Raw genomic sequence first — 57,671 nt, 5'->3', positions numbered from 1 at the left:
TGGATCGGGGAGTGTACTTGGCGCCGTCGGCGTTCGAGGCCGGCTTCGTTTCCGCCGCCCATAACGAGCGGGATTTGCAGGCCACAGTGGAGGCTGCCGCCGCGGTGTTTAAGGCTTCTGCCTAAACTAATTATCCGCTGCACCATTTGCGGTTATCAGAAACACTGAGAACCGCTTCGGTGAGCGACATAGGCGCCGCCGGACCCGCCGTCCGGCGGCATTGAAGCGATGTTTGCCGGTCGGATTAAAGTACTTCTTGCTCCGCAGCCGATTTTTGCACTTTAGGCTCTTGAATGGCCGTGGATTTGAAATCGATCACCGGTTTCATCGTCACCCGGGCCTTGCCGTGTAACGTGCAAAAATCGTCGGTGTCGCTGACGCGGTTGCAATGAGGGCATTTCTTCAACATATATTTTCTCCGTTAAGTCTAAATCTTCGAGGCTACTCAGCTTGATCTGGGGCCGGCCCGGTAATATGGGGGCGTCGTCCCGGTTTTTCAATAGCGCTACCGATATTGGCGCACAATTTTTGCCGCGAGTATTACGGTTTAACCCGATCATGCGCAAGACACCGATATAGCGGAGGCCGCTGCGCCGGCCAATATTTGTGCGCACGTTCAAATTTCGGCCGCCAAAGTTCCGGGCAAGCAGCATGTTCGAAAGCAAGCTTGACCGCTACGTCGCAAATTAGAGCATGACATTTTGCCGACTCCGACCAATACTTGTCCTGTTTGCGCAATCAATGCAGGGTGGATACATGAGTTTTGTCGAGATTTACTTCAACAGTTCGTTGCAAAACGTGGTCGAGATCGGCGATCAGGCCTGCAGCATCGGCCGAGCCAGCTACAACCAGGTGCATATCGGCAATAAGGGCGTATCTCTGGTGCATGCGGCGATTTCCCGCCAGGGCGGCGAATGGTGGCTGGAGGATATGAACAGCACCAACGGTACCTATTTGAACGGGACCAAGATCGCCGGCCGGCAAAAACTGCGCTTCGGCGACGTGATTAGCGTCGGCAAGCACGATTTGAAATTCGTCGACCAACCCACCTCTCCCGCCGGCAATGTCGCCCAAGCCGGGCAAGCGGCGGATTTCGACCGGACGCTGCTGGTCAACCCGGCGGCCGCTTCCGGGCAGGCCGCACCGGCGGCTCGACCCGGCAACCATGCGCTACTGATACACGGCGAAGCCCGCAACATCAACAAACTGCTGCTGAACAAGGATTACTACACGATCGGCAAGGGCGCGCAGTGTAACGTGCGGGTGGGCGGCTGGTTTACGCCGAAACTGATCGCCGAAATCATCCGCCTCGGCGACCATTATTACCTGACCCCGGTCGTCAACAAGCGCATCCGTTTGAACGGACGCGAAGTCGGCCATCAGGTGCGCTTGAGTAACGACGACAATATTTTGGTGAAAAAGGTGCTGCTGAAATTCGTCGAGCAATAGCGCGGCGTTACTGGCAGATCAAAACCACCGTGATGTTGTCTTTGCCGCCGGCGGCATTGGCGGCAGCGACCAGGGCCCGGGTTTTGGCTTCCAGGTTGTCCGGAGCCAGGCCCGACAACAAGGCCGCGATTTCAGCATCCCCCAACATGCCGGTCAAACCGTCGGAACACATCAGGAAACCGTCGCCGGGCGCGATTTCGACCAGTTGCGTTTCCGGTTCGATCGCCGGATTGGGGCCGATAGCTTGATATAACTGGTTTGCAGCCGGTTGCTCGCCGATTTGGCCGCCGTCGCGCCACTGCCGATACAGCGAGTGGTCTGCGGTCAACAGTTGCAAAGCGTTGCCGCGCCAGCGGTACAAGCGGCTGTCGCCGACGTGGAATATCTGCAGCTGCGCAATGCCGGGCAGGAAGCGGCAACCGACCAAGGTGGTGCCGCTCCCGATGCCGTCGACCGCCCCGTTCTCCCGGTTGCTCAAGTACAGTGCGCGGTTGGCTTCCCGCACGATGTCGGCCAATACCTCGAGTTGCCTTGCCGGCAGGCCGTTGTCGGTTCCGCTCGGACGCTTGAGCCAACGGCCGAGCCAGGTCGAGCCGTTACTTACCGGCGCCACCGGTAAATGCCGGGCGATCAGCCGGTCGACTTCGGCGACGGTGCGTTGGCTGGCGATATCGCCCCGGCCGTGGCCGCCCATGCCGTCGGCCAGCAAACAAAGGCCGGTTGCAGCATTTAGCAACATGGCGTCCTCGTTGGCCGCGCGCACCCGACCCGGATCGCTGGCGCCATAAACGAAATATCGGTTGAAGATGCGTGCGGCCGGCATGGCTATGTCCTTGAAAAAGGGGAGTTGAACGAAGTGCGCCATCGAAAAGTGGCCGCAACCGGCCGAATTGTCAAGGCCGAGGCTTCGAATTGCCGGCGGCAACGGCAGCAAGCTGCATAAAAAACCGCCCGAAGGCGGTTTCAACTTATACGGAATCTTCAGCAATCTATGCGTTACGCCGCTGCAATCCCAGCAGTCCCGCCAAGGCCGAGCCGAATAGCCATGCTGCCGCCGGAAGCGGCACCGGCGCCGCGATGTCGGCGTTGTCCAGCGTGAAATGGAAACCGGCGCCGAGATAGTCCTCGCCGCCGCTGGCAATGAATTCCAGCCTGTCGATGCCGGCAAAGTTCAGGTTGAACAACTGTGCGGCGTCGGTGTTGACCAGCAATTGCTGTTGGTAAAGCAGGTCGCCGTCCCGGTAACCGGTCGCGGTAATCTGCATGCCCCAGCGAAAAGCGGCAGCGAAATATGCGGAGCGGAAATCGAACAGGCTGTTTGACCGTATGCTGGCCGGGCCGCCATCGGCGTTGAAAGCCGAATAATCGGGCGACACGACGCCGTGGTAAAAGCCGGAATCGAAATCCGCGACCTGGGCCAATTGCGGGTTCTGTACCCAGAAATTGGACCAATTCAGTCCGGCGTAGCCGTCGGCGATCGCCGCTTCGGCATCGGCGGTCACGTCGTCGAAATTCAAAATGGCGGCGTCGGCGTTGCCGACTCTAAGAATGGATAAAGCGAAACAAAATAATGCGAGATGAAGTTTATTCATGGCCGTATCAGATAAAAGCGATTAAAGAATGGAAACCGGTGGATACCCGCCGCCGCGATGGCGCTGCGCCGACTGGTAGTCGGTAGCGCGACGGTTAGCGGGTCGGCGAGAATTTATTCACCACCAGTTTGCCGCCGGACATGACCAAATCCGGGTATTCCAGCAATTTGAAGCGTTCCAGCGCATTGCCCTTGACCGCGATCAAATCGGCCGGTGCATTCGCAGATAGCGTGCCGAGTCCGGGAATGCCGGTGGCCAGGCGCGCAGCGGCGGCCGAGGTAGCCGAGCGCAGTACGTTCAATACGTCGCCGAAATCGATAGAATCGCCGCTACCCATGTGCAACATCAGATGCAATTCCTCGCCGTTGATGCCCCACGGCACGTTATCGTGGGCGATTTCGGAGCCGTAAACCATTGGAAAGGCCAAGCCCTCGCCGGCATGCTCCTGGTAAACGTGGCCCACCGTATGGGCGTTTTGGTAAAGGCCGGCGCCGCATGAGGCCAAGGTGTCGATCGTGGTCATGAATTCCATGCCATCGTGTACCGCGGAGTGCAGCAGATTGGCGTCGAGCGCCGCGCAGGGCATATGGGCCAACATGTCAACGCCGGCCGCGTAGGCGATCTCGAAACCGGCGTTTTCGCCGACATGAGCCAGTACCCGTTTGCCGTGGTTATGCGCCTCGCTGACGATCCAAGCCACTTGCTGCTGCGACAATATCGGCCAGGGAGCCGCCGGGACGTCGCCGTGGCCGTGCGACATCATCCACGGCGCACCGGCTTCGCCGCCCGGTTCCAACGCGATCTTGATCGCCGAGGCGCCGCCGGCTACCAGATTCTGCACCACGGCCCTAACCTGGCTTTCCGTGGCGTTGGCGGCGATGGCCAAACCGACCTTATCGAAACCGCCGCCGGTATCGTCCGGCGTGAATACATTTAGCGGATAACCGCCCTGCGCTTGCAGAATCGGTCCGGTGCTCAACAGGCGCAGGCTGCCGTTGCCGCCTTGAGGAGGCATCAATGGCCCGCCGGTATCCTGCACGGTGGTAATACCGTGTTCCAGGATTTTGTCCTTGCTGACGTTCTGAAACGTGACGTGGGCGTGCGACTCGATGAAGCCCGGCAGAATCGTCGCGTCGCCCAGGTTGTAACGAGTCGCGCATTGGCCGCTCAGGCTGGCGTAATCGCCGACGGCCTTTACTTTGTCGCCGACCACCAGCACGCTTTTGTTGAATTGCACTTCGTTGCCATCGAACAGGCGGGCGGCGCTGATTAATTTGCAGGATACCGGAGCGGTGGCGGCGTAGCTCGGCGCCGAGCCTGCCAAGAAAGCGAGGGCCAGGGTATTTAAAGTAAACGATAGCGGGGTGCGTGGCATAAGGAGTCCTTGTCGAATCAGTTTTAGTTATGTCCGGAATGAATAACCGGCCAGTTCCGCCGGATGGCTCACGGCATTAATCGCCAGTAAAATCAGTCTGTTAATAGGCGATGTTTGCTGGGTTGGCCGCGGGCTATCTTATCGGTTTAACCCGCTGCGGATTTATGCGGAACGGAGTCTTTGTTATGGCAGACGTATTTATTTTCCGGAATGCATCCGGGCTCAGTTGACAGGATCCGGCTCTGCGCTATTCGGCGATGCCGCGGCCTCCGGGCGGAGGGTGGCATCACCGCTACGCGGCCGGACAATGGCATTCGGCCGGAACGGGAACAGTTGGGAAAAATATGCCGTGTTTATCGGTTTCGGCGTCTGCCCGTTCGACTGGCGGTGCACCCTTTCATTTTCACACCTCGGGAGCCGACCGATGAACGCATCCGTCAAACCGATGCACAAACAAGGTGACTCTGGCTTTCAGTAGTCACATTTTTTCAGTTTTTGTGTAACTTTATGGAAAGGCACAGCAGAAACAACGGCTGTTTTTGCTGTGTGAATCTTGAATCAGCAATTATTGCAATAGTTCACGTTAAGCCACTACTCCCACTCGATCGTTGCCGGCGGCTTGCCCGAAATGTCGTAAGTCACCCGCGAAATCCCTGGCACTTCGTTGATGACGCGTCTTGAGACCAAGTCCAAAAAGTCGTAGGGCAGATGCGCCCAGCGGGCGGTCATGAAGTCTATGGTTTCCACGGCGCGCAGTGCCACAACGTAGTCGTATTTGCGGCCGTCGCCCATCACGCCGACGGATTTGACCGGCAAGAAAACCGCGAAGGCTTGGCTGACTTTGTCGTACAGGCCGTGGTTGCGCAGTTCGGCGATGAAGATGTCGTCAGCCTTGCGCAACAGGTCAGCGTATTCCTTTCTGACTTCGCCGAGGATACGTACGCCCAAACCGGGGCCGGGGAAGGGATGGCGGTGGATCATGTCGGCCGGCAGGCCCAGTTCCAGGCCGAGCTTGCGCACTTCGTCCTTGAACAATTCGCGCAGCGGTTCGACCAGTTTCAAGGTCATGTTTTCCGGCAGACCGCCGACGTTGTGATGGGATTTGATCAGATGCGCCTTGCCGCTTTTGGCGCCGGCCGATTCGATCACGTCCGGGTAGATGGTGCCTTGCGCCAGCCATTTGGCATCGGTCAGTTTGCCGGCTTCCTCGTCGAAGATTTCGACGAACAGGCCGCCGATGATCTTGCGTTTTTGTTCCGGGTCGTTGATGCCGGCCAAAGCCGCCATGTAACGGGCCTCTGCGTCGACACGAATCACTTTGATGCCCATGTGCTGGGCGAACATTGCCATGACTTGGTCGCCTTCGTGCAGGCGTAACAAGCCGGTATCGACAAAAACGCAGGTCAGTTGTTCGCCGATGGCGCGATGCAATAACGCGGCAACCACCGACGAGTCGACGCCGCCGGACAAGCCGAGAATGACTTGGTCGCTGCCGACTTTTTCCCGCACCGCCTTGATACTGTCCTCGATGATGTTGCTCGCGTTCCATAAGGCTTGGCAGCCGCAGATCTCCAAAGCAAAGCGGCCCAGGATGCGGCCGCCCTGTTTGGTATGCGTGACTTCCGGATGGAATTGCAGCGCGTAAAAGTTGCGCTCTTCGTCGGCGATGCCGGCAATCGGTGCGCCGTCGGAACTAGCGATCAGCTTGAAGCCTGCCGGCAGTTCGACCACGCGGTCGCCGTGGCTCATCCAGACGTCCAGCAGGCCGTAACCTTCCGCCGAGACGTGGTCTTCGATGTCCTTCAACAGTTTGGAGTGGCCGCGGGCACGGATTTGGGCGTAACCGAATTCGCGGTGGTCGGAGGACTCGACCTTGCCGCCCAATTGCTCGGCCATGGTCTGCATGCCGTAGCAAATCCCCAGTACCGGCACGCCCAGTTCGAACACGGCTTGCGGTGCGCGCGGCGTGTCGCTGCTGGTCACGGTCTCCGGGCCGCCGGACAGGATGATGCCCTTGGCGCCGAAAGCTGTGACTTCGGCATCGGAACTATCGCAGGAGTAAATTTCGCAATAAACGCCGATTTCGCGGATGCGGCGGGCGATCAATTGCGTGTATTGCGAACCGAAGTCGAGGATAAGGATTTTGTCGGAATGGATGTTGGCGGCGGCAGGATTCGTCACGGTGTAACCTTCGATGATGCTGGAGAGGCCTTAACCGGTTAAGGCCCGATAATATTGGCTATTGGCGCCGGCTGTCACAGCAGCCGATGCTCGCGGTAAAGTTGATCGAGCAAGGTTTTACTGTCTGCGACTTGCTGGCTCAAGTTGCGCTCGGCAATGGTACGTTGCAACTTTTTCACAAATCGCAAATACGGCGCCGCTCGCATGTAATGGCGTAAATTGGTATGGCCTTTGACCACAGCGCTGATCCGCTCGGCATTGCCCGGCAGCCGCCAATCCGTCTCGGCAGCGGTATCGGTAGGCTGGAAGAACATGGTCAGGTTGCCGCCGTCCGCCGACAGCAAATGGCCGACCGCATGCAGGCCGGCTTTTTCGCCCATTTTTTGCAGCGTTTGCACATTGAAGTTGAACAGATGCGCTTCGTGGAAACTGCTGGCCGGCGATTGGCACACCGCTTCGACATTCGGTACTTCCACGACCAACGTCGCGTCGGGTTTCAATAACTTGCGCAAAATGCCGAGTACCGAACCAGGGTCCGCGGTGTGTTCCAGCACATGCCAGATGGTAATCAAGTCGAAGCTGGCATCGGTAAAGTCGCCGTCCTGGACAAAGCCGACCTGCAAGTTCAACTGGTACTGGGCTTTGGAGTATTCGGCATAGCCTTTATTCGGTTCGATACCTTGAATGTCGTGGCCGAGGGCCTTCATCAGGTAAGCGAACTCGCCGCCGCCGGTGCCGACGTCGAGCATGTTTTTCCGGCTTTGCAGCAAATGCTTGATCTTGTCGTGGCGTTCGATCGCCACTCGGCCGGCACGCAATATGTGCTTGGCTTGCGGCGCATAGGTCTTTTTGTAATCCAGCCGGTACTCCTCCTCGTAAAACTGGCGCGGGTCGTGCGGAAACGGATCGCTCCAGACCAAGCCGCAGTGGTCGCAGATCACAGTGCGTAATTGGGCGCCGCTTCGGCTACGCATGGACAGCACGCTGACATGGTGATTGCCGCATAAATTGCAGGGGGTCGAAGAAGTTTCTGACATTGCGCTTACAGAGGTTCGAGGGTTGAGATTCGCACCGGACCAGGTTGGATCCGATGCGCAGACCGGCACGGCCGGTTTAGTTCATATGGTAATTCGGCGCTTCTTTAGTGATCGTTACGTCATGGACGTGGCTTTCGCGCATGCCGGCGTTGGTCACGCGCACGAACTGGGCATTCTCCCGCATCTCGGCGATCGTGCTGTTGCCGGTATAGCCCATGCTGGAACGCACGCCGCCGAGTAACTGGTGGATGATGGCCAATACGCTGCCTTTATAAGGCACGCGGCCTTCGATGCCTTCCGGCACCAGTTTTTCGACCTGGTCGGTGTCTTCCTGGAAATAACGGTCGCTGGAGCCTTGCTGTTGCGCCATCGCTCCCAACGAGCCCATGCCGCGGTAGGATTTGTAGGAGCGGCCCTGGAACAGTTCGACTTCGCCCGGGGCTTCCTCGGTACCGGCGAACAGGCCGCCCAACATGACGGCATACGCTCCGGCCGCCAAAGCTTTGGCGACATCGCCGGAGTAACGGATACCGCCGTCGGCGATCAGAGGCACACCGGTCCCCTTTAGCGCGGCGGCTACGTTCGCGACCGCAGTGATTTGCGGTACACCGACACCGGCAACGATGCGGGTGGTGCAAATCGAGCCGGGACCGATACCCACCTTGACGCCGTCGGCGCCGGCCTCGACCAAGGCCTTGGCCGCTGCCGCGGTGGCGATGTTGCCGCCGATGACTTGTACTTGCGGAAAGTTTTGTTTGACCCAGCGCACTTTGTCCAGCACGCCCTGCGAATGACCGTGGGCGGTATCGACGATGATGACGTCGACGCCGGCCTCGACCAAGGCGCCGACCCGTTCGCCGGTATCGGCACCGGTACCGACCGCCGCGCCGACCAGCAAGCGTTCCTGTTCGTCCTTGCAGGCTTGCGGGTTATCTTTGGCTTTTTGGATGTCCTTGACCGTGATCATGCCGCGCAAATGAAACGCGTCGTTGACCACCAACACTTTTTCGATGCGGTGGGTATGCAGTTTCTCGATGACCTCTTTATGGCTGAACGACTCGTGCACGGTCACCAGTTTGTCTTTCGGCGTCATGATCTGGCTGATCGCCACATCCAGCCGAGTCTCGAAACGCAAATCGCGGCTGGTGACGATGCCGACCAACTCTTCGCCGTCGACGACCGGAACGCCGGAGATATTTTTGGCCCGAGTCAATTCCAATACTTCCCGCACCGTGACGTTGGGCGATACCGTAATCGGATCCTTGATGACCCCGCTCTCGTATTTTTTCACCCGTCTGACTTCCGCCGCCTGTTGCTCGACAGTCATGTTTTTATGAATGATGCCGATCCCGCCTTCCTGAGCGATCGCAATCGCCAAGCGGGCTTCGGTCACGGTATCCATCGCCGCCGATACCAGCGGGATATTCAGTTTGATTTTGCGGGTGAGCTGGGTTTTCAGCTCGACTTCGCGCGGCAGCACGCTGGAATGGGCGGGAATCAATAAAACGTCGTCAAAGGTGAGAGCTTCTTGAATGATTTGCATAAATCACACCTGGGGGCTAATCGTGGATAAGCCAGCCATTGTACAACTTTACTGAGGTTCCTAAAAACCGGAAATAGTCAAGGACTTACTCGCCCCGGCCGTTTCGCGCCGGAAGCGCCGCAACAATCGAATGATACTCCGCCATTTTCGGTCGATGCAGGAATATACCCAAGGCATGCATCGTGCTGAATATGTATAAGGTGTTGAAGCCGTCCCCTAGTACGATCATGATCGGCCCGAACAGGCCGACCCATTCGATCAGCGCCTGGCTGACGGTGATGGTCGTGAAATAGCGTTGCGCCGCCGTTCTCGGGCCGGGCATGGTCTGGTTCAGCCGCAACAAGACATGCTTGGTCAGATTGGTCAACGGAAACAATACGATCGCGACGCCGTACAGCACGCTACGCAGCAACACGCGGCGCTCTTCGCTGACGCTAATCTGCAGTTCAGCGCCCCAGATGTGGCAAACGACGTTGTAAACAATCAGCATGAGTAGCATGGCCGCGCAAACCAGCCAATGGCTGCGCAAAGCGGCGGGCGGCGTTGGGGCGGTGGCGGACATCAAACGCTCCTGTCGAGGCGATTACGGTAATCGCGCAGAATAACAACAAAGGCCACGAAATCGTACGCCGCGTGGATTACGATCGGGGTCAGCAGATTGCGACCGCCGCCATAGTCCAGCAGGGTTCCCAAATACAATCCCATCAGAAACGCCAACAGCGCGTACAAAGGTGTTACGGCGTGTACCAGGGCAAATACCACGTTGCTGAACAGCAGGCCGAGTTCGGCATTCCAGCGCAATTCCAACCAGGGTTGCAAAAAACCGCGAAACAGCGCCTCTTCAGCGAAGCCGGCAATACAAGCCAAAACCAGCAAGTCGGCCCAATGCCGGTCGCTCAACCTGGCACCCAGAGTTTCCAGCAATAATTCGCGGATTGCTTGGAGCGGCGGATACGCCAGATGCTGCAGCGCAAAAAACAACAACAGTAAGGGCAAGGTCGCCAACAACCCGATCGCCACCGCGCTTTCCGAAATATACAAGTCCTGAAACGGGTCGACATCAGCCATCCAGCCGAACAGCATGGCCAATCCCGCTAATGCCGACTCGAAATAACAAGCCGCGTTAAAAAAGTTTTCAGTAGAGAACGGGCTGGATTTCATTTGCGGAAACGGCTTAGATCGACAAGGGCTGAAAATTCTAAACAAAAACCGTTAGAATTGGCAGGGTTACATCAGGAGTGGCAGACATGAACTGTTTTATCTACAAAAGCCTGAAGAAGGACGAACTTTACCTGTATTTGGATAGAAAGGACGATTTTTCGGCTATTCCGGCCGAACTATACAAGAGTTTTGGCCGATTGGAGTTTGTCATGGAGCTGGAACTGACGCCACAACGCAAGCTGGCGCGGGTCGATTCAGCCAAAGTCATCGCCAGCCTGCAAGCCAAGGGCTTTTTCGTGCAGATGCCGCCAACTGTGTTCTCCGCAGTCCTTCCTACTGCAGCCCGGTATCTGCACTGAAAGCGAGCTAGCCATCACAATCCGTGCTAACATGCCGGCATTCGGCCGCTAGGGCCTTTTTGTTCTCATCCGGATACGTAACACATGTCAGACAATTCATTCGCACTCGAAGAAGACGCTAAGTCTAAAGGCATACTCTGGGGATTCGGTACGCTGGTCGGCATTGTCGTCGTGGTCATGCTGATTTTGGGCGAATGGTGGAGCCGCGAACCCGAACAGTTCAATGTGCAGGATGAAGCAATCGAGCGGATGAATGTGACTCATACCGACCAGATGCCGATCGGTTATGTTTACGCCAATACGCTGGCCCATATCGCCGACGTCATCCTGTTCAAGGCCGGCGGCTACCTGTCCAACGACGTCGCCCCCCCCGGCCTGTTCTGCGACAACATTCAAAACTTCGAATACGGTGCGTTGGTCATGCTGCGCGACGGCACCACAGCGCTGCGTAACCACTTTGCCCGCGACCAGTCGCAATCGGCGGAAGACCCGGATTTGGCGAAAGCGGAACCTTATTTTTATTACGAACGCAATTCCTGGGCCTTGCCTTCGACGGAATCCGAATATATTAAGGGTATAGAGGCCTTACACGCCTATATGTCGCGACTGCAAAACCCGTCGTCAACCTCGAAAGCGGCCCAATTCCATTCCCGCGCCGACAACTTGTGGCAATACACCGAGGTCGTGATCAAGCGCTTGGGGGGCCTATCGACCCGTCTCGCCGCCAGTACCGATAAATTTGCCGGCGCCGCGCACGGCGATCCCTCGAATCCGGTCGATATCAACATGCCGACCATCGGCCAGACGCCTTGGATGGAAATCGACAACGTATTCTACGAAGCGCGCGGTTCCTGCTGGGCCTTGCTGCACATCCTGCGAGCCATCAAACACGATTTTTCCGACATTCTGCTGGACAAGCGGGCGATGAACACGCTGGATAACATGATTCAGGCACTGGAAAACGCATTGACGCCGACACTGAGCCCGGTGGTATTGAACGGCGACGGCTTCGGCATTTTTGCCAACTACTCGCTGGCCATGGCCAACTACATTGCCCGTGCCAATGCTGCCGCGCTCGACTTGCGCGACGTGATGAACAGAGGTTAAGTCGCGGTTATGCAGGAACAAATCAACGAGAATTTGAAAAAAATCGAAACCTGGAAGCGGGTGATATTCATGTTGGTTTTCGCTGCGATAGACAGTTTGGTCAAACTGCTGTTGTGGCTGGTAATTTTGCTACAGGTCGGTTCGGTGCTGTTTACCGGCACGGCCAACGCCAACATTCTCACCTTCGGCCGTAGCCTGTCGACCTACCATTACCATATCCTGCTGTTTTTGACTTTCAATACCGAGCAATTGCCGTTTCCGTTTTCCGATTGGAACGAAACCGCCAAGCTGGAGCAGCTCGACAAACCCTGACCGTTGATGGACCGCCCTCCGCGCAAAATCATCCACATCGATATGGATGCGTTTTACGCGGCGGTCGAACAACGCGACCACCCGCAATATCGAAATAAACCGATCATCGTCGGCGGCAGGCCTGACTCGCGCGGCGTGGTAGCCACCTGCAGCTACGAAGCCCGCCAGTTCGGCGTGCGCTCGGCCATGCCTTCCGCCCATGCTTACCGACTGTGTCCGCAGGCGATCTTTATTAAGCCGCGTTTCGACGCCTACCGCGAGGCCTCGACCATCATCCGCGGCATTTTCGCCCGCTATTGCGACTGTATCGAGCCGCCATCTCTCGACGAGGCCTATCTGGACGTCAGCGATTCCGAGCTTTACCAAGGTTCCGCCACGCTATTGGCGAAGCAAATCAAACAAGACATCTCGAAACAAACCGGCCTGATAGCGTCGGCCGGCATTTCCTACAATAAGTTTCTGGCCAAGCTTGCCTCGGACATGGGCAAACCGGACGGGCTGTATCTGATTACTCCGGAACAAGGCCCCGAATTTGCCGAGCAATTGGACATCGGCCGGTTTCACGGCATCGGTCCGGCCACCGAACAGAAAATGCGCGATTTGGGTATCAATACCGGCAAAGATTTAAAAGCAGTGCCGTTGGCGATATTGCAGCAACATTTCGGCAAGGCCGCCCGGCATTATTTCAACATTGCCCGCGGTATCGATATGCGCCCGGTCAACGCCGACCGGGTTCGCAAGTCAGTTGGCGTCGAAACCACTTTCGAACAGGATTTGGCCGATCTCGGTTCGATTCAGCGGCAGTTACAGGATTTGATGCGCACCGCGTTGCAACGGCTAGCGGAGAAAGGTATGGCCGCGTATACCCTGACGGTGAAAATAAAATTCCAGAATTTCGTGCAAATCACCCGCAGCCGCACGCTAAACGAGCCGGTTGCCGATAACCCGACCTGCGTATTGCTGCTAACCGAGTTGCTCAAAAACACCCCGGTGGGTTCCAGTAAAGTCCGCTTGCTCGGGGTCACGCTATCCGGGCTGGATAACGGCGACGCCAACGTGAGGCCTTATCGGCAACTGGATTTATTCGATAATTACTGACCATTTAAGACGGCGCCAGACTATCGGCTATCCGTTGACGCCGGACTGGTCGCCGGCAATTCTTTGATAGTCGCGCTTAATCGCCTGCGCCAATTCGTGAACCGCCATCGCGTAATGGGTGCTGTGGTTGTATCGAGTAATCACGTAGAAATTTGGATGGCCCAGCAAATACTCGTCATTGCTTTGGTGCCTGAGCAGCAACAGCCGGAGCGGATAATCGCAACCACAATTCTCGACCGGTTCGATACCGGCCTGAACCAACGTGCCGAGCGGATATTCATGGTCGATACCCGGCGCCAGGCTTTCGATACCGCTATAGCTGCCGCGAGTCCGGCTCACGACCGGTTGGCCGCTGCGCCAACCGTGCTGGGCAAAATAATTGGCAACGCTGCCGATCGCATCCTCCGGATTCCACAAATCCCGGCGGCCGTCGCCGTTGAAATCGACCGCCCACTGTAAAAAGCTGCTGGGCATGAATTGGCCGAGCCCCATGGCTCCGGCGAAGGAACCGACGGGCTTACCGGGGTCGATGCCTTCGCTGCGCGCCATCACCAAAAAGCTCTCCAGCTCGCTACGGAAAAATTCGCCGCGGCGTTGGTAGTCGAAACCGAGCGTAGTCAGCGCATCGATCACCCGATGGTTGCCGACGAAGCTGCCGAAGGTAGTTTCCACAGCCATGATGCCGAGAATGTATTCGGCCGGAACGCCGTATTGCCGGCTGGCGCGCTGCAAAGCGGCCTGGTGCGTCCGCCAAAACGCGACGCCGGCATCGATATGCCGGGCATCCAGAAATTGGGAACGGTAGCGGCTCCAGCCGCCTTTGCTGGGCTTGCCTTTCAAGCCTTGGTCGGATTTGGCCAGATAATCCAAGGTCCATTGTTTGCGTTTGGCTTGCGAGAACAGACCGTTTAAATATTCCCGATCGAAGCCGTGCTTTTGCACCATCTGCTCGATAAATTGCGCCAATGCCGGATAACCGGCGTAATCGCCGCTGACCGCACCGGCGCGATAGCCGCCGACGCTGGCAAAGGGTCTAAGGTCGGGCTGGACGTTGGCCGATTGGCTGGGGGGGTTGGGTTTGACCGCTGCCGAAGTTCGGAGTTGGCTACGCGGCGGCTCGGAAGCGCAGCCGAATAGTAGTGCGGCCAACGCCGCGGCAGCGGAAAATTTGAGTATCGAGTTCGGTGTAACTAAGTGTGGCAAAACGGCTAAATCCGCGGTTTATTTATAAAGGCTGCCTCCGTCTTCGTCGTTTTCGGCCAGCGTCATGCCGGCAGTTTCGAAGTTGACGTTCTCGGCGCCCAATTTGATCATCAGGCGGACTTCGTTGCGGGAGTCGGCAGCGTGCAGAGCATCTTCGTAACCAATTTTACCGGCTGTGTACAGATCGTAAAGCGCTTGGTCGAAAGTCTGCATGCCGTGCTCACGCGAGTTCTTCATCAATTCTTTTAATTTATGCACCTCACCTTTGCGAATCAAATCGGCGACCAATGGCGTATTCAATAGAATTTCGATGGCCGGATAGCGGCCTTTGCCGTCGGCGCGCTGTATCAACTGTTGGGCGACGATGCCGCGCAGATTCAGCGACAAATCCATGAACAACTGGCTGTGCATGTCCTCAGGAAAGAAATGCAGAATCCGGTCCAGCGCCTGGTTGGCGTTGTTGGCGTGTAACGTGCAGACGCACAGGTGGCCGGTCTCGGCGAAGGTAATCGCGTGTTGCATCGTCTCGCGGGTCCTGACCTCGCCGATCAGAATCACATCCGGTGCCTGGCGTAGCGTGTTTTTCAAAGCGACTTCGAACGATTCGGTATCCAGCCCCACTTCGCGCTGGGTAATGATGCAACCCTGGTGGGGGTGAATGAACTCGATCGGATCTTCGATGGAAATGATATGGCCGCTGCTGTTTTCGTTGCGGTGGCGAATCAAGGCCGCCAGCGAGGTCGATTTACCGGTACCGGTCGCGCCGACGAACATGACCAGACCGCGTTTGTGCATGATCAATTCTTTCAACACCGGCGGCAGATGCAGCTCTTCCGCGGTCGGAATCGTGGTTTCGATGCGGCGCAACACCATGCCGGCCGAATCGCGCTGGGTGAAGGCGCTGACCCGGAACCGGCCCAGGCTGTGTGCGCTTAACGCAAATTGGCATTCCTTGGTGTTTTCGAATTCGTCGCGCTGGCGCTGCGACATGATGCTGAGCACCAGTTTCATGGTTTGCTCGCTGGTCAGCGGCGTCTTCGAGACTTCGACGACTTTGCCGTTGACTTTCATCGACGGCGGCCGGCCGGCGGTGATGAACAAATCCGACGCCCGTTTTTCCACCATTAACGCCAATAGCGCGGTAAAGTCCATGGTGCCTCCTTATGCCTCAGCGGAACATGTCTTTATTCACGGCCCGGGTCATCGCCGCCTTGGCGGTAATCAGGCCCTTGTCGACCAGCTCTTTTAAGTTTTGGTCCAACGTCTGCATGCCGTCCTTGCGCCCGGTCTGGATCGCCGAATACATCTGCGCCACCTTGGCTTCGCGAATCAGGTTGCGGATCGCCGGGGTACCGACCATGATCTCGTGGGCGGCGATCCGGCCGCCGCCGACTTTTTTCAATAGCGTTTGCGAAATAACCGCCTGCAGCGACTCGGACAACATGGCCCGGATCATGTCTTTCTCGGCGGCTGGGAATACGTCGATAATCCGGTCTATGGTTTTTGCGGCCGAGGTGGTGTGCAAGGTGCCGAATACCAAGTGTCCGGTTTCGGCCGCGGTCAGCGCCAAACGGATGGTTTCCAGGTCGCGCATCTCGCCGACCAGGATGATGTCCGGGTCTTCCCGCAACGCAGAGCGCAACGCTTCGTTGAAACCCAGCGTATCGCGGTGTACCTCGCGCTGGTTAATCAGCGATTTCTGGCTTTCGTGGACGAACTCGATCGGATCCTCGACAGTAAGGATATGGGCGTAATCGTTGTTGTTGATGTGGTTGATCATCGCCGCCAACGTGGTCGACTTACCCGAGCCGGTCGGTCCGGTCACCAGGATCAAACCGCGCGGTTTGGTACACAGCTCCTGGAAAAACTTCGGCGCATCCAACTCTTCCAGAGTCAAGACTTTCGACGGAATGGTCCGGAATACCGCACCGGCGCCACGGTCCTGATTGAAGGCGTTGACCCGGAACCGGGCCACACCGGGCAAGGCAAACGAAAAGTCGGTTTCCAGAAACTCCTCGTAATCGCGGCGCTGCTTATCGTTCATGATGTCGTAAATCAGCGCATGCACTTCCTTGTGGTTCAGAGCCGGGATGTTGATCCGGCGAATATCGCCGTCCACCCGAATCATCGGCGGTAAACCGGCGGAAAGATGCAAGTCGGAGGCTTTATTCTTGACGGAGAACGTCAACAGTTCGGCAATATCCATGGTCGATTCTCAACGGTGAAAATGTCGTTGCCAAGGATAGTACACAAATGGCAACTGGCTTGCCGCCTGGACCGCATTTTTCCGGCCACGCGCCGGCTCAACGGTATTTAGATGGCGGTTTTGCCGTTTAACCGACTTCGAACCGCCTTATTGCCGGCGGTGCGGCGGGAACAGCGGCAGCACGTTAATTCCTATCACAAACCGTCCAAAATACTTTTTTTCTTCTCCGCATATTCTTCGGCAGTAATCAGCTCGGCTTCGAACAGTTTTTTCAGTTGCGCCAGTTTTTCCATCGGATCGGAAGATGCCGCCTGGGCGGCGGCGCCCGGCGCGGCCACCGGAGTATTCATCGCTTGCGCCAGATTTTGACCAAAACTGATACCGGCGCCCAAGCCCATTCCGACCCCGGCGCCGCCGCCTTCGTTACGGGCGGCTTCGCGCATCGCTTCCAATTGCTGGATGCGGGCGTAATCCAGACCGACTTCTTTCGCCGCCTGGGCCTCGGCGGTCATGTCGGCGATACGATTGACGCGCTTCAGGGTTTCCTCGTCGAAGTCGGTGCCTTCGATCCGAAAATCGGTGATTGCAAAGCCGAGCTCGGCGAACTGCGGCAGCAACTTCTGCAGCACGCCGGCAGAGATTTCCTCGCGGTTGGTATCGATATCCAGATAGCCGAAACGGCTGGTGGCCAGAAAATCGGCCAACGGCTGGCTGAGGCGGGCGACGATGACGCTGCGCAATTGCTCGGTGGTAAACAGGTTTTGTTCGCCGACCACGTTGACGAAAAACTGCGCCGGTTCGGCCAGGCGATAACTGTAGTTACCGTAAGCGCGTAGTCCGACCGGAAATTTATAGGTCGGGTCCAGATATTTGATCTGCGAGGTGGTGCCCCACTTCTGATCCAGAATCACGGTCTTGCGGTAGAAATAAATCCCGACCTTGTACTGGCTTTCGAAGAACTGCATGAAGCTGGCAATCGTGGTCCAGAATGGGATGTTATCGGTTTGCAGGTTATAGGAACCCTCGCTATCGAATACCGCCTGCACCTTGCCGCGGTAAACGAATATGCAGCCCTGGCCGGGGCCGACGATCAACGTCGAGGCATTTTTGATTTCGTCGCCGTTGTCGCTCCATTGTTCGAACAACGCATTCGGCGCCGGATTTTGCCATTCGATGACCGAACGCAACTGGCGTTGCAAACCGTCGAAAAGTCCCATGAGTGTCTCCTGTGGATTTTTGAATTGGGTGCCCGTTGGCACGCAGGCAGGCCGATCGGCACGTCGTTCGTCAAAACGACTAGACTTAGCCGCAGAACGGATTTGCCGGCCGTAGCCGCGGCTATTCGGCACGCCGAAGGCAAACCTGAGTATAGATCAAGCTGGAACAAGCCTATGAAACAGTATTTGGCGCCGGACTACCAAAGCCGGCTGTGGAACACGATCAAAAACCTGGAGAACGGTTCGCAGGCCGAAGCGGTGGTAGTGTTTCGCGCCCGCTCCGCCGACTATGCCTCGGTACCGTTGTTATGGGGCCTGGCCGCGGCCTGGTCGGCTTTTACCCTGATGATGTACGCGCCGGTTTATTTCGAAAATTGGCTGGTCTATTACGCACCGCTGGCAGCATTTACGGTTGGCTACGGCTTCGGCTCGCTGCCGGCGGTCAAACGCGGCAGCATAAGGCGGGCGACGCGGGACAAGCAGGTCGAAATCATGGCCAGGGCCATATTCCAAAAGGGCGGCATGCAGCATACCCAGGATAAATCCGGCTTTCTGGTGTATTGCTCGTTGCTGGAACGGCGGGTGTTTCTGTTGCCGGACCGCGGTTTGGAGCTGGCCATCCCGCTTGCGGTATGGCAGGAATTGCAAAGCGAGTTCGACGATATCTTCGCCCAGAGTCAACCGGAACAAAGTCTGCTGCAGGTGCTGGAAACAACGGCTGCCGCATTCGCCCGCTACTTACCGGTGCGCGATGGCGACATCAACGAACTGCCGGACCGGCTGGATATTGATCTATGAAAAAGCTGCTATTGGTCCTAATGTTGGCCGGCCTGGCCGTTTCCCAACCGTTGCCGGCCCGGCCCGGCGGCGGCCATTCCAGCAGCTCGCACAGCTCGTCGAGCTCGCACAGTTCCGGCGGCTGGTCGCATTCCGGCTCCAGTTGGAGTACCCACGACAGCTCCAGCAGCTCGTCCGGCACCGCCCATCCGATGTCGTCGCTGGAAGCCTTGATTTTGTTCATTATCGTCGTCGTGATCGTCATTATCCTGATTCGCAGCCAAGCCGGGGCGCGCAGCGTCGTGACGGCGCCGCCGGCGCAATACCGCGCCCAACGCCAACAAAGCATTGCCGAGCAAATCGCGGCATTGAAACAGGCCGACGCCAATTTCTCCGCCGTGGTGTTTTTGGATTTTGCCCATTCGCTGTACTGCAAATTCTACGAATATTCGACCAAGCCGGAATTCAGCTACCTTTCGCCGTTCTTGAGCACCGAGTTGCAAGGCCATTTCCAACGCTCGCAACCCTGGACCGTCAGCGAAATCGTCGTCAACAGCCTGCGTTGGCTGGAGATCAACACTGCGGGCAGCGATACCGAGACCATTACCGTCGAATTCGACGCCAATTACACATTGGATTTGCAGGATCAGCGTTCGCGCTATGCCGTGGTCGAACGCTGGCAGTTTTACCGGCGTAAAGGCCTGTTGTCGGCGGAACCGGAGAAAATGCAAAGCGTAAATTGTCCGCAATGCGGCGCACCGGCCCATTTCACCGACGCCGGCGTCTGCGGTTATTGCGGCGCCAACGTACAAAAGGGCGACGCGCAGTGGTGCTTGGGCAAACGCGTCGTGGTCGCCACCCATGCCGTGCCGGCTGTGGCAGGACTGGCGGCTTACGCCGAAGAACAGGGCACGCAAGCCATCACGATCAAGCAAGCCGACCTGATCGAACAGATGAACCGCTGGCAGCAGCGTTACGGGATCGGCGAGTGGCAGCAGTTTTGGTTGCCGTTCGAGAACGACGTGGTAGGCAATTATTTTACGGCCATATACGGCCACTGGAGCCGGCGCGACTGGCAGGCGGCGCGGCACCTGTTATCCGACCGGCTTTACGAGACCAATGCCTTCTGGCAGAAAATGTACGTCGAGCGCGGCTGGTTCAACCGGCTGGACCATCTGCGCATCGAACAAATCGTGCTGGCGAAAATCGACAGCGACAAATTTTACGAGGCTATCACGGTACGCATCTTCGCCGCCTGTAACGACTACACCGAAGACGCCGGCGGCAAGATCGTCGGCGGTTCGAAAACATCGCTCAGGCGTTTTTCCGAATACTGGACCTTCGTCCGCCGTAGCGGTAAGGAGCGCCAGGACAAACCCTACAGCCTGAGCCAATGCCCCAGCTGCGGCGCGCCGGCCGACAACATGGGTCAAAGCGGCGAGTGCGGTTACTGCGGCAGCAAAATCAGCACCGGCCAATTTTCCTGGGTTTTGTTTCTGATCGAACAGGACGAGGTGTATTGCGGCTGATCGCTGCCGCAACTGCCACCACTTGACCGGGTCTGTCGCAGTTAAATATATGAAAATCGGCCGGAAACGGAATTGATCTTGCCTTAAGTTCCGCAGACAGATTGCTAAGAGACTTGCTTAAGTTCGTAAGGCTTCAGGGGAATGATCCCCACCATCAAAAACGGACAATTCAGAGCTCCCTTACAGAACGTCAAAACTTGCCTTTGTCTTGCTGATACTCCGGATGGTAAGGCCCGGCGGGAAGACCCTTTGGCGGTTGCAACGCCATGAAATTGGCTTGCCTGGCCAGCGGCAAATAATCGGTGATCAGCGCATTGATTGCCGCTGAAATCGCCATCGCGATAGGATCGCCGCCACCGGAATTCTGCGCATAAGTTTGCTTGTTCTGCCAAAGCACGGTGCCGGTCCTGGTGTCTTTCAGGACATATTCCATTTCGACCACCACCGACGATGCCAGTACCAGATACTTGGTACTCCAATCCTTGATCGTCACCAACAGCACCGCGTCGGCGCCGAACAGTTCGTAGAAGCGTTCGGCCGGTAATAAGTGAATATGTCCCGCTTCTACCAGCCCGAAATCGCGCAGAATCATGTCGGTCAAATACACCGGAAACACGTAATAGCCGCGTTCGGCCAGCGGTTGAGTGATAGTGGTGATGAAAACCGAATTGGCGGTTACTTCCGGCGACTCGTTGACCACCGGCACCACCACGATCGAACGGGGCGGATGTGCATAAAACGCGTCCAAATTAAGATGCTGCGGCGCGACGCACGCTTGCAACAGGCAGACGATTAACAGACTAAACCCAATTCTCATGGCGCGGCCCGCTGTTGCGTGGGAAGTACGGCGGTTTCGCTGTTCGGCTCCGGCGTTTTTTCTTGCTGCTGAATTTTCTCGATCAATTTGTTCATCAACGCCGTGGATTCCGGATACAGCGTGCGTTCTTTCTGAAAGTAGGCGATGGCGCGGGCTTTATCGCCGCGGGTGTACAATAAAAAACCGTAGTCGGCATACACACCCGGCGGCACGCGGCGCTGATGCTGCTCGGCTGCGGTAATCGTATCGCGCAAATAGGCATCGGTATGCTGGCTGTTATTGTCGACATAGCGTTCGTAGAGACTGCTTTCGTAGTCGCCCCAATAAAACAAGCCTTGCGGTGCGCAGCCGGAAAGCACCAACGACATGGCGATTCCAATAGCGGACTCGCCAACATACCTTGTCCCAAGACGGTTAAGCATCATCCGCTTCCCTACTTTGAAAGGTTTACGGCTGGGCTTTGCCGCGTGCTTCCAAGGTACTGACCACGTTGTTGATCATATTCACAATGGCCGCATCGATGGCCTTGCCTTCCAGCGTCGAATCAAAGCCTGCCGTGCCGCCAAATCCCAGCGTCGCGGTCGAGGAAATCGACGCTTCGCCGCTGCCTTCCTGGCTATAGAACACTTGGCCGGTTTTCGGATCGACCAAGCGCAACACCACCCGCGCCCGCGCCCGTTGAGTTTTTTCCTTACCGATCAGCCAGACACCGCCGGTGGTATCGCGTCCCAACTCCACCACCGAGCCCATGATCAAGGCATCGACGCCGAGCAGATTTTGTTTGAATTCCGGTTCGCTCTTGCCCATCAATTCGGCTTCGGATTTGAGTTTGCTGATGTCCTGCCGCTCCACGACATTGAAATGCTGGGTTGCCATCAGATGGCGCGACAACAAATCGGCCGCCTGCTTGCCAATCCGATCGCCGGATTGATCGGTAAACAAGCCGCTGCCATAGACCGATTCGTTGGTAAAGCGGGACACCGCCACCGTCAGGCGGCTGGCTTGCGGCAACGGTGCAAAGGCCACTTGCGGGCCGCGGTCTTCGACGGCTTCATGGATGTCTCGACTGACACAACCGGTAAAGCTGATCAATGAGGCTGTCAATACCAGTGCGAAGGCATATTTCATACGGTTACCTTTGGAGTCAGTGGCTAGCACAAAAGCCAGCCGGGTAAATAACATGAATCTAAAACGGTTTAATAGCTAGCGTGTGAATCGCCATACTTTCAATTCGGCAGTAAAAAGCCGGACTACCAAAAATGACGTTAACGACGTCGAATTCGGCATTCCGGCTTTCCGAATTTAGGGACCCGTGACTTTCCGTCTCTACCTCACGATAGGTTTAGCTGCTCGTGTTTTGTGATTTCTACCACAAAGTTATTGGGTATTCTACTGAGTGTTTTTATCCACATCTAACCACAGCGATATTCTGTAAAATTGGAAAAGCCCCCATGCGCGGACAAGATGCCATCTACGACAGCTAGTTCAGCTAGATCAGCCAGGAAGAACGCATTTAGGTATTGTTCATCCACGTTTTTCATCACTGTTAACTCGGTGGCGGTGTCTTTTGAATGGTCTGTTATCTGAACCGGCATTCCATAACCTTCATATTGCTGCCCTGGAGCAATATTGGAGGGTCTGCACCCATTCCCGCGGACTTGGTGTCCGTTTCAACCGAACGATGATTGATAATTCCCCCCCACTATCTGAGCTGACCTACATTTTTTGCTTGGCTTGCATCGGCGAGCCGGTGATGATTTGATAAGCGGTTTTGGGCTAGCCATCATCATGCAAGAACTCTCCGACCAGCAACTCTTTGCCGCTCTTCAATACGCCAGAAGCCAGGACGAACAGGCAGGCCGGGCTATTTTGGAACGATTCCAAACCCTTCAACCGGCCTTTGCCCAAACGATCTTGGGTGTGTTTCCATCGGTGATGGTCGACTTGGATCAAGCGATGGCCCATTTATTTATGGATCTGTGCTTTGATGTCATTGCCGTTTATGAGCAGGTATTTGGCAAAGTCCCCGATCATCGTCTGGTCGGCAATCGCTGGTTTGAACAACGCGCCGAACGGCTGGATCGAGAGATGAAAATGGCGATGAAGCAGACAAAGCCAAGCGTTCCAGACCATGCCTTTGATCAGGAACATCAAACGGGACTCGTGAGGTTTTTACATGCCGCCATTGACCAGCAAACGTGTAACTCCAAAGACGCGGTGCGCTTAGCCAAAACCATGATCTTCACCACGGTGCAGTTGTTCGACGCGCTTTATGACGCCGCCAGCTCCCATCAGAATACGTCTTTTCACTGAGCCATTGAAATGTGGTCCGGTCGTACCCATCACGGCCTGGATTCGACACATTTTAGAATGCAGTTCCATGAAACAACCCATTTCCGTAAAACCCGAACCCCGCAAAGCACAGTCCAACTGGTCCTACCAAGCCTATTTTTTATCGCAACAGCAGCGTCTTAAGAGCGTTACAAATCTAACATCGGAAGCTTCGGCGCCGTCTGATGAACCAAGCCATCACCAGCCGGCGTGGCAAACCGAACAACGCGATCAAATCATTGCGAAAATGGAGGCGTTGGCAGCATCTATCGGTGTCCGTATTACGATCAGCGATCACTCATCGGCGCCACAATCCACTTAATATCGCTGGGTGGTATTAAGCGCGATCAAGCTGCTTTGCTGGCAAACAACACGACGTTGCGGGTATCCGATTTCGGCCATTCGTGAAAGTCGATGGGCAATTCCAATACCGGCCCGGTGATACAAGATTTCAACGAACCGTCGGTGGCAATATAGATCTGCTTCGATGCCTTGGCCTGCTGACTGGGGTGTTTGTGGGTTGTCGAATCCATTTCGGTCAAACCTGTGTTTTGGGGGAGCCTGCACTCTAAGGTGGGTTTCTTATTGGCGCCTTAAGGCCCTACACTCAAGATCATTGCTGGAAAATGCGCCTCCTACATTATGTGTTAAATGATGGATGGGGTCTTTTGAAGCTAACCAGACCATGCCAACGAGTGGCGTTACTGATTGATAGTTAAAAATACCCCACTGGCCGCTAAACCGCATATTGCATGAGGCGCCTATCAGATCATAGTTTTCAACGGTCACTCAGATGACCACTTTAAGGAAGCAAAGTGCGACATCAAATGTTCGATCGGCTGAAATTCCAAATGGCTGCTTTGTAGCCTTCCAGTTTCCAGAATACGGATTGTGACTGACCGGATTAGAGAAGCTCGACTGGCTCGAAAGGGTCGGTTGGACTGGCCGCTTTATGGAATTGGAATTCAATGACCGCTATCCGGCGACGAAGCTGAAGAACTGACGGTCGCTAGGCGACCCAAACCTGCCACTCGAGAAGATCCAGCGGCAGAACAAACATAGTAAGCTGCCGTTGGACTCTTTACAGAGAAAACAGATACTGGATACCCACAAAAGCCAGCAACTAAACGGCTAATGAGTCAATACCCAAGGGTTGCAGTGGATCAAATCACAATATTGGCCTGACAACTTCCGGTTATACCGATCGTAAAGCGTCGCCGATACTAGCCCGTACTACCCGTGCGCTCGCAAGCATCGTTGCAAGCAATGCCGAGGACGAACCAAGACCAAATGTGATTAAAGCCATCGATGGTTGAAATTCAATCAGTACTCGAAATTGTCTGGTCAAGCCTGGCGCGGGCGGCATCAGGATGCCTTCGCGCAAAAGGAAAAAATCCAACCCCAGTGCAACGATCAATCCGAGTCCGGCGCCGAGTACGCCCAGCGTAATCCCTTCCCAAACCAACAGCAGCATGATATCGGATTTAGATTCGCCATTAGCGCGCAAATTACCGATTTCTTGTTTACGCTCCAAGACGGAAGTGGAAACCGTATTGAAAATGCCCAAAATGACGATACCCAGAATGATCAAATGAATCACGCCAAACTGGGCTGCCAACCAATCGACCGAATGCTGGTAATAGACTTCGTCGAGTTTCGCAAACGGCACCGCTTCCAGGTCAACAAATTCTTCATTGACTAAATTGGCGACTGCCGGCCAGTCGTCCAGCGAACTTAAGCCCAAGGCCAAGGTCTCGATACGGTTGGTTTTCAGCAACTTTTGGCCATGACGTAAAGGCACGCGAAACATCACATCGTCGAATTCCTTGGATCCGGTATGAAAGATCCCGGTCACCGTCAGATTTGCCTGCTGCAGCTGGCCGTTGATGTCCTGAACCATAACGGTCAATACCTTGCCAGGATGGGCATCGAGCCCACTAGCCAAGCCTTTACCCAACAAAATTCCGTCAACTTGTGCGCCCAAGGTTTGTCCTTCTACGATATTCAGGGTATTGAAAAAGCCGGATTCAGCTTCACCGTCGATAGCTTGGCCGTGGCCGCTGATCGTGACAGTCCCATTGGTCAACAAGGCGGAAAACTCCAGTCTAGGAAACAGCAGTTCAACGCCCGTAATTGTGCGGAGGCGCTCCGCCAAGGGAGCCCAGTCGGCTATCCAATGTTCCCAGGGCTTTGCGAATACCTGATCGCGATAGCCACGTGTGTTGATCTGACCGTGGCCGTAACGGGCATGAATGCAGTTATCCCGATACTGGTTCATGATACCGTTGTTGAAGCCGTGAAAAATGAACAAAGATCCGGTTCCCATGGCAATGGTCAAAAGAACAGCCAACGTGCGTCTGGGATTGCGGAACAGGTTACGGGTTGCCAGTTTAATTAACATATTTTTCCGTCTACCAGCCGAACTTGATGACGTGAATAACTTTGTACCATCGGATCATGGCTCGAAATGATCAAGCTGATTTGGTGATCGTGGTTCAACTTGGCAAAAATTTCCATCACCCCTTTGCCAGTAGCCTGATCCAGATTGGCGGTGGGTTCATCGGCGATGATCACCCGAGGACGTTTAGCAATAGCTCTGGCTATTGCTACCCTTTGCCGCTGGCCGCCACTCATTTCAGCCGGTTTCTTGTCGGACTGATCCAAGATGCCGACGGCGGCTAAGGCGTCTTTGACTCGGTTTTTGCGTTCCGTGGTCGGGATACCCTGCCGGGTGAGGAAATATTCGACGTTCTCGGCCGCCGTTAACACCGGAAATAGCTGAAAAGTCTGGAATACAAAGCCGATTTGATAGCGGCGGACCCGATTTTTTTCTCGTTCCGTCAATGTCTTCAGGCTGTTGGTATTGAAGTGGATATCGCCATCCTGCACCGCTTCGATCAGGCCGAGCAGATTCAGCAACGTGGTTTTTCCCGAACCCGAAGGGCCTGTCAGGCAAATAAAGTCGCCTTGCCGGATGTCCAGGGATACACCATTGAGGGCCGGCGCCTTGAGGTTGCCAAAATCGTAAGAAAATCTCACGTCCCGAATGCTGTAAAGAGGAGAATCTATAGTGTTCATAAGGTTTTCCATTTTAGCGGTGGTACGGGGTCAGGCACCATCGAAGTGGAGTTTCGACAGTAGTTTAAACAACGCCTGATAGTCGATCTTGGCATTATGCCGCGAGTCGAGTGGAATCAACGGAACAGTCCGAACGGCGTCGACACACGCCCAACCAAGTTTGTCCCGGATTACGGCCAAATCGGCTTGACGGTCTGCATCGCTTTCCAGCAGCAATAATCGCCGGCCTCGATGAGAGACCATCGCGACATTGCGAATCTCGGTAAAGCTTCTGCAGGCGGCTTCGACCGTCAAAGGATAGAGTTCACCCCGATCGTCGCAAATGCGGGCAACACACTTGCCAACCAACCATAGCCGTCCCTGTTCGTCCAGATAACCTGCATCGCCGGTTCGATGCCAGATTCGCCCGGCGACGGCAAATTTGCTTTCTTCATCGCCCAGGCCATCCAGATAGCCCGCGAGGACGTGATCGCCACCGACCACGATTTCGCCGCAGGCATTGGCAGGCAGAATTTCGCTGGCGAAACTTTCGGCTGAAAACGGGCCTATGGGCTGTCCCCAGCGGTCGGGCAATATTCTAAGGTCTATCTGCGGTACCGGATATCCCGCCGGCAAGCCGGCGCCGGCGCCGATAGCGGCTTTGTCGTTGGTGGTCAACTGTGAATAACGCACCAGTGCGATGGGTTCCGCTTCGGTGGAACCGTACAAACAGACGATATCGGCCGCAGGCGCCAATGTCGTCAATTGGTCGATGATATCCGGGAATACCGGCGCGCCGCCGGTGTAAATCTTGTTTAAACTGGATAGCCGAACGTTTTTTTCCAGACAGGCTTTGGCTAGACCGGCAAAAAATGCAGGCGATGCCGTCGCGCGCGTGGGGCCAAAAGTTTCAATTTGTTTCAGCACGGCTTTGGCGTTGACCTTGCCGGGATGGCGCAGATCGGTATCCGCAATCAATGTGGTAACCCCGGCGGCAAGATTGGCCAGCACAAATACCGGCAAGGTTGCCAAATCGATTTCACCGGCTTTCAATTGTGTTGCGTCGACGAGCGCTTGGTACTGAGCGATCAGTAAACCGTGACTGCGAATCGTGCCCTTGGCGACACCGCTACTGCCACTGGTGAAGGTAATCAAGGCCGGGTGATCACGATCACAATCGACAAGACTTACCGCTGATGGTTTTTTTGCTGCCATCGACAATGAGGTGGCGCCCGGAAAAGGCAGGCCGCAAGAAAATTTCAATGGAATCCGCCATAGCTCAGTCGACAATAACTGAAGACTTAGTGCACCCGCAGTGCCGATGAGTCCCTTGGGCTTTACCCGCCGGCAGCAGCTTCCGACGCCTGTCATTCCCCCTGACGGAGATGGAAACACCGCGACCAATCCTAAGCGAAATATCGCCAACAGCACCACATACAACTCTATCGAAACCGGCAGTAACAGCAAAATCTTGTCGCCCTTGCCCAGGCCGCAGCGTTGCAAGCATTGAGCAACATTCGCCGATGCCGCCTCCAAATCGGCAAAACTAAGGCTTCGGGCTTTCCTCGCACCGGATGCGATCAGCGCGATTTGCCGGGGCGACAGCGTAACCCGCTCCATGAATAATTCGGTGAGATTCATGTTTCCGATCCAAGGTGCTTGGCGAACAGCGAGTAGCGCCGTATGGTTTGAACGTTGGCTTGATGACGGCTGACATTCCGCGACGCGTTGTGTTCATGCATCAGGGCATGAATAGCACACCGGTAGCCCAAATCATGGTAAATAGGCATGGCCTGGGCGACCAGAAACGCACCCAAGCCTTGGGTCTTGCTTGACGGAATCGCGGCAACCGTTTTAATGACAGCCGTATCAATGATTTCTCCTCGGCGTCGTTGCAAGATGTCCGGTACGGTGAACAAGAAAGCAAGTGGGCCTTGCTCGTCTTCCGCCAGCAACACCATTTCCGGACGAATGTAAGCTTTGATTGGAGCATAGAGGTCCAAAAATTCGTTCTCAGCTAATGGCGTATACAGAAAATTGTTGGCAAAAGCGCTGACGGAAATCCGGTAGATAGCGCTCAACTCCCTCTCGTAACGGGTCATTTGCAGTTGGCGAACCTTGATACCCAGTCTCGTGAAGCGCTGGGCAGCATGATTCAAATCACGAGCCGACTTTCCAAGTTCGGTGCTGATCGCTGACGTATAACCGGCCAACGCAGAGAAACCCGCATCCAGCCAGAATTGCGGCCAAATTGCCGGATTGAAGGGTTCTAGAAAAAATGGCGGCCGATTTCCAGGCTCGGTGACAAATCGGTAATGATGCCAGGTATTGCCATCTATTGGCCCGATGGCCAGTGTGCACCCTTGGGCAGCCAAGCCTCGGCACGCCGAGCGTAGCAGTAAATCCGAAACTGCGCGGCTGGATGCAGCATAGTGGCCGATGTACCCCAGCCGTTCGGAGCCATAAGACGGTAAATTGGTCCACCATAGCGAACAACGGGCGAGCGGTACTTGATTTTCGTCCAAAGCCAGTAAAATTTGATCCGGCTTATTCAAAATCAAGTGACTTGGTTGAAAATCGCTAAGCACTCCCGTGGTCGGAAAATCCGCCAGCTGTTGAGGGTGATTGAGGGTTAATAGGCGTTCCATGACTTTTGCCAAACATCCAACAGAAACCAGCAAATTATGGAAATCGCCAACGCGATCCAGGTTTGGACGCGGAGCCGCGGCATATCCATTGGATAGTCTGGCCGAGGCGCTTGCGAGCAAGCAAAAAACCACGCCACCAAACCATTGATCGGCAGTAGCGCCCAAAGCGTTGCGCTAGTAGCTTCCTGTAGCAATAACACAGGAATTAGCATCAACAACCAGCCCTCCAAAGCGCTGTTACCGACTACGGCGATGAGCGCGGGATTGCCGAGAAAACGGCGCCTCGCAACCGAGCTCATCGACAACTGCAAACCGTAAGCGATGGTGTAGGGCAATACCAAGAAGGGTTTATTCAGGGTATGGCCTAAAAATAGCCAGAACAGGCCGGGCGCGGTCACGTAAAACACCGACTGCACGTCGGAGTGACGCCCCTGTCGATTGCGAGGCCGAGGGACGATCAACGAATAAAAGCACAGCGTGATGACGGGCGGCAGCAGCCAATGCCAACCGCCAATGGCCCAACTGACATAGCCGGCTAATACCGAGCCGATGACACCGCTGTCGTTCAACGTGGTGCGGCGGCGCAGGAAGAAGATGACGGCGAGCAGCGTGCACAGTACCAAGGCTCTGGCAAATAATTGCGACATGTCCAGCGCCAAATAGATTTTTAACAGCAAGTATCCGCCCAGCGGCACGAACAAATTATCCAGGCCGCGCCAGGCGACCGCTTCGAATAAGGTCACCAGCAGCCCGAGCATCAGCGCGATCAGCACCGTTTCCCGTCGGCCGACTTCGGTAAACAGAATCAGTGGCAGTAATACGCTTAGAAAGGCAAACTGAAAAAACGCAAACGAGCCTTCGATGGTCTTGGTCCCGTCCAAGGTTTGGTAGGCATGCATGCCGTAACTCTGGCCGATCAACGCCGCTGCCGCATCGGCGATGATCAGCAGCAGCATCGGAATCACAAACAGCAGCGGCTCTTGATCGGCGGCAACAAACAAGATAGCCGTCGCCAATGGATAACAAAAATCTCCCCAGGACGATCTTTGAATGTCGTTCAGGCTATGGCCCCAATCGGCGAATACACCCACCGCGAGCCGTGAACGCAATATCGACAGGGTGACGAGCACGCAGGCGCACAAGGCCAATACCGGCCATGCCGAAGCAAATAGCCATGGAAAGGCGAGGATGATGGGCCCCATACCAATGTGCAACATTTTTCGGCTGATTTCCGGCTGCAATTTCAATCGTTGGCGGAAGTGGTTTACCGCCATGAATAAGGCGATCAATACCGCCAGCACCAGAGCCATTGCCGGCCAAGATCCTACGATCAAAACACTTCCTCCACGATCAACGCCCCATAAAAAAAAGCCTTATCCTGGCCATGCAACGATACCGCCAGTTCGTCCAGCGAGTGCAGTTGCTCAGCCATGCTTTGGGGTCTTCGGCGCGGAGCCAACAGGTTCCAGTAAACCAGCCGCGCTCCGGGCGATGCTGCCGAAACAAGGTCACGCAGCAAGGCCAGATACTGCGATTCGGCCATATATTCGAAAATGTCGCTGAGATTAAAGCGCTGGATAGTCGGCCGGTCGTTTGATGATAGAAAGTCTTCCAACGCGCAGCAACGCCATTCCAGGCGATCCAGGTTGTTGCGGATGGTAGCGAAGTTTTCCGCGCGCAAAGCGAACGGCAATGCCTCGCCGTGGCGGCCGGTCACGATCCAGTGCAGATAAGGATTGTCCTTGGGATTTAATGCCACCAGCGCGTGACGAGTCCGTTCCATTAGGCGCTCGGCGATTCCACCTTCAACATAACGGAAAAAACTCGGATCGCGCCCGAGACGACCCATCACCAGCCGGGAAAAGAACAAACGAAACAATAAGCGCCAGCGCCGGTTATCCCAAATCCTCGAATAAAACGCCTCCCGCTCGCTAGCGTTGCCGCCTCGCAGCATTTGAACCACAGTGGTGCGCCCGTGTATCAGCGGCAAGATATAACGTCTAAACAAACTAAAGTAGCGTTCGAATTTGCCGGCGCTGCCTATGCCTTGTTCGATCGCCGTTCGACGCTCGTCCCAGAAACAGCGGGCATTTTGGCTTAATGACGGGCGACAGTGTTGGTAAAGCTGCAAGCGCCTGATGCTGGGACGGGACCCGATCAGTTCCAGGAGTTCCGGATGTTCCAGGTTGCGGTAGGCCGCGATGCGTAGTTCCAGACAGTACAATTGGGCCGGGCTGATATCCAGCGCAATCACCCGGCTGGGGTCGTGAGCGAGCATGGCCAGACAGTTATCGCCGGCCGAGGCGATCGATAAGCAAACATCCCCCGGCCGAATCGCCAGTGCTTTCAACAATACGTCGGCATCCTCCCAACACTGCGCGTAACGGATGGTGCTGAAATCGGCATTGGCGGCAATTTCGGTAGTCATGGCGATGCGTCGGCCAAACGATGAATCAGACCCGTCGCGCCGTCCATTGTTATCCGGTCACCATCCTTCAGCAATTGGGTGGCATTGTTTACCCCCACAATTGCCGGAATTCCCAACTCGCGGGCAACGATGGCCGAATGCGACAACAGGCTGCCGCGTTCGACGACGATGCCGGCCGCCGCCGGAAACAGCATTATCCAGCCCGGATCGGTGAATTCCGCGACCAAGATCTCGCCGGGACTTAGGCGGGTCTGGCCGGGATCTCTGACCACATGTACCACTCCCTGAACTTTGCCGGCGCAACAGCCCAGACCGCTCAGTTCATCCGAAGAGAGTTCAGCAGCGGCCGGATGTTGCTCCGCGCGATAGTCATGGCCCTGATAGACGATGCCCCGGGTTGAAAAGCGCGGCGCCGGAGGCGGATCTTGCCGGTATTGATCGAACTCAGCTTTGCGTAGCGCCGCCAGTTCGCAAAGCCGCGTGGTCGTAGCGGTGCCTTCGACAAAGGCCAGGATTTCCTCGACCTCCAGATAGAATATATCCCGGGGATCATCGAGCAGATTTAATGCATACAATCGGCGGCCGAATTCGACCAACAGGCGCCTGACGCGTCCGAATAACCGGGTCCGTTCGAAGCGCAGATTTTCCCGGTCGCGCACTCGCCGGCGTGCATGGCTGAGTACCCATAGCAACAGATGCTTGCGCAAGGGGTGATGCGCTAACTTACTGGCTACCTGGTTTTCGGCCTTGCGGCGTATCCGCCGTTCGGCCGTTTCTTCCGCAGTGGCGTCGACAGGCTTGGCCGCCAATTCGCCGATGCAGCGCAGTAATGACAGCGGCTCGTCGGCTAGCGTGCGGCTTTCCAGTTTCAGTTCGCCGATGCAACGCTCGCCAAACCGCTCGAGGTAATCTTGATAGAGCCGATGGAGTTGGGTGTGTTTCGCCAATGCCGTTTCGATGTCATCGCCATTACCTTGTCTAAGGCAGTCGACCAATTGCGGGTCGGTGGCGGCAAGCCGCGCCATCGCCTTAAGACGCTGGGCGGGTTCCGCGCTGATCATGCCGCCTTCGCCGCATAATAGGTCGTTGGCTAGCGTTTCTTGGCCGTCCGCGCACCAGGCGGCCGTCAAACGCCGCAACAGGCCATGGAAAATCATCGCGAAAAAGTCGTTGATCAGCGGCGCATCCCAGCGTGTGAGCAGTTTCTGTTCCAATTCGCGGTAATACGAGCATAACTGATCGGGACGCATGTATTCCAACGGCACGCCGGGCGGAGTCAGCGCGGCGTCGAGTCGGGCATAGAAGTGTTTGATCTTGGTTTCCAGGCTGAAGTGGTTGATCAGCAAGCCGGCCACGGTGCGAAGGAGATACAAAACATCGAGACTGCGGTTGCGTCGGTTCCTGGCAAGCACTTGCCCTATTAAAGCCTGGGGCAGGGCTTCCTTGACACCCATCATTTGTTCCATGAAACGGCGATTGCTGGAAAATCCCGGTAGCAACGATAACGCGGTGTACCATGACAGCAGGTTGTAATAAACCCGGCCGCGGATCAGGCCTATCATGCAGGAAAAGGTCGCATTGTTTTCCTGAATCACCGCCTCCGTCACGCCGAGGATGCGGCAGAATTGACGATATACCTCGCGGTAAGCGCTACGGGCAAAACTGTAGGTGAGCGGGGTGGTGATGCCGCCGTAGCTTTCGACGATATTGCTGTTGTCCCACAGCGTGAATTGGCCGTCGGGGTCGGCCATCCGGTACAGCGAGGTAATCGGGCGGGACTGAACTAGATAAAGCGTTTTGTCGGCGTAGGCCCATTCGATGTCCTGGGGGCGGCTGAAAAAACGGCTGGCCTGGCGAGCTAATTCGGCTATTTCAACGATTTGCCGGTCTTCCAGGCTGCTGAGCTGCGCTTGTTTGGCGTCGATAGCGACGGCCACGACTTTATCGATGCCAATTGCCGACAGTTTTAGTGCTTTAGGCTTGTCGACGACATGCCTGAATACGATGTTGTTCTGCCGATCGACCTGGAAAGTATCGCCCTCCACATCGCCGCTTACCAAGGCGCTGGCCAGTCCATAGACCGAGGCGATGACGGCCAGCGATCGCCGGCCGCTGGCCGGGTCGGCGGCGAATGCCACGCCGGATTGATCCGCGTCGACCATGCGCTGCACCAAAACGGCTGGAACGCCGGTAAAAGCTGGCAATCCGGCTTGAGTGCGGTAGGCCAACACCCTTGCCGAGAACGCCGAGCGCCAGACATCGGCGACGTACCGTGCGACTTGATCTTTTTCTACGCCCAGAAAACTTTCCAATTGCCCGGCAAAGGAATGATGAGCGCTGTCTTCATCGACGGCTGAAGACCGTACCGCCAACAGCGCGTCATCCGGGCAAAGCCGGATAAGGGCCCGCTCTAAGGCGCTAACCACCGCGGCGCCCGGCTGGATGTCAACCATTGCCTGACTGATTATGTCCGCCTGCCAGTCGCCGGGGGGCGTCTCACCCAACTCAGCGGGGAGACTGGCGTAAAAGGCGGCGGGCGTGACGACAAACCAGTCGGGAATCGGCAGTTTGGCCCTGGCTAGCGCCAGCAGCGAGCCGGCTTTGCCGCCGATAGAATCTTGGGGCGATACTTGTTCCGGAAACAAAATCAGCGCCATGGCTGCAACCTCAAACCATCAATAACGCAACTGGTCCCAGCAACAGATAGGAGGCCAGCGTCCAAAGCCCGGAACAGGTCTCGATGGCTTTTCCGCTTTGGGTCCGGGTCTGGGTTAGGAAGTGAAACGCCAGCAACGCCGATATTATCCAACCCAGGCTCAGCAGCACTATTGTGAGCCCTCCAACAGCGACACGGTCGGCCGCCAGCGATGCGAAAACGCCGGCTGCGCCCATGGCGCTCAACCAAACGAGGCAGGCGGTTTTGCGTCCCCACAGCACCGAATAGGTTTCGACGCCGGGTTCCTCGTCTTCCGGCACGCGAATCTTGCGGCCGATTTCGATCACCAGGCCATTGGCATAGCTGGCGGCAAGAAACCAGCTTAATCCGGCCGGCGGAGTCGAAGTTTGCGGCAGCCAATCGCAGGCGCTGGCATAAAGCTGAATCAGCGGCATGATCAGCATGTGGCTCAACATATAAGGCGTTGGGTGCCGCCGCAGCCAGGAACCGGCGAAAAACTCCACTGTCATCAAGCCCAGATAAACCCAGACCAAGACCAACAACATTGCCAATGGCGCGTGCAGCAGCAGTGCCGCCAGCATCTGTAATGCCAGAACGATGATCGCCAGATAACGCAGATCGTTCAAACCGATCAATCCGCGCGGGACCGGGCGATAAGCACGGTAACGGCAGTCGTCCTCGAAATCCTTGAATTCATCGGCGATGCGTAACAAGAGAAAAAAACCGAATGTGGTGGCGAAGGCAACCGCAAAGGCCGAGAGTTCTAAGGCATAGCGCCCGCCTAGCACGGCCGAATAAGCGACGGCCGCCAAGCTGAAGACGGCAATCAGTGTGCCGTGCGCGAACACCGGAAAACGTTCTTGCTGATAAATCCACCAGCGGTTTTGTTTGATTGCATTCCACATCGCGTTATCCCCGTGCTAGTTTTTGATGGGCGCGGGCGAAATCGCCGGCGCATAGCGCGCCAACAATCGAAAGCTCACCAGCCAGGCACAGCGCGGCGCAGGTTTCAGCAAAGGCCTGCGCCTTGTCCGCGCCAGCAAAGCCGGCAATTTCCAGGCAGGCATGCTGGCTGGGCAGGCCGGTGCCGCCGCCGACGCTGCCCACTATCAAATTGGGCAGCGTCACCGCGGCGTATAAATCGTGGTTTTCGGTCTGTTCGAAGCGCGTTACTCCGACGGCGGATTCGGCGACACAGGCAACGTCCTGCCCACAAGCCAGATACAAAGCGGCCAAACCGTTGGCGTAATGGCCCTGTACACCGATTGTGCCACTCAGTACGCCACCTATCGCCGCCATGCGCCAATGATCGACCATTGCGGCGGCCGAGGTATGCAGATGGGTTTTGATCATTGGACCGGGTATCAACACTTCCGCGGTGACTTTCTTGCCGCGCACGGCCAGAAACGATTGCAAGCTAGCTTTCTTATCGCCGGAAAAATTGGCTTCCAGAAAGTAATATTTCGGTTTGAGTGGCGAGGTGGCGATGATGTAATCGCAAATGGCCTGAGTGGCGATGGTCACCATGTTTTGCCCGGCGGCATCGCCGGTCAGAAACTGAAAGCGCAGGTAGACATGATTGCCTTCTACGGTGAATTCCAGATCGGCGAGTTTGCCATGCCGGGTAGTCCGCTCGGCGGCTAGACGGAATTGCTCTTCTTGGGTAACCGCCCAAGCCACGAATAGCCCGGCATCGCGCAAATTCTCGAAGGCAAAGCCGGGAGCGCGGCTGACGCCCTCGCTCAACAACATCGCCGTGCAGCCACCGGCTTCGGTAATGAGTTGCGCGCCACGACTATAGGACGCTACCAGCGCGGCTTCGGTGGTGGCGAGCGGTAGTACGAAATCGCCCTGTGCGAAAAGGCCATTCACCCGCAATGGCCCTACCAATCCAACGGGTACTTTTACCGTGCCGATGAAGTTTTCGATGTTGTGTTGATAACTCCGATATTGCTGTTCAGTCTGTGGATCCAGCAACTGGGCCTGGATTTCCGCCGAGACACCGAGCGCGTGCCAGCGTTTTGCGATTTCCCCGCTAGTTAATGTGTGATGATGTTTGGGAATGGAAATCGCCGGCGTATCAGAACGCGGGGCCAGTCTTGAGGCCAGCTCTTGCAGCGAGTGACTTTCCAGCAGTCGGGAAAGATGCTGGTTGGCGCGTTGCCGTGAAATTGACATGATCCACCTCTCAGAATGGAATGTGGAATCGGAAAGTAAACCTGTTTTATATTCCCGTCAAATTTATCAGGTTAATCTCACCGTTGGTCGTGTTCGACAAGCGGTCTATCCGCATTCTCTGGCGGTAATTTGATTGGTACCGGCCCAACCTTCCAGATCTGATCACAATATTCGCGTATAGCTCGGTCCGACGAAAAACAGCCTGATCTGGCCGTATTCAATATAGACATGCTTGTCCATTTATCCTGATCTTGCCAAAGCGAGCAAATTCGCTCGTGGCAGGAAATATAATCGGCATAGTCCGCAAGAACCATATACGGGTCAATCGAGCGAATATTGTCCAACAGCGGAAGGAGAATTTCCCGGTCTCCATGAGTAAAATGGCCAGTGTCCAATAAGTGGAAGATTTCCGCTAATTGCTGATCGTTTTCTATGTAAGAGGAGGGGCTGTAACCTTCGCGTTTGAGTCTTTGCACCTCAAATGCTTGATGACCAAAGTCGAAAAAATTCTCGGCCCCCACTCTTTCACGGATTTCGATATTGGCGCCATCCAGCGTACCTATGGTTAATGCGCCGTTCAACGCAAATTTCATATTACCGGTGCCTGAGGCCTCTGTACCGGCCAGGGATATTTGTTCGGACAAGTCCGCCGCAGGATAAATGATCTGGCTCTTCTGCACATTGAAATTGGGGATGAAGACAACTCGCAACAGACAGTTGATTTCCGGATCGTGATTGATTGTTTCGGCTACGGCATGAATGAATTTGATGATGCTTTTAGCCATTGCGTAATTAGGCGCGGCCTTGCCGGCGAAAATAAAGGCTTGTGGTGGCAGCTTCAAGGTAGGATTTCGTTTCAGACGACAATACAGAGTCAGAATGTAAAGTAGATTCAGGTGCTGACGTTTGTATTCATGGATACGTTTGATTTGAATATCGAATAACCAACTTGGATCAAGAGAGATACCGATCTGTTTTTGAATATATCCGGCAAGCCTGACTTTATTGTCGTGTTTTACTGCCAGCCAACGTTGTCGAAAGTTTGGATCCTCGGCATAAGCTTCGAGCTTTTGGAGTTGATCGGTCCTCGTGATCCATTGTGGGCCTATCGTTTCAGTGATCAACTCGGTTAGGTCCGGATTGGCTAATACCATAAACCGGCGCGGCGACACGCCATTGGTCTTATTGTTAAACCGGACAGGCCAAAGTTCGTAGAACTCTTTCAATATACTGGTTTGCAGCAATTCAGTATGTAGTTCCGCCACGCCATTGATGGAATGACTGCCAACGCAGGCCAAATGTGCCATGCGAAGGTGCCTGAGGTTGGTTTCATCGAACAACGATAACTTGGCGATACGCTCGTCATCGCCGGGATAGCGTTGCCTGACTTCATCCAGAAAATGGCGATTGATTTCATAAATGATTTCCAAATGACGGGGCAGCAGATCCTGGAATAAGGCCAAGGACCAAGCTTCCAAAGCCTCCGGCATCAGCGTGTGATTGGTGTAGCTGAAGGTACGACAGGTGATTTGCCAGGCATCATCCCACGACAATAATCGTTCATCGATTAACAGGCGCATCAATTCGGCTACCGCGATGGCCGGATGGGTATCGTTCAGTTGAGCGGCAAAACGATCTGGAAACTCCGTTATGGCTTGCCCCGTGATATCGAGCAAATGCAGCATGTCCTGTAGTGAGCAGGACACGAAGAAATATTGTTGCGATAACCTAAGCTTTTTACCGGCTTCCGGCTCGTCGTTGGGATAGAGAACCTTAGTTAGGGTTTCGGATATAACTTTCTCTTCCACCGCCTGATAATAATCGCCGGTATTGAAAGCCTGAAAATCAAAAGACTCGCAGGCTTCGGCACTCCATAACCGAAGGGTATTGCAGGTATTGACTCGATAGCCAGGTACCGGTGTGTCGAACGCCACTCCCTTAACCATGCGGTCTGGAATCCAGCGCATGCGGATGTCGCCCCTATTGTCGCGGTAAGATTCGGAATGGCCGCCGAATCCGACGTAATAGGCGACTTCCGGCTTGGCGATTTCCCATGGATTGCCGCCGCGTAACCATTTGTCGGTCATTTCCACTTGCCAGCCGTCGCGGATATGTTGGTCGAAGATGCCGAACTCATAACGAATGCCGTAGCCGATGGCAGGACGCTCCAAGGTCGCCAAAGAATCCAGATAACAAGCCGCCAATCTGCCGAGCCCGCCGTTTCCGAGTCCTGGCTCAGCTTCCAAGGCTATTAATTCATCGAGGTCCTTACCCAAATCAGCAACTGCTTTACGAACCTCGGGCTCGATACCGAGATTGATCAGGCTATTTTCAAGCTGTGGGCCTATCATGAATTCGGCTGAAAAATAGCAGACGACTTTGACGTCTTTTTTTAGGCGAACGCCTTTTAAATAATTCTGGACAGTATTAATCCACCGGTGCTGCAAACGGTCCCGTATAGCGAATGCCAAAGCCTTGTAATAGGCTTGTTTCGGGGCCTCGTGGGGCGACCTTCCCAGACTGTATATCAAATGTTCGAGGATGCCCTGTTTGATAGAATGGGCACTGAGACTGGTGCGAGACTGAACAACCGTTAGCAGTTCTTCGATTCGAGGATCGCTGATTCTATTCTTGGAGTGCATTAAGTGCCGTATTATGGACGCGTGAAAAAATAGTTACTGGCACGAGCAAAATCCGCGAATTTCCGGCCATTTCATATGACCAATGTACTCTTATCTTGTCCAGATTTCACTGACTTCTAGTCAACAGATTACTCTCTGACGCTGAGGAGTTTTATCGAAACAAACAATCCAAAATTGTCGAATATGGCGTGCCAAGTGATAAGCGCCTAGCAAAAAATCCACATGTATTGCTTGTTGCCAAGCGCTATGAAGATGGGGCTTGGAAAAGATCGTGCACTTGTCGACTTATTGCTAAGCGCTTACGTGATTACTTACTATGCATAAATGGAAGCTTCACATAATGGCCGATCGGCGCCACTAGCGGGTTTCGATTGGAATTCCTGGCGGTTTTGACTTTGGAATTGGGGCTGATTTAATCCGAATACGTAATCTGCCCAATAATGCTGATGCTTAAGGATAGGAATTATCGATATCAAATACTGCTAATGCAGCGAAAGATATTAGAGTGTACGTTACACCTGCAGTGGCCATTCAAGGACCACTGTGGTGTAAACAATTTTTACGACTTTATTAAACGTTTTACGACTTTATTCTCACGAAACACATCCATTTCACCAACATCGCCGCTATTCCACCGTTACCGACTTCGCCAGATTGCGAGGTTGGTCGACGTCGGTACCTTTCAACACTGCGACGTGATACGAAAGCAGTTGTAACGGTATCGTATAAATAATCGGGGAGATGGCGTTGGCAACGCTGGGCATTTTGACGATTTGCACGTTCTCGTCGGCGGCGTCGCTTTCGGCCAAATCTTCGTCCATGAATACGATCAGCTGACCGCCCCGGGCGCTGACTTCCTGGATGTTGGATTTCAACTTTTCCAGCAAATTGTTATTCGGCGCCACGGTGACCACCGGCATTTCCGCGTCGATCAACGCCAGCGGGCCGTGCTTCAACTCCCCGGCCGGATAGGCTTCGGCGTGGATGTAGGAAATTTCCTTAAGCTTCAAGGCCCCTTCCATCGCAATCGGGTAATGCGTGCCGCGGCCGAGGAACAGCGCATTGTGCTTGTCGGCAAATCGCTGCGACAGCAATTCGATTGCATTGTCCAGCTTCAGCACTTTTTCGATGTTGCCTGGCAAAGCGAACAATTGCGAGACGATGTGCTCTTCTTTCTCGGCGCTGAGTTCGAAGCGGCGGCCGATGGCGATGATAAGCATTAGCAGGGCGACCAACTGGGTGGTGAAGGCCTTGGTCGACGCGACGCCGATTTCCGGGCCGGCGCGGGTCATCAACACCAGATCTGATTCGCGCACCAGGGAGCTTTCCGGCGCGTTGCAGATCACCAAGGAATGTTTGACGCCGAGCTTTTTAGCCTCCTGCAATGCGGCGAGAGTATCGGCGGTTTCGCCGGACTGGGAAATAGTGACGACCAGGGTATCCGGGGCGACGACCGGGTTACGGTAACGAAATTCGCTGGCGATCTCGATTGCGCAAGGAACGCGGGCGTATTTCTCGAACCAGTAGCGGGCGACCAAACCGGCATGGTAACTAGTACCGCAAGCCAGAATCAGCACCGATTTGATTTGGTCAAACACTTCGCCGGCATTGTGACCAAAGGCATTATCCTGCAAGCGGTTGTCGATGAAACGGCCTTCCAGGGTTTCCGATACCGCCCAGGCTTGCTCGTAGATTTCCTTGAGCATGTAGTGGCGGTATTTGCCTTTGTCGACTGCGTCGGCCTTGAGCTGGCTTTCGATGACCGGACGAATGACGCGGCGGCCGGCGTCGTCGAAAATAGTGACGCCGTTGATGGTCAATTCGGCGATGTCGCCGTCTTCCAGAAAGATGAAGCGTTGCGTGACCGGCAGCAGCGCGGCAATGTCGGAGGCGATGAAGTATTCACCGATACCGATACCGATCACCAACGGGCTGCCTTTACGGCAGGCAACCAGTACGTCCGGTTGTTCGCTGTCGATCACACCCAGCGCGTAGGCGCCGCGTAAGGTTTTAACGGTTTTGCCGACCGCATCGAGCAGGCTGCCGGAGTCTTTCAATTCTTCGGCGACCTTGTGGACGATGACCTCGGTATCGGTTTCGGACGTGAAAACGTAGCCGTTTTCCTGCAGTGCGGTGCGCAGGTTATCGTGGTTTTCGATGATACCGTTGTGGACAACCGCGACCCGGTCCTTACTGACGTGAGGGTGTGCGTTGCGAGTACTCGGCTTGCCGTGGGTGGCCCAGCGTGTGTGGGCGATGCCAATACGGCCTTCGATCGGATCGGCCGCAATCAATTCTTCCAGTCCTTTAACCTTGCCCAATTCACGCTTCCGGAATATTTCGCCGTTTTGGATCACGGCCAGCCCGGCCGAGTCGTACCCGCGGTATTCCAGACGTTTCAAACCTTCTATCAAAATCGGAACCACGTTGCGTTGGGCAACGCCCGCGACTATGCCACACATATTATTTCTCCGACTTACAGGAATGTTGGGAGTGCAGAAGATTGTCCGGAACAATCTCTGCCGACTTACAGGGATGTGAGGAGTGCGGAGAATTGTCCGGAACAATCTCCGCCAGTTTAACCGGTCTTTGCCAAGTCGGTACGCTAAGCTGCTTGGTGCGGCTCAACGTCAATTGGTCGTCGGGCGTATCCTTGGTGATGGTGGAACCGGCGCCAATCGTGGCATTTTTGCCCACCGTCACCGGCGCTACCAACTGCGTATCAGAACCGATAAACGCGCCATCGCCGATCACGGTTTTGAACTTATTGACGCCATCGTAATTGCAAGTGATGGTACCGGCACCGATATTGACTTTACGGCCGACTTCGCTATCGCCAATATAGCTTAAATGGTTAATCTTGCTACCGCTGGCAACGGACGACTTTTTGATCTCGACAAAATTGCCGATATGCACGTGGTCGGCCAGTTCGGTTTGCGGCCGCAGCCTGGCAAACGGGCCGATCCGACTGCCGCTGCCGACGCTGGCGTCTTCAATTACGCTGTTCGCCAATACTTCTACGCCGTCGGCAATCGTCGAATTTTTGATCAGGCAGTTAGGGCCTATTTTGACGTTAGAGCCTATTCGATTCGTCCCTTCGAAAATAACGTTGACATCGATATCGATGTCCTGACCCAGTTCGGCAAATTCGCCGCGGATGTCGATACGAGCCGGGTCGCGCAATGTAACACCCTTTTCCATCAGGAAATGCGCTTGCTCGGCTTGGTATACGCGTTCCAGCTGGGCGAGCTGCATCCGGTTGTTTACCCCGAGCACTTCATCGGCACTGCCGGCCTGGCAGGTTTCGATGGTTAGGCCATCTTCCACCGCCATTTCGATGATGTCGGTCAAATAGTATTCGTTTTGGGCGTTGTTGTTACCGAGCCTGGCCAGCCACTGTTTGAGTTGGCTGCCTTTACAGGCCAGGATGCCGGTATTGCCTTCCGTAATTTGCAACTCGGCTTCGTTGGCGTCCTTTTGCTCAACGATCTTCACTACCGCATGTTCCTTGTCACGCACAATGCGGCCATAGCCGGTCGGGTCGTCCAAGTTGACCGTTAACAAAGCCAGAGTGGTCAGGCTGACTTTATGCAATAGCGCATTTAGGGTTTTTGCTTTCAGTAACGGCACATCGCCATACAGAATCAACACCGTATCCGGGTCGTCGACGTAGTGAATGGCCTGTTGCACGGCGTGTCCGGTGCCTAACTGCTGCTTTTGTTCGATCCAGGTGGCATCCAGCGACGCCAAGGTTTGCTTGACCGTCTCGCCACCGTGGCCGTAAATGATGTAGATTTGGTTATTTTCCAGAGATCGCGCAGTCTCGTAGACGTGTTGCAATAGCGCCTTATCGGCGATTTCGTGCAGTACTTTCGGCCGGGACGAGCGCATTCGCGTACCTTGGCCGGCGGCGAGAATAATGGTTTTTATCGACATCGCTATTCCTTAAACAAAAAAAGCCCGATAACGTTACGCTATCGGGCTTAAATTTTCACGCAAATCGGATTTTATGCGCCACGCTTTCTGAGTCTGTCCAGAGTTTTCAACTGGTTAACCGCTTGCGCCAATTCGGCTTGGGCGATCGCGTAATCGTATTTGCCGGACTTGTCTTGCAACATTTCTTCCGCTCTGGCCTTGGCTTGCAATGCCGCCGCTTCGTCAATGTCGTGAGCTCTGATCGCGGTTTCGGCCAGCACGGTCACCAAATGCGGCTGAACTTCCAAAAACCCGCCGGATACGAAAAACGCGTGCGATTCTTTGTCGCTGATTTTAACCCTGACTTCACCGGGCTTCAGCTTAGTAATCAGCGGCGCATGGCGCGGCGCGATACCGACTTCACCCAACTCGGCAGGCGCGAACACCATCTCCGCCAAGCCGGAAAAAATTTCCGCCTCGGCGCTGACGATGTCCACATGTATTGTCATTGCCATGTTAAAACTCTCCTATGAGCCGGATTACATGCCTTTGGCTTTTTCAACGGCTTCGTCAATCGTGCCGACCATATAGAAAGCTTGTTCGGGCAGGCTGTCGTATTCGCCGCTGATGATACCTTTGAAGCCGGCAATGGTATCTTTCAGAGAAACGTATTTGCCTGGCGAACCGGTGAAGACCTCAGCCACGAAGAACGGTTGCGACAGGAAACGCTGGATTTTACGAGCCCTGGCCACAGTCAATTTGTCTTCCTCAGACAATTCGTCCATCCCCAAAATCGCAATAATATCGCGCAGTTCTTTGTAGCGTTGCAGGATACCTTGCACCGAGCGCGCCACTTCGTAATGTTCTTGGCCGATAACCAACGGATCCAACTGACGACTGGTGGAATCCAGCGGATCGATCGCAGGGTAAATACCCAATTCGGCGATTTGGCGCGACAATACCACGGTCGCGTCCAAGTGGGCGAAGGTAGTGGCAGGCGACGGGTCGGTCAAGTCGTCCGCCGGTACATAAACCGCTTGGATAGAGGTGATGGAACCGGTTTTGGTCGAGGTAATGCGTTCTTGCAGTACGCCCATTTCTTCCGCCAATGTCGGTTGGTAACCTACCGCGGACGGCATCCGGCCCAACAATGCCGATACTTCGGTACCGGCCAGCGTGTAACGGTAAATGTTGTCGACGAAGAACAGTACGTCGCGTCCCTCGTCGCGGAAGTACTCGGCCATGGTCAGACCGGTCAACGCTACCCGCAAACGGTTTCCCGGTGGCTCGTTCATCTGGCCGTAAACCAACGATACTTTATCGATAACGTTGGAGTCGGTCATTTCGTGGTAGAAGTCGTTACCTTCGCGGGTACGTTCGCCCACGCCGGCGAATACCGAGTAACCGCTATGTTCGATCGCGATGTTGCGGATCAATTCCATCATGTTTACGGTCTTGCCCACGCCGGCGCCGCCGAACAGGCCGACTTTACCGCCTTTCGCGAACGGGCAAACCAAGTCGATAACCTTGATACCGGTTTCCAACAATTCGTTGGCGGGGGCTTGTTCGTCGTAGGATGGGGCGTCGCGGTGGATGGTCCATTTTTCTTTCTCGCCGATCGGGCCTTTTTCGTCAATCGCTTCGCCGAGAACGTTCATGATGCGGCCCAGCGTGGCTTGGCCTACCGGTACTTTAATCGCCTCGCCGGTGTTGGTCACATTGACGCCGCGGCTCAGACCGTCGGTGGAACCCATCGCAATGGTCCGCACCACGCCGTCGCCCAATTGTTGTTGAACTTCCAGAACCAGACCGCCCTCGACATTCAACGCGTCATATACTTTCGGCAGGTTGTCGCGCGGAAATTCCACGTCGACGACCGCACCGATGATTTGAACGATTTTACCCAAACTCATTATGTCGTCCTCTATAAAAATCTATCTAAACTTGTCTTGAATGCCTTACACCGCGGCGGCGCCGGCGACGATTTCGGAAATTTCCTGCGTAATCGCGGCCTGTCTGGCTTTGTTGTAGACCAGTTGCAATTCTTTGATGATGTTGCCGGCGTTATCGGAGGCGCTTTTCATCGCCACCATCCGTGCAGCCTGTTCGCAGGCGTTGTTTTCGACCAAACCCTGGAATACCGCTGACTCGACATAGCGAATCAATAGGCTGTCCAATACGTCTTTGGCGTTGGGCTCGTACAGGTAATCCCACCGGCCTTTTGTCTCTTCGCCCAGTTCGCCGACCGATACCGGCAACAATTTCTGCATCACCGGCTTTTGAGTCATGGTGTTGACAAAGTCGTTGCTGAGCAGGAAAAGCTCGTCGATATCGCCGTTAGTAAAGGCATCCAGCATGATTTTGATCGGGCCGATAATGTCACTCTGGTGCGGTGTGTCGCCCAACTTCGAAACCTGACCGACCAAATTGGCGTTGATCATACTGAAGAACGCAGCACCCTTACCGCCAATCGCGCAGACATCGACGGCGACACCTTTGCCTTGCCATTGGTGCATTTCGCTCAGCACCTTTCTGAACAGGTTGGCGTTCAAGCCGCCGCATAAACCACGGTCGGAACTCACCACGATAATGCCTACCCGTTTAACGTCCCGTTCGATCATGAACGGATGTTTGTACTCAGGATTGGCTTTGGCCAGATGCCGAATGATCTGGCCAATTTTTTTCGAGTAAGGCCGGGTAGCCTGCATACGGTCTTTGGTTTTACGCATCTTACTCGCCGCCACCATTTCCATGGCTCGAGTAATCTTCTGAGTATTCTTGATACTCGCGATTTTTGATCGTATCTCTTTACCAACAGCCATGTGCGAGTCCTTTACCAGCTAGCAGTCTTGACGAAACGCTCGATCGCCGCGTGAATGCCTTTTTGGATTTCGTCGTTGTAGTCGCCTTTTTCGTTGATTTTGGCCATCAACTCGGCTTCCTCGTTTCGCATGAAATCCAGCAGCGCCGCTTCGAATACGCGTACTTGTTTGACTTCCAAGCTATCCAGAAATCCGTTGTTTGCCGCATACAGCGAAACGCCCATTTCCGCAACCGACATCGGCGCATATTGGTTCTGTTTCATCAGTTCGGTGACGCGTTGGCCGCGCTCGATCTGTTTGCGGGTACTTTCGTCCAGATCAGAAGCGAACTGAGCAAATGCCGCCAACTCGCGGAACTGCGCCAAGTCCAGACGAATACCGCCGCCCAATTTTTTGATGATCTTGGTTTGCGCCGCACCGCCAACCCGCGACACCGACAAACCCGCGTTCACGGCAGGACGGATACCGGAGTTGAACAAACCGGTTTCCAGGAAGATCTGGCCGTCGGTGATTGAGATTACGTTAGTCGGAACGAACGCGGAAACGTCGCCGCCTTGAGTTTCGATAATCGGCAACGCTGTCAGCGAACCGGTTTTGCCCTTAACTTTTCCGCCGGTCAGTTTCTCGACTTCATCGGCATTGATACGGGCAGCACGTTCCAGCAAACGGGAGTGGATGTAGAACACGTCGCCCGGATAGGCTTCACGTCCCGGCGGACGACGCAGCAACAAAGAAATTTGACGGTAGGCCCAAGCTTGCTTGGTCAAATCGTCGTAGATGATCAACGCATCTTGGCCGTTGTCGCGGAAGTATTCACCCATCGAGCAACCAGTGTACGGCGCGATGAATTGCAGAGCAGCGGATTCGGAGGCCGAGGCGACGACGATGATGGTATGTTCCATCGCGCCGTGTTCTTCCAACTTACGCACCACGTTGGCAATCGACGAACGTTTTTGGCCGATCGCAACATAAATACATTTAATGCCGGTGCCTTTTTGATTGATGATGGCATCGACGGCAATCGCGGTTTTGCCGGTTTGGCGGTCGCCAATGATCAATTCCCGTTGGCCACGACCTACCGGGATCATCGAGTCAATCGATTTCAAACCGATTTGTACCGGTTGATCAACCGATTGGCGCGCGATAACGCCGGGTGCGATTTTTTCGATTGGGGAGGTCAGATTGGTCTCGATCGCGCCTTTGCCGTCGATCGGGTTACCCAGCGCATCCACCACGCGGCCCAAAAGCGCTTCGCCGACAGGCACTTCCAAAATCCGGCCGGTGCATTTAACGGTGTCTCCTTCGGTGATGTGCTGGTAAGCACCCAGCATAACGACACCGACAGAGTCTCTTTCCAGGTTTAAAGCCATGCCGTAAGAGCCGCCAGGAAATTCCAGCATTTCACCTTGCATTGCTTCAGACAAACCGTGAACCCGAACGATACCGTCGGTAACGCTGACTACGGTGCCCTCGGTGTGGGCCTCGAGGTGGGCGTCGAAGTTCTCGATCTTCTTCTTGATCAGATCACTTATTTCTGATGGATTTAATTGCATGTTATTTTCCCGCTCTAACTCTTAAAGTCTTTTAGCTAATTGATGAAGCTGGCCTCTGACGGAACCGTCGATGACTTTGTCGCCGGCTTTGGCGAGAATGCCCCCAATTAACGATTTATCGACAGACACTGACGCGTTGACTTTTTTCTGCAAAAACTTTTCGAGCATGGCGACGTATTTGCCTTGCTCGGCTTTTGTCAAAGCGTATGCGCTTTGCAGCTCGACATTGACATAACCTTCGTCGTCGGCCCTATACTGTTCGAACATTACCGAAATCTGAGGCAACAAAGGCAATTTGTCGTTCTCGATCAACACTTTGAGAAGGTTTTTGGCTTCATCGTGAATTTGATCCTGGCAAATATCCAGGAGCAACTGTGCTGTATTCTGTTTGTTGACTCTGGGGTTGGCAACGATTCCAGCCAAGGCCTCGTCTTGGACCAGCAAAGACAAAAACGTTAAAGAATCGGACCAGTTTTGGGCAGCATCGGCTTCTTTGGCCCGCTTGAACGCGGCCTGAGCGTAAGGTCTTGCTAATGTCGATATTTCAGCCATCGCTTAACCCAATTGTTCTGCCGCTTTACTGATAATGTCTTGGTGCTTGGCCTTGTCGATTTCTTCTTTCAAAATCTGTTCGGCGGCACGTAAAGCCAGAGAGGAAACTTCCTTACGCAAACTTTCCTTGGCGTGCAACATTTCCTGTTCGATTTGCGCTTTGGCTGCTTCCAGCAGGCGTTCGCCTTCTTTCTTGGCTTGTTCCTTGGCTTCTTCGACTAATTGGTTGGCGCGCTTTTGCGCGGCGCTGACGATCTCTGCCGACTGCTCTTTGGCTTCCTTCAACACGCTTTTGGCTTTCTTTTCGGCCAGTCTGATTTCTTCCTGGCCTTTTTCCGCCGCAGCCAAACCTTCCGCGATTTTGGTTTTGCGCTCTTCCAGAGCAGCAATGATCGGCGGCCAGACATACTTCATGGTGAACCACACCAGAAGCGTGAAAGTGATCATCTGCCCGATCAGAGTAGCATTGATACTCATTGATGCTTTCCTCGTAATGCCGTTGTTAGTCTATCTGTCCGCAGTCGTGAATAAACGACACGCAAAAGGCTTGCGCCTGGATTACAGATGAATGGGTTGATTAACCTGCAACGGATTGAACGGCAGAAAGGAACGGGTTTGCGAAAGTCAACATCAGAGCCAAACCCACGCCGATCATGGTTACCGCGTCGAGCAAACCGGCGATGATGAACATTTTGACTTGCAGCATCGGTACCAATTCAGGCTGGCGGGCTGCGCCTTCCAGGAATTTACCGCCCAACAGGCCGAAACCGATAGCGGTACCGATCGCGCCCAATCCCAGAATGATACCGACGGCAATAACGGTGAAGCCTTGAACGTTGGCGATTAATGATGCGAGTTCCATAATGTCTCCTAAAGATTGATATGAATGTAAAAAATAAAACGGTTAGTGGTCTTCGCAGGCCAGACTCAGGTAAACGATGGTCAAGACCATAAATATGAATGCCTGCAAAGTGATTACCAGAATATGGAATACGGCCCAAGGGAAGCCCAGCAAAGGCTGCACGATCGGAGGCAACAATGCGATCAGAATGAAGACCAGCTCGCCGGCGTAAAGGTTGCCGAATAGCCGCAGACCCAATGAGATTGGCTTGGCCAGCTCCTCGACAGTTTTCAGCAGCAGATTGAACGGCATCATTTTCGGGCCGAACGGCGTGCAAGTCATTTCGTGGGCAAAACCGGCCAAGCCTTTGACTTTAATACTGTAAAAGAAAATCAGGAAAAATACGCTTATAGACAGGGCGAAGGTGCCATTCAAATCGGTACTCGGCACGACGCGCATGTATTCCATGCCCATCAAGCTGCCGATCATCGGCAGCAAATCCACCGGCAGCATATCCATCGCATTCCAGAGGAATACCCAGCAGAAAATGGTCAACGCCAACGGTGCGATCAACGCGCTACGGCCGTGAAAACTATCCTTGACCTGCGTATCGACGAACTCGACCAACATTTCGGCGATATTTTGCGCCAAGCCGGGAACGCCGGAGGTTGCCCGTTCGGCAACCGATTTAAAAAACAAAATGAACAATCCGCCCAAAAACACGGAAAAAAACAAGGTATCCAGATGCAATTTCCAAAATCCCTCACCAACCGACAACGGGGTTAAGTGGTGGACTATGTAACCGGTTGCGCCGCCTTCACTAGCCATTTTGCCTCTCAAATAAAAACTAACCGCGCCAATAAAAAAGCGCGAACCAAAAAACCGACAACACTGCGATATAGCCAACCAGCAGCGTTAAAAAATTAATCCAAGGGATTTGCAATACCATCGCGAACAATGCCGCCGTGAGCAGCAACTTGACCGTCTCGCCGGTATAGAACGCCTTGACGATGCCGGACGCTTCCTGGTACCTGGCGAGATAGACTTTGTACGCGAAATAAAGATTGGGAATCAAGGCCACGCCACCGCCAATCAGCGGCGACATTGCGGTTTTCCAGCCGCCCATCAATAAAAATCCCGACGCCACTAACGTAGCCATCAGGACCTGCGCATACAAAACCCGTCTGACAGTTGAAAACGAATTTTCGACTGCCATAAAATTCTCCTCGACCGTTAAGCGCGGCGATTATATCCAGCCATCGCCGTTTACGCAAGGAAAGGGCGCCATCGGGCCTGATCCGGTCTTGAGCTAAGGCTTTGAACCGCAATCAAGAAATCGAAAAAGGCGCCTGCAATGCAACTAACGCTCCGCCGTACACAGCAATAGCTATGCCAGCATTAAAATCAATAGTTTTTCTAAGGTTTGCCATGAAATCCTTGTCGCAGATACGACAAACCGACAAGGGCTTGCGACAATCCGCCGCATCAGTGAATTTTCCCAATGATACCTTCCAGCTCTTCCAGACTGGTGTAGTTGATGATCAACTTGCCCTTGCCGCCGGCCTGATGATTGATCTCGACCTTGGCTCCGGTACGTTCCGACAGCTCCCGCTGCAAACGCAACGTATCGGGGTCGATTCTCTTCGTCTGAACCGCCGGCTTTTCTTCGTGCATCTCGCGCACCAGTTTTTCCACTGCCCGCACGCTCAGGCTTTGCTTGACCGCTTTGTGAGCAATTTCAACCTGTTTCGATTCGTCCAAACCCAACAGGGCTCGGGCATGGCCCATTTCCAACAAGCCTTTGCCCAGCATGGTTTTGACTTCGCCGGCCAATTCCAGCAAGCGCAATAAATTGGTTACCGTGGTGCGCGACTTGCCGACCGCTTCGGCGATCTGTTGATGTGTCAGCTCGAACTCGTCCTGCAAGCGGTGCAAGGCTTCGGCCTCTTCCAGCGCATTCAAATCCTCGCGTTGGATGTTTTCGATCAAGGCGATCGCCATTACCGAACGGTCGTCGATATCCTTCACCAACACCGGCACTTCGGCCAGCTCCGCCAACTGGGCGGCGCGCCAACGCCGCTCGCCGGCGATGATTTCGTATTTCTCGGCGGCGATTTTGCGCACGACAATCGGTTGAATGATGCCTTGCGCAGCAATCGAATCGGACAGCTCTTTCAGCTTTTCGGGATCCATATCCTTACGGGGCTGGTACTTGCCGCGTTGCAGAAATTCGATCGGCAGCTTTTGCGTATCGTGAGTCTTTTCCGGAGCCGGCGCCGAAACATCGCCGAGCAACTCGCTCAATCCTCGGCCCAAACCGCGTTTTTTCGGATTCATCATTTGGCTGCTTTGTGTTTGCGGATCAATTCGCCGGCCAACGCGATATAGGCGACCGCACCGCGCGACGCTTTATCGTAAGCCAAGACCGGCACACCGTGGCTGGGTGCCTCGGCTAAGCGGATATTCCGGGGAATCGTGGTCCGGAACACTTTGTCGCCGAAATATTCGATCAATTGGTCAGACACGTCCTTGCCCAACCGGCTCCGGCTATCGACCATAGTTCTGAGTATGCCTTCCAAATGCAAACCCGGATTCACGGTATCGCGAATATTGCGCAAGGTCGACATCAACGACGACAAGCCTTCCAGCGAGTAATACTCGCATTGCATCGGAATCAAAACGCTGTGGGCGGCGACCATGGCGTTCAGCGTCAGCATGTTCAACGACGGCGGACAGTCGATCAAAATGTAATCGTACTGGTCTTTGACTGGCAACAACGCATCGGCCAGACGCCGCTCCCGATGCAGGGCCGTCATCAATTGCACTTCGGCGGCAGTCAGGTCGGCGTTACCCGGAATCAAGTCGAAACCCAAATCCTTGTTCTTGACGATGATGCCCGAGACCGGCACCTCTTCCAGCAACAACTCGCAACTGGAATATTCCAGCTCGTCCTTGTTGACGCCGCAGCCCATCGCGGCATTGCCTTGCGGATCGAGGTCGATCAACAGAACTTTGCGTTTGGTAGCGGCCAACGCGGCCGCCAGATTGACGCTGGTCGTGGTCTTGCCGACACCGCCTTTTTGGTTGGTGATCGCGATTATCTTAGCCATGCTTGAGTCTCTCTATGCGAATCAGACAACGCTCGGCATCTATGCCAGGCACCGCCAACGGGATCACTTGGTATTCGGCGTCGATTCCAGCCAACTCTTCGACAGGCTGCTGGCCTTTCATCGCCAATAACGCGCCGTCGTCGGCCAATAAATGGCCGGTCATTTTAACGATGTCCGGCATCGAGGCGAAAGCCCGCATCAACACCATGTCAAACAATTCGGCAGGTTGAAACTGCTCGACCCGGCTATGCACCACTTCGACATTACGCAGCTTCAATTCCAGCACGGCTTGCTGCACGAAACGGGTTTTCTTGGAATTGGAATCGACCAGCACGAACTTGCATTCGGGGCGGCAAATTGCCAACGGTATGCCGGGCAACCCGGCGCCGGTACCGATGTCGGCGATGCGGGACGGCTTCAAGTGCGGCAATACGGCCAGGCTATCCAGAATGTGCAAACCGACCATTTCCAGCGGCTCGCGCACGGCGGTCAGGTTATAGGCTTTGTTCCATTTTGCAATCAACTGTACGAACTTGAGCAACGACTCGATTTGCTCGGCAGACAAACTCAACGCCAAGGCAGCAAGGCCTTGCTGCAATTTTTCCCGGCAGGCTTGCATCAGGCGCTTTTCTTTTTCAGATGCACCAACAACAACGAAATCGCCGCCGGCGTCACGCCGGGAATCCGCGAAGCTTGGCCCAGGGTTTCCGGGCGCTGTTTTTTCAGCTTTTCGCTAACTTCGTTGGACAGGCCGGACACCAGACTGTAATCGACGTTTTCCGGCAATTTCAAATGCTCGTAGCGCTGAGTACGGCTGATTTCGGTTTGCTGACGGTCGATATAGCCGGCATATTTGGCCTGAATCGCCACCTGCTCGGCAACTTGCTCGTCGACTTCGGTCTCATCGGTGAAGGTTAACAGATTTTCGATATCGACTTCCGGGCGGCGCAGCATGTCCATCAAGCTGGCTTCCTTGACCAACTTTTTACCCCAATACTGCTCGGCCAACGCTGCTTCGTCGGATTCGGCTCTGATCCACTTTTTCGCCAGCTTGCCTTGCAGATTGGCAATCGCTTCGCGCTTTTCCTCGAACCGGCGCCAACGTTCGTCGTCGACTAAGCCCAACGCGCGGCCTTGTTCGGTCAAACGCAGATCGGCGTTATCTTCGCGCAACTGCAAGCGGTATTCGGCCCGGCTGGTAAACATTCGGTACGGCTCGGAGGTCCCGCGGGTAATCAAGTCGTCGATCATCACGCCAATGTAAGCTTCTTCGCGGCCGGGGCACCAGCTCTCCAGGCCTTTTGCCAGCCGCGCGGCGTTTAAACCGGCGATCAAGCCTTGCGCCGCCGCTTCTTCATAGCCGGTGGTGCCGTTTATCTGGCCGGCGAAGAACAGCGCATTCATGTGCTTGGTTTCCAGCGACATCTTCAGATCGCGCGGATCGAAAAAGTCGTATTCGATGGCGTAACCGGGACGGACGATTTCGGCATTTTCGAAACCGAGCATGGTACGGATGAAACGATACTGGATATCGAACGGCAAGCTGGTGGAAATACCATTCGGATAGACTTCGTTGGTATTCAAACCTTCCGGTTCGACGAAAATCTGGTGCGAATCGCGGTCGGCAAAGCGCACTACTTTGTCTTCGATCGACGGGCAGTAACGCGGACCGACGCCTTCGATGATGCCGGAATACATCGGCGAGCGATCCAAGCCGGAACGGATGATGTCGTGGGTTTCCTGATTGGTCCGCGTGATATGGCAACAAACCTGGCGCGGGTGCTGCTGGCGATTGCCCATGAACGAAAATACCGGCACTGGCGTGTCGCCATGCTGCTCCTGCAACTTGCTGTAATCGATGGTGCGGCCGTCGATCCGGGCCGGGGTACCGGTTTTCAAACGGCCGATGCGGAACGGCAATTCGCGCAAGCGTTCGGCCAAGGCAATGGAAGCCGCATCGCCGGCGCGACCGCCGCTGTAATTTTCCAGGCCGATATGGATACGGCCGGCCAAAAAGGTGCCGGCAGTCAACACCACGGCCTTGGCGTTAAATTCCAAACCCATCTGGGTTTTGACGCCGGTAACGCGGTCGCCTTGCACGATCAAATCGGATACGGTTTGTTGAAACAGCGCCAGATTGGGCTGATTTTCCAACGCGCTGCGCACCGCTTGTTTGTAAAGCATACGGTCGGCCTGGGCCCGAGTTGCCCGCACCGCCGGGCCTTTGCTGGCATTCAAAATCCGGAACTGGATGCCGCCCAAATCGATAGCCTTGGCCATGATGCCGCCCAATGCATCGACTTCCTTGACCAAGTGGCCCTTGCCGATGCCGCCGATCGCCGGGTTGCAACTCATCTGCCCCAACGTTTCGATGTTTTGGGTCAGCAACAGCGTTTGCGCACCGGTACGCGCCGCCGCCAGCGCCGCCTCGGTGCCGGCATGGCCGCCGCCGACCACGATCACGTCAAAGTCTTTCTGGAATTTCACAGGCAATCTATGTTCAAATAAAACGTTATTTTAATAGCTTAGCGAGAAAAAAGCATGAGAAAACAAAACCCCTGCCGGGGTTTACCGGCCAAACCCAACCATAACCCGGTCGCTAAATTCGCCCGCCAATTCAACAAGGCGCAAACCTACGCCGACAAAACCCAATACCGCCGCAAAGCCAAACATCGCGGGCTGGAGCCTTTTGCCATCGTTTCCCATGAGGCGATCGCAAAAGGCTTAGCCGCGTAACCCGCGCATTTCAAGGATTTCCAGCTCAGTGAAAGCAACCGTAGAAGACAAAGTTCAAACCCGGATTCCGACCAAACACGGCGAATTCATCCTGCATTACTACAGCAACAGCCTGGACGACAAAGAACACGTGGCCTTCGTCAAAGGCGACGTGGCCGGCAAGGACGACGTGCCGGTACGCATACATTCCGAGTGCTTTACCGGCGACGTGCTCGGCTCCCGCCGCTGCGACTGCGGCGAGCAGTTGGACATGGCACTGGACATGATCAACACGGCCGGCTACGGCGTGTTGATCTACCTGCGCCAGGAGGGCCGCGGCATCGGCCTGTTGAAAAAATTGCAAGCTTACAACTTGCAAGACCAAGGCCTGGATACCGTCGACGCCAACATCAAACTCGGCCATCTGGCCGACGAGCGCCAATACGATATCGCCGCGCTGATCCTGGACAACCTGAAGGTGCATTCGATCGAGTTGATCACCAACAACCCGCAAAAAATCGATGAGCTGACCAAACTCGGCGTGCAAGTGAATAACCGGATTGCCATCGAAACCCGCATCCACCGCGACAACCTCGACTATCTGAAAACCAAGGCCGAACGCATGCGCCACATGTTGTCGGTACCCGACCGTTCCTGAACGACATGTTAGATCACTTGAAACTGCCGGCCGCAGCGCTGAAGCTGACGATCGACCTGCCGGCCGTCGCCGCCGGCCCGTATAACGGCATTCTCGGCCAAAACCGCGCTCAGTCGGCGCTGGCATTCGGCATCGCGATGAAGGCGCCGGGTTACAACATCTTCGTGATGGGCGATCCGGGTACCGGCCGGTTGTCGATGGTCAGCCATTATCTGAATGGTTATGCCGAACAGCAAGAATCGCCGCTGTCCTACGCCTATGTCGAGAACTTCGAAAACCCGCGGGAACCGGTCGCCGTCGAACTACCGTCCGGCGAAGGCCATAGTTTTGCAAAAGACATCGAAAAGCTGATCGACAACGTCTTGGCCACCTTTCCGGCCGCATTCGAAAGCCCCAGTTACCAGCAAAAGAAAACCGCAATCGAGCGCCGTTTCAACCAGCGCTACAACGCGGCGATCGATTTGGTCGACAACAAGGCCAGAGCGATGGGCGTGGCCTTGTACCGCGACAACGACTCGATCACCTTCCTGCCGATCCGTAACAACAAGGCGCTGGACGAGGAGCAATTCACGTTGCTGCCGGAAGCCGAACGCGACGCCTTCCACCAACACACCGAAGAACTCGAAGAATATCTGGGCGACGTGCTGCTGGAACTACCGCAGTGGCGGCGCACGCTGGCCGAAGAAATCCGCCAACTGGATAGTGACACGATCAAACTGGCCTTGGAACCGCTACTGGCCGAACTGACCGACAAGTACCAGAACGTCGACGACGTCATCACCTATCTGGCGGAAGTCGAGAAAAATCTGAGCAACACCATCAGCGATTTCCTGATGCCGACTCGCAATCCGGAAAACCGGGAAATCATCGCCAAGCGCCAGATGTTGATCGAGCAATATCTGCCCAACATCCTGGTGGATTGCAAACACGACGCCGCCGGCGCGCCGGTCATCTACGAACCGCACCCGATTTACCAAAACCTGTTCGGCCGCATCGAATATATCAGCGACCAAGGCACGCTGATAACCAACTACCGGCGCATTTGCCCCGGCTCGCTGCATCGGGCCAACGGCGGTTACCTGATCCTCGACGCCGAGAAGGTATTGACCTATCCCTTCGTCTGGGAAGGCCTGAAACGGGCGCTGAAAGCCGGCAAGATCGAGATCGAATCGCCGTACTCGGAACTGGGCATTAACACCATCACGCTGAAACCGGAAGTGATTCCGCTCAACGTCAAAGTGATCCTGGTCGGCACCCGCGACATTTACTATCTGCTGGAAGAGCTGGATAGCGAATTCAACGAGATGTTCCGCGTATTGGCCGACTTCGACGACCACATCAAACGCACGCCGGACAGCATCGGCCAATTCGTGCAGGTCATGAAACAACAGGCGCGTGATGCCGGCACCAAACCGCTGACCGACGGCGCTCTGATAAGACTGATCGAACATAGTTGCCGGCTGGCCGAAAACCAGCAACGACTGTCGGCGCACGTCAACAACTGTCTGGAAATCATCGCCGAAGCCAACCTGCTGGGCAGCCAATCCGGCGCCGCGCAGATCGGTAAGGCCGAAATCGAACTGGCGCTGGCCGCCCGCGAACAACGCAACGGCCGCATCGCCGAAGCCATTCTGGAAGAAATGCTGGACGGCACGATTTTGATCGATACCGACGGCGAAGCCATCGGCAAGGTCAACGGCCTGACCGTGATGGACATCGGCGGCAGCAGCTTCGGCGCGCCGGCGCGGATCACCGCCACGGTGCATCCCGGCTCGCGCGGCATCGTCGACATCGAACGCGAAGTCGAACTCGGTCAGCCAATCCATTCCAAGGGCGTGATGATTCTGACCGGCTACCTCGGCCACTGCTACGCCCAGCAATTTCCGCTGGCGATCTCGGCCAGCATCGCCATGGAGCAATCCTACGGCCACATCGACGGCGACAGCGCCTCGTTGGCCGAATTGTGCTGTCTGATCTCGGCATTGACCCGCACCCCGATCAAGCAAGGTTTTGCGATGACCGGCTCGATCAACCAATACGGCGAAGTGCAGGCCATCGGCGGCGTCAACGAAAAAATCGAAGGCTTCTTCGAACTCTGCGCCGCGCGCGGCCTGACCGGCCGGCAAGCAGCGATCATTCCGGCCTCGAACAAACGCAATCTGATGCTGAAACGGGAAGTGATCGACGCGGTGGAACAAGGCTTGTTCGCGATTTACGCCATTTCCAGCGTCGACGAAGCCTTGAGCCTGCTAACCGGGCAGGAAGCCGGCGCGATGAACGCCGAAGGCCAGTACCCGGAAGGCAGCGTCAACTTCAAAGCCGTCGCACGGCTGAAAGAAATTTCCGAAATGACGTCCGACGACGACAAGGAAACCGAGACCGGTTAGGCCGGACGCCAGCTTCCCCGCAAGCCCACCGCCAACATCGGCGAACCGGACCCAGATTTGCCGTTAGCGGATTTGGTTGCTACAGTTCCAGCACCGAATTGGAGTCCGATAGCCGGTGGAGGCCTGGATGCGGAGATTTACCTTGTTCAACCGATGCCGGCTGCCCGGCTTGACGCTGGCCGGTTTGGCTTTCG

57 protein-coding genes and 1 riboswitch (2 of these 58 only partly in view) are annotated in these 57,671 nt (G+C 55.1%); of the genes, 14 read left to right on the top strand and 43 right to left on the bottom strand.

From position 1 onward, the window contains the following. Positions 1-125: the final stretch of a glutamate-1-semialdehyde 2,1-aminomutase gene (gene hemL, locus NP603_RS01575; protein WP_256609161.1), read on the top strand. 1,159 nt of this gene lie to the left of the window's left edge; only the last 125 of its 1,284 coding nucleotides appear in the window; its start codon lies off the left edge, out of view; it ends in the stop codon at positions 123-125. A 119-nt stretch (positions 126-244) separates the two neighbouring features. On the opposite strand, the gene NP603_RS01570 is transcribed toward hemL, so the two are convergent. After that, positions 245-409 carry a hypothetical protein gene (locus tag NP603_RS01570; protein WP_256609160.1) on the bottom strand — a complete coding sequence of 55 codons (165 nt, stop codon included), beginning with the start codon at positions 407-409 and terminating at the stop codon, positions 245-247. Between the two features lie 347 nt (positions 410-756). Here NP603_RS01570 and NP603_RS01565 point away from each other — a divergent pair, with 347 nt between their 5' ends. After that, complete coding sequence (locus NP603_RS01565; protein ID WP_256609159.1) at positions 757-1,449, top strand: FHA domain-containing protein; 693 nt, start codon at positions 757-759, stop codon at positions 1,447-1,449. A gap of 7 nt (positions 1,450-1,456) precedes the next feature. On the opposite strand, the gene NP603_RS01560 is transcribed toward NP603_RS01565, so the two are convergent. From NP603_RS01560 to NP603_RS01525, 8 genes are all read right to left on the bottom strand, one after another. Further along, complete coding sequence (locus tag NP603_RS01560; RefSeq protein ID WP_256609158.1) at positions 1,457-2,272, bottom strand: PP2C family protein-serine/threonine phosphatase; 816 nt, start codon at positions 2,270-2,272, stop codon at positions 1,457-1,459. A gap of 166 nt (positions 2,273-2,438) precedes the next feature. Continuing rightward, positions 2,439-3,041, bottom strand: a complete 603-nt coding sequence (locus NP603_RS01555) for a hypothetical protein (RefSeq protein ID WP_256609157.1) — start codon at positions 3,039-3,041, stop codon at positions 2,439-2,441. 94 nt (positions 3,042-3,135) lie between these two features. Further along, complete coding sequence (locus tag NP603_RS01550) at positions 3,136-4,416, bottom strand: amidohydrolase family protein (protein ID WP_256609156.1); 1,281 nt, start codon at positions 4,414-4,416, stop codon at positions 3,136-3,138. A gap of 591 nt (positions 4,417-5,007) precedes the next feature. After that, on the bottom strand, positions 5,008-6,597 hold the full coding sequence (gene guaA, locus NP603_RS01545) for a glutamine-hydrolyzing GMP synthase (RefSeq protein WP_256609155.1): 1,590 nt from the start codon (positions 6,595-6,597) through the stop codon (positions 5,008-5,010). A gap of 74 nt (positions 6,598-6,671) precedes the next feature. Then, the gene (locus NP603_RS01540; RefSeq protein WP_256609154.1) at positions 6,672-7,634 is read right to left on the bottom strand and encodes a class I SAM-dependent methyltransferase; all 963 of its coding nucleotides are present in this window, start codon (positions 7,632-7,634) and stop codon (positions 6,672-6,674) included. A gap of 76 nt (positions 7,635-7,710) precedes the next feature. Next, positions 7,711-9,177: an IMP dehydrogenase gene (gene guaB / locus NP603_RS01535; RefSeq protein WP_256609153.1), complete on the bottom strand. Its 1,467-nt coding sequence runs from the start codon at positions 9,175-9,177 to the stop codon at positions 7,711-7,713. An 85-nt stretch (positions 9,178-9,262) separates the two neighbouring features. Next, entirely contained in the window at positions 9,263-9,739 is a 477-nt protein-coding gene (locus NP603_RS01530) for a hypothetical protein (RefSeq protein WP_256609152.1), read from the bottom strand. Continuing rightward, complete coding sequence (locus NP603_RS01525) at positions 9,739-10,338, bottom strand: CPBP family intramembrane glutamic endopeptidase (protein WP_256609151.1); 600 nt, start codon at positions 10,336-10,338, stop codon at positions 9,739-9,741. Before NP603_RS01525 ends, NP603_RS01530 begins: the two co-directional genes overlap by 1 nt. Before the next feature lie 86 nt (positions 10,339-10,424). Here NP603_RS01525 and NP603_RS01520 point away from each other — a divergent pair, with 86 nt between their 5' ends. The 4 genes from NP603_RS01520 (at position 10,425) to dinB (ending at position 13,214) form a co-directional block, all read left to right on the top strand. Continuing rightward, positions 10,425-10,697: a YcgL domain-containing protein gene (locus tag NP603_RS01520; protein WP_256609150.1), complete on the top strand. Its 273-nt coding sequence runs from the start codon at positions 10,425-10,427 to the stop codon at positions 10,695-10,697. 84 nt (positions 10,698-10,781) lie between these two features. After that, positions 10,782-11,804, top strand: a complete 1,023-nt coding sequence (locus NP603_RS01515; protein ID WP_256609149.1) for a DUF2333 family protein — start codon at positions 10,782-10,784, stop codon at positions 11,802-11,804. Positions 11,805-11,813: 9 nt separating this feature from the next. Continuing rightward, positions 11,814-12,116: a DUF4389 domain-containing protein gene (locus NP603_RS01510; RefSeq protein ID WP_256609148.1), complete on the top strand. Its 303-nt coding sequence runs from the start codon at positions 11,814-11,816 to the stop codon at positions 12,114-12,116. 6 nt (positions 12,117-12,122) lie between these two features. After that, positions 12,123-13,214 (top strand): DNA polymerase IV, encoded by a 1,092-nt coding sequence (dinB, locus tag NP603_RS01505; protein WP_256609147.1) that lies wholly within the window; start codon positions 12,123-12,125, stop codon positions 13,212-13,214. Positions 13,215-13,241: 27 nt separating this feature from the next. Here dinB and mltB read toward each other — a convergent pair whose 3' ends face one another. The 4 genes from mltB to NP603_RS01485 all read right to left on the bottom strand — a co-directional run bounded on the left by mltB (position 13,242) and on the right by NP603_RS01485 (position 17,840). After that, positions 13,242-14,417, bottom strand: a complete 1,176-nt coding sequence (mltB, locus tag NP603_RS01500) for a lytic murein transglycosylase B (protein ID WP_256609146.1) — start codon at positions 14,415-14,417, stop codon at positions 13,242-13,244. 18 nt (positions 14,418-14,435) lie between these two features. Next, positions 14,436-15,569: a PilT/PilU family type 4a pilus ATPase gene (locus NP603_RS01495; protein WP_256609145.1), complete on the bottom strand. Its 1,134-nt coding sequence runs from the start codon at positions 15,567-15,569 to the stop codon at positions 14,436-14,438. 16 nt (positions 15,570-15,585) lie between these two features. Then, positions 15,586-16,623, bottom strand: coding sequence for a type IV pilus twitching motility protein PilT (locus NP603_RS01490; RefSeq protein ID WP_054759731.1), 1,038 nt, complete (start codon positions 16,621-16,623; stop codon positions 15,586-15,588). Between the two features lie 194 nt (positions 16,624-16,817). After that, positions 16,818-17,840, bottom strand: a complete 1,023-nt coding sequence (locus NP603_RS01485; RefSeq protein ID WP_256609144.1) for an SPFH domain-containing protein — start codon at positions 17,838-17,840, stop codon at positions 16,818-16,820. 174 nt (positions 17,841-18,014) lie between these two features. Here NP603_RS01485 and NP603_RS01480 point away from each other — a divergent pair, with 174 nt between their 5' ends. Both NP603_RS01480 and NP603_RS01475 read left to right on the top strand, forming a co-directional pair. Beyond that, complete coding sequence (locus tag NP603_RS01480; RefSeq protein ID WP_256609143.1) at positions 18,015-18,638, top strand: TPM domain-containing protein; 624 nt, start codon at positions 18,015-18,017, stop codon at positions 18,636-18,638. After that, positions 18,635-20,146 carry a TIM44-like domain-containing protein gene (locus tag NP603_RS01475; RefSeq protein ID WP_256609142.1) on the top strand — a complete coding sequence of 504 codons (1,512 nt, stop codon included), beginning with the start codon at positions 18,635-18,637 and terminating at the stop codon, positions 20,144-20,146. The genes NP603_RS01480 and NP603_RS01475 overlap by 4 nt, the downstream gene beginning before the upstream one ends. A gap of 190 nt (positions 20,147-20,336) precedes the next feature. Here NP603_RS01475 and NP603_RS01470 read toward each other — a convergent pair whose 3' ends face one another. The 3 genes from NP603_RS01470 to NP603_RS01460 all read right to left on the bottom strand — a co-directional run bounded on the left by NP603_RS01470 (position 20,337) and on the right by NP603_RS01460 (position 22,091). Beyond that, positions 20,337-20,963, bottom strand: a complete 627-nt coding sequence (locus NP603_RS01470; protein ID WP_256609141.1) for a DUF799 domain-containing protein — start codon at positions 20,961-20,963, stop codon at positions 20,337-20,339. Next, entirely contained in the window at positions 20,960-21,331 is a 372-nt protein-coding gene (locus NP603_RS01465; RefSeq protein ID WP_256609140.1) for a DUF4810 domain-containing protein, read from the bottom strand. Before NP603_RS01465 ends, NP603_RS01470 begins: the two co-directional genes overlap by 4 nt. Before the next feature lie 79 nt (positions 21,332-21,410). Beyond that, positions 21,411-22,091 carry a CsgG/HfaB family protein gene (locus tag NP603_RS01460; protein ID WP_150047750.1) on the bottom strand — a complete coding sequence of 227 codons (681 nt, stop codon included), beginning with the start codon at positions 22,089-22,091 and terminating at the stop codon, positions 21,411-21,413. A 151-nt stretch (positions 22,092-22,242) separates the two neighbouring features. Continuing rightward, a riboswitch (cyclic di-GMP riboswitch) is annotated at positions 22,243-22,320 on the bottom strand. A gap of 431 nt (positions 22,321-22,751) precedes the next feature. Between NP603_RS01460 and NP603_RS01455 the strand changes: the two genes are divergently transcribed. Then, a complete protein-coding gene (locus NP603_RS01455) occupies positions 22,752-23,276 on the top strand; it encodes a hypothetical protein (RefSeq protein ID WP_256609139.1) in 525 nt (174 codons plus the stop codon). A 67-nt stretch (positions 23,277-23,343) separates the two neighbouring features. Further along, complete coding sequence (locus NP603_RS01450) at positions 23,344-23,616, top strand: hypothetical protein (protein ID WP_256609137.1); 273 nt, start codon at positions 23,344-23,346, stop codon at positions 23,614-23,616. A 25-nt stretch (positions 23,617-23,641) separates the two neighbouring features. Here the strand turns inward: NP603_RS01450 and NP603_RS01445 are convergent, their stop codons facing one another. The 27 genes from NP603_RS01445 to mnmG form a co-directional block, all read right to left on the bottom strand. After that, a complete protein-coding gene (locus NP603_RS01445; protein WP_256609136.1) occupies positions 23,642-23,827 on the bottom strand; it encodes a hypothetical protein in 186 nt (61 codons plus the stop codon). Positions 23,828-24,489: 662 nt separating this feature from the next. Next, positions 24,490-25,695, bottom strand: a complete 1,206-nt coding sequence (locus NP603_RS01440) for an FtsX-like permease family protein (RefSeq protein ID WP_256609135.1) — start codon at positions 25,693-25,695, stop codon at positions 24,490-24,492. Continuing rightward, entirely contained in the window at positions 25,689-26,384 is a 696-nt protein-coding gene (locus NP603_RS01435) for an ABC transporter ATP-binding protein (protein ID WP_256609134.1), read from the bottom strand. Before NP603_RS01435 ends, NP603_RS01440 begins: the two co-directional genes overlap by 7 nt. A gap of 18 nt (positions 26,385-26,402) precedes the next feature. Further along, positions 26,403-27,992 (bottom strand): AMP-binding protein, encoded by a 1,590-nt coding sequence (locus tag NP603_RS01430; protein ID WP_256609133.1) that lies wholly within the window; start codon positions 27,990-27,992, stop codon positions 26,403-26,405. Continuing rightward, positions 27,989-28,999, bottom strand: a complete 1,011-nt coding sequence (locus NP603_RS01425; protein ID WP_256609132.1) for a hypothetical protein — start codon at positions 28,997-28,999, stop codon at positions 27,989-27,991. The genes NP603_RS01430 and NP603_RS01425 overlap by 4 nt, the downstream gene beginning before the upstream one ends. Beyond that, on the bottom strand, positions 28,984-30,333 hold the full coding sequence (locus NP603_RS01420; RefSeq protein WP_256609131.1) for a hypothetical protein: 1,350 nt from the start codon (positions 30,331-30,333) through the stop codon (positions 28,984-28,986). Before NP603_RS01420 ends, NP603_RS01425 begins: the two co-directional genes overlap by 16 nt. Next, the gene (locus tag NP603_RS01415) at positions 30,330-31,427 is read right to left on the bottom strand and encodes a BtaA family protein (protein ID WP_256609130.1); all 1,098 of its coding nucleotides are present in this window, start codon (positions 31,425-31,427) and stop codon (positions 30,330-30,332) included. Before NP603_RS01415 ends, NP603_RS01420 begins: the two co-directional genes overlap by 4 nt. After that, on the bottom strand, positions 31,424-34,084 hold the full coding sequence (locus NP603_RS01410) for a PEP/pyruvate-binding domain-containing protein (protein ID WP_256609129.1): 2,661 nt from the start codon (positions 34,082-34,084) through the stop codon (positions 31,424-31,426). Before NP603_RS01410 ends, NP603_RS01415 begins: the two co-directional genes overlap by 4 nt. Positions 34,085-34,094: 10 nt before the next feature. Beyond that, positions 34,095-35,009 carry a UbiA family prenyltransferase gene (locus tag NP603_RS01405; RefSeq protein ID WP_256609128.1) on the bottom strand — a complete coding sequence of 305 codons (915 nt, stop codon included), beginning with the start codon at positions 35,007-35,009 and terminating at the stop codon, positions 34,095-34,097. 4 nt (positions 35,010-35,013) lie between these two features. Further along, positions 35,014-36,282, bottom strand: a complete 1,269-nt coding sequence (locus NP603_RS01400; protein ID WP_256609127.1) for a hydroxymethylglutaryl-CoA reductase — start codon at positions 36,280-36,282, stop codon at positions 35,014-35,016. Between the two features lie 77 nt (positions 36,283-36,359). Then, positions 36,360-38,924 carry a glycogen/starch/alpha-glucan phosphorylase gene (locus tag NP603_RS01395; protein WP_256609126.1) on the bottom strand — a complete coding sequence of 855 codons (2,565 nt, stop codon included), beginning with the start codon at positions 38,922-38,924 and terminating at the stop codon, positions 36,360-36,362. A 626-nt stretch (positions 38,925-39,550) separates the two neighbouring features. Then, entirely contained in the window at positions 39,551-41,386 is a 1,836-nt protein-coding gene (glmS, locus tag NP603_RS01390) for a glutamine--fructose-6-phosphate transaminase (isomerizing) (protein WP_256609125.1), read from the bottom strand. A 1-nt stretch (position 41,387) separates the two neighbouring features. Next, positions 41,388-42,860: a bifunctional UDP-N-acetylglucosamine diphosphorylase/glucosamine-1-phosphate N-acetyltransferase GlmU gene (glmU, locus tag NP603_RS01385; RefSeq protein ID WP_256609124.1), complete on the bottom strand. Its 1,473-nt coding sequence runs from the start codon at positions 42,858-42,860 to the stop codon at positions 41,388-41,390. 71 nt (positions 42,861-42,931) lie between these two features. Then, a complete protein-coding gene (locus NP603_RS01380; RefSeq protein ID WP_256609123.1) occupies positions 42,932-43,354 on the bottom strand; it encodes a F0F1 ATP synthase subunit epsilon in 423 nt (140 codons plus the stop codon). A 24-nt stretch (positions 43,355-43,378) separates the two neighbouring features. Then, entirely contained in the window at positions 43,379-44,752 is a 1,374-nt protein-coding gene (gene atpD / locus NP603_RS01375) for a F0F1 ATP synthase subunit beta (protein ID WP_256609122.1), read from the bottom strand. A gap of 45 nt (positions 44,753-44,797) precedes the next feature. Then, on the bottom strand, positions 44,798-45,661 hold the full coding sequence (gene atpG / locus NP603_RS01370) for a F0F1 ATP synthase subunit gamma (protein WP_256609121.1): 864 nt from the start codon (positions 45,659-45,661) through the stop codon (positions 44,798-44,800). Positions 45,662-45,672: 11 nt separating this feature from the next. Then, positions 45,673-47,214, bottom strand: a complete 1,542-nt coding sequence (gene atpA / locus NP603_RS01365) for a F0F1 ATP synthase subunit alpha (RefSeq protein WP_256609118.1) — start codon at positions 47,212-47,214, stop codon at positions 45,673-45,675. A gap of 21 nt (positions 47,215-47,235) precedes the next feature. After that, a complete protein-coding gene (locus NP603_RS01360; protein ID WP_256609117.1) occupies positions 47,236-47,766 on the bottom strand; it encodes a F0F1 ATP synthase subunit delta in 531 nt (176 codons plus the stop codon). A 3-nt stretch (positions 47,767-47,769) separates the two neighbouring features. Beyond that, complete coding sequence (locus tag NP603_RS01355) at positions 47,770-48,243, bottom strand: F0F1 ATP synthase subunit B (RefSeq protein ID WP_054760810.1); 474 nt, start codon at positions 48,241-48,243, stop codon at positions 47,770-47,772. A 100-nt stretch (positions 48,244-48,343) separates the two neighbouring features. Next, positions 48,344-48,628, bottom strand: coding sequence for a F0F1 ATP synthase subunit C (gene atpE / locus NP603_RS01350; protein WP_020484117.1), 285 nt, complete (start codon positions 48,626-48,628; stop codon positions 48,344-48,346). Between the two features lie 42 nt (positions 48,629-48,670). After that, a complete protein-coding gene (gene atpB, locus NP603_RS01345) occupies positions 48,671-49,435 on the bottom strand; it encodes a F0F1 ATP synthase subunit A (RefSeq protein ID WP_256609116.1) in 765 nt (254 codons plus the stop codon). 19 nt (positions 49,436-49,454) lie between these two features. Beyond that, positions 49,455-49,823, bottom strand: a complete 369-nt coding sequence (locus NP603_RS01340; protein ID WP_256609115.1) for an ATP synthase subunit I — start codon at positions 49,821-49,823, stop codon at positions 49,455-49,457. A gap of 112 nt (positions 49,824-49,935) precedes the next feature. After that, positions 49,936-50,109: a hypothetical protein gene (locus NP603_RS01335; protein ID WP_256609114.1), complete on the bottom strand. Its 174-nt coding sequence runs from the start codon at positions 50,107-50,109 to the stop codon at positions 49,936-49,938. Then, positions 50,093-50,944 carry a ParB/RepB/Spo0J family partition protein gene (locus tag NP603_RS01330; RefSeq protein WP_256609113.1) on the bottom strand — a complete coding sequence of 284 codons (852 nt, stop codon included), beginning with the start codon at positions 50,942-50,944 and terminating at the stop codon, positions 50,093-50,095. Before NP603_RS01330 ends, NP603_RS01335 begins: the two co-directional genes overlap by 17 nt. Then, positions 50,944-51,717, bottom strand: a complete 774-nt coding sequence (locus NP603_RS01325; protein ID WP_256609112.1) for a ParA family protein — start codon at positions 51,715-51,717, stop codon at positions 50,944-50,946. Before NP603_RS01325 ends, NP603_RS01330 begins: the two co-directional genes overlap by 1 nt. After that, on the bottom strand, positions 51,710-52,336 hold the full coding sequence (gene rsmG / locus NP603_RS01320; RefSeq protein WP_256609111.1) for a 16S rRNA (guanine(527)-N(7))-methyltransferase RsmG: 627 nt from the start codon (positions 52,334-52,336) through the stop codon (positions 51,710-51,712). Before rsmG ends, NP603_RS01325 begins: the two co-directional genes overlap by 8 nt. Further along, positions 52,336-54,204 (bottom strand): tRNA uridine-5-carboxymethylaminomethyl(34) synthesis enzyme MnmG, encoded by a 1,869-nt coding sequence (gene mnmG, locus NP603_RS01315; RefSeq protein ID WP_256609110.1) that lies wholly within the window; start codon positions 54,202-54,204, stop codon positions 52,336-52,338. Before mnmG ends, rsmG begins: the two co-directional genes overlap by 1 nt. A gap of 54 nt (positions 54,205-54,258) precedes the next feature. On the opposite strand from mnmG, the gene NP603_RS01310 reads away from it, so the two are divergent. The 4 genes from NP603_RS01310 to NP603_RS01295 form a co-directional block, all read left to right on the top strand. Then, entirely contained in the window at positions 54,259-54,453 is a 195-nt protein-coding gene (locus NP603_RS01310; protein WP_256609109.1) for a DUF7230 family protein, read from the top strand. Positions 54,454-54,481: 28 nt separating this feature from the next. Further along, complete coding sequence (ribA, locus tag NP603_RS01305; protein ID WP_064020046.1) at positions 54,482-55,090, top strand: GTP cyclohydrolase II; 609 nt, start codon at positions 54,482-54,484, stop codon at positions 55,088-55,090. A gap of 5 nt (positions 55,091-55,095) precedes the next feature. Further along, complete coding sequence (locus NP603_RS01300) at positions 55,096-57,477, top strand: ATP-binding protein (protein ID WP_256609108.1); 2,382 nt, start codon at positions 55,096-55,098, stop codon at positions 57,475-57,477. A gap of 127 nt (positions 57,478-57,604) precedes the next feature. Further along, a protein-coding gene (locus tag NP603_RS01295; protein ID WP_256609107.1) for a DUF1175 family protein crosses the window boundary here: on the top strand, positions 57,605-57,671 show its 5' portion. 1,472 nt of this gene lie beyond the right edge of the window; only the first 67 of its 1,539 coding nucleotides appear in the window; the start codon lies at positions 57,605-57,607; its stop codon lies beyond the right edge, outside the window.

It is taken from the genome of Methylomonas aurea (genome assembly GCF_024505045.1).
Lineage (GTDB): Bacteria > Pseudomonadota > Gammaproteobacteria > Methylococcales > Methylomonadaceae > Methylomonas > Methylomonas aurea.
The sequence above is the reverse complement of the archived record's forward strand: the minus strand, read 5'-3'. Positions and strand labels throughout refer to the sequence as shown.

Bases quoted from the DNA above. Each gene is read 5' to 3' on its own strand.
- NP603_RS01340 (WP_256609115.1), bottom strand. From the start codon at position 49,823: ATGGCAGTCGAAAATTCGTTTTCAACTGTCAGACGGGTTTTGTATGCG.
- NP603_RS01495 (WP_256609145.1), bottom strand. From the start codon at position 15,569: ATGGACTTTACCGCGCTATTGGCGTTAATGGTGGAAAAACGGGCGTCG.
- NP603_RS01330 (WP_256609113.1), bottom strand. From the start codon at position 50,944: ATGAATCCGAAAAAACGCGGTTTGGGCCGAGGATTGAGCGAGTTGCTC.
- NP603_RS01540 (WP_256609154.1), bottom strand. From the start codon at position 7,634: ATGTCAGAAACTTCTTCGACCCCCTGCAATTTATGCGGCAATCACCAT.
- NP603_RS01460 (WP_150047750.1), bottom strand. From the start codon at position 22,091: ATGAAATATGCCTTCGCACTGGTATTGACAGCCTCATTGATCAGCTTT.
- NP603_RS01475 (WP_256609142.1), top strand. From the start codon at position 18,635: ATGAAAAAGCTGCTATTGGTCCTAATGTTGGCCGGCCTGGCCGTTTCC.
- NP603_RS01380 (WP_256609123.1), bottom strand. From the start codon at position 43,354: ATGGCAATGACAATACATGTGGACATCGTCAGCGCCGAGGCGGAAATT.
- NP603_RS01520 (WP_256609150.1), top strand. From the start codon at position 10,425: ATGAACTGTTTTATCTACAAAAGCCTGAAGAAGGACGAACTTTACCTG.
- NP603_RS01455 (WP_256609139.1), top strand. From the start codon at position 22,752: ATGCAAGAACTCTCCGACCAGCAACTCTTTGCCGCTCTTCAATACGCC.
- NP603_RS01415 (WP_256609130.1), bottom strand. From the start codon at position 31,427: ATGACTACCGAAATTGCCGCCAATGCCGATTTCAGCACCATCCGTTAC.
- dinB (WP_256609147.1), top strand. From the start codon at position 12,123: ATGGACCGCCCTCCGCGCAAAATCATCCACATCGATATGGATGCGTTT.
- glmS (WP_256609125.1), bottom strand. From the start codon at position 41,386: ATGTGTGGCATAGTCGCGGGCGTTGCCCAACGCAACGTGGTTCCGATT.
- NP603_RS01560 (WP_256609158.1), bottom strand. From the start codon at position 2,272: ATGCCGGCCGCACGCATCTTCAACCGATATTTCGTTTATGGCGCCAGC.
- NP603_RS01445 (WP_256609136.1), bottom strand. From the start codon at position 23,827: ATGGATTCGACAACCCACAAACACCCCAGTCAGCAGGCCAAGGCATCG.
- atpG (WP_256609121.1), bottom strand. From the start codon at position 45,661: ATGGCTGTTGGTAAAGAGATACGATCAAAAATCGCGAGTATCAAGAAT.
- NP603_RS01430 (WP_256609133.1), bottom strand. From the start codon at position 27,992: ATGAATCTCACCGAATTATTCATGGAGCGGGTTACGCTGTCGCCCCGG.
- NP603_RS01405 (WP_256609128.1), bottom strand. From the start codon at position 35,009: ATGTGGAATGCAATCAAACAAAACCGCTGGTGGATTTATCAGCAAGAA.
- NP603_RS01570 (WP_256609160.1), bottom strand. From the start codon at position 409: ATGTTGAAGAAATGCCCTCATTGCAACCGCGTCAGCGACACCGACGAT.
- NP603_RS01435 (WP_256609134.1), bottom strand. From the start codon at position 26,384: ATGGAAAACCTTATGAACACTATAGATTCTCCTCTTTACAGCATTCGG.
- NP603_RS01490 (WP_054759731.1), bottom strand. From the start codon at position 16,623: ATGGATATTGCCGAACTGTTGACGTTCTCCGTCAAGAATAAAGCCTCC.
- NP603_RS01395 (WP_256609126.1), bottom strand. From the start codon at position 38,924: ATGCACTCCAAGAATAGAATCAGCGATCCTCGAATCGAAGAACTGCTA.
- NP603_RS01525 (WP_256609151.1), bottom strand. From the start codon at position 10,338: ATGAAATCCAGCCCGTTCTCTACTGAAAACTTTTTTAACGCGGCTTGT.
- NP603_RS01485 (WP_256609144.1), bottom strand. From the start codon at position 17,840: ATGGGACTTTTCGACGGTTTGCAACGCCAGTTGCGTTCGGTCATCGAA.
- NP603_RS01550 (WP_256609156.1), bottom strand. From the start codon at position 4,416: ATGCCACGCACCCCGCTATCGTTTACTTTAAATACCCTGGCCCTCGCT.
- NP603_RS01565 (WP_256609159.1), top strand. From the start codon at position 757: ATGAGTTTTGTCGAGATTTACTTCAACAGTTCGTTGCAAAACGTGGTC.
- atpB (WP_256609116.1), bottom strand. From the start codon at position 49,435: ATGGCTAGTGAAGGCGGCGCAACCGGTTACATAGTCCACCACTTAACC.
- NP603_RS01410 (WP_256609129.1), bottom strand. From the start codon at position 34,084: ATGGCGCTGATTTTGTTTCCGGAACAAGTATCGCCCCAAGATTCTATC.
- guaB (WP_256609153.1), bottom strand. From the start codon at position 9,177: ATGCAAATCATTCAAGAAGCTCTCACCTTTGACGACGTTTTATTGATT.
- NP603_RS01515 (WP_256609149.1), top strand. From the start codon at position 10,782: ATGTCAGACAATTCATTCGCACTCGAAGAAGACGCTAAGTCTAAAGGC.
- atpD (WP_256609122.1), bottom strand. From the start codon at position 44,752: ATGAGTTTGGGTAAAATCGTTCAAATCATCGGTGCGGTCGTCGACGTG.
- NP603_RS01440 (WP_256609135.1), bottom strand. From the start codon at position 25,695: ATGTTAATTAAACTGGCAACCCGTAACCTGTTCCGCAATCCCAGACGC.
- NP603_RS01480 (WP_256609143.1), top strand. From the start codon at position 18,015: ATGAAACAGTATTTGGCGCCGGACTACCAAAGCCGGCTGTGGAACACG.
- NP603_RS01360 (WP_256609117.1), bottom strand. From the start codon at position 47,766: ATGGCTGAAATATCGACATTAGCAAGACCTTACGCTCAGGCCGCGTTC.
- NP603_RS01470 (WP_256609141.1), bottom strand. From the start codon at position 20,963: ATGAGAATTGGGTTTAGTCTGTTAATCGTCTGCCTGTTGCAAGCGTGC.
- NP603_RS01465 (WP_256609140.1), bottom strand. From the start codon at position 21,331: ATGTCGTTGGTGCTTTCCGGCTGCGCACCGCAAGGCTTGTTTTATTGG.
- NP603_RS01555 (WP_256609157.1), bottom strand. From the start codon at position 3,041: ATGAATAAACTTCATCTCGCATTATTTTGTTTCGCTTTATCCATTCTT.
- NP603_RS01530 (WP_256609152.1), bottom strand. From the start codon at position 9,739: ATGTCCGCCACCGCCCCAACGCCGCCCGCCGCTTTGCGCAGCCATTGG.
- NP603_RS01355 (WP_054760810.1), bottom strand. From the start codon at position 48,243: ATGAGTATCAATGCTACTCTGATCGGGCAGATGATCACTTTCACGCTT.
- atpA (WP_256609118.1), bottom strand. From the start codon at position 47,214: ATGCAATTAAATCCATCAGAAATAAGTGATCTGATCAAGAAGAAGATC.
- NP603_RS01510 (WP_256609148.1), top strand. From the start codon at position 11,814: ATGCAGGAACAAATCAACGAGAATTTGAAAAAAATCGAAACCTGGAAG.
- glmU (WP_256609124.1), bottom strand. From the start codon at position 42,860: ATGTCGATAAAAACCATTATTCTCGCCGCCGGCCAAGGTACGCGAATG.
- rsmG (WP_256609111.1), bottom strand. From the start codon at position 52,336: ATGCAAGCCTGCCGGGAAAAATTGCAGCAAGGCCTTGCTGCCTTGGCG.
- NP603_RS01325 (WP_256609112.1), bottom strand. From the start codon at position 51,717: ATGGCTAAGATAATCGCGATCACCAACCAAAAAGGCGGTGTCGGCAAG.
- NP603_RS01400 (WP_256609127.1), bottom strand. From the start codon at position 36,282: ATGTCAATTTCACGGCAACGCGCCAACCAGCATCTTTCCCGACTGCTG.
- NP603_RS01300 (WP_256609108.1), top strand. From the start codon at position 55,096: ATGTTAGATCACTTGAAACTGCCGGCCGCAGCGCTGAAGCTGACGATC.
- NP603_RS01450 (WP_256609137.1), top strand. From the start codon at position 23,344: ATGAAACAACCCATTTCCGTAAAACCCGAACCCCGCAAAGCACAGTCC.
- atpE (WP_020484117.1), bottom strand. From the start codon at position 48,628: ATGGAACTCGCATCATTAATCGCCAACGTTCAAGGCTTCACCGTTATT.
- NP603_RS01425 (WP_256609132.1), bottom strand. From the start codon at position 28,999: ATGGAACGCCTATTAACCCTCAATCACCCTCAACAGCTGGCGGATTTT.
- NP603_RS01310 (WP_256609109.1), top strand. From the start codon at position 54,259: ATGAGAAAACAAAACCCCTGCCGGGGTTTACCGGCCAAACCCAACCAT.